We start from the raw sequence: 56,947 nt of genomic DNA, 5'->3' as shown, positions 1-56,947 counted from the left end.
CGTGAGGGTAGGGTTTGAGGCAGGGGGAAGATTCAATCACTGAAACCGAGTCCATTTCCATGGACGGAAATGGACTCGCGGACGGTTTATTCAGCGCACATGCAGCGTTCTATCTGCTCAGGCAAGCAACTCTGTCCCCAGCTGAAACGCCACCCACAAGGCCAGTCCGGTCGCAAAGGTCAGCGCAATGTTCTCGAACCAGTTGTTGCGGTATTCCTTGCTCAACAGCGACTTCTGATTGGACATGATCAGCAGCCCCAGCGAGATGACCGGCAGGCCCACGATATTCAGTGCGTTGACGCCCAGCGTCAGGGTCACGAAGTCCGGCATGCCGGGCAGCGACCAGATCAGCGGGGTGACCAGGATGAACAGCATGAACCATTTGTGCATTGGGTCGTTGTGGAACACCTTGCCGTAGCGTTCGCGGCGCTTCGGGCGAATGTGCTGGAAGGCATCGGTGATCAGCATCGGGAAGGCGGTGGTCTTGCCGGAAATACTGGCAAACAGCGTGGCGAACACGCCGATGAAGAAGATGTACCAGCCCAGCGGGCCGAAGAATATCTCCAGCGCCTTGCCCAGATCAGCCAGCGTATTCACCTGAATACCGTTGGGCCGGAGAATTTCGACGCCTACAACCCAGATGGCCAGGTTGATGATAATGCCGACGATCACGGCGAACAGCAGGTCGTTGCGCTGGATGCGTTTGTGCTCGGGGCCGGTCCAGCCTTTTTCACGCATCACGTAAGGGTGGACGAAGTTGGCGATAGAGCCTGCTACGGCACCGATCACAGAGACAGCCACCAGCAGCGCCCCGTGCACGCCTTCATCGGGCGGAATGCTGAAACCGATAGTGCCCTTGATGATGCCGCTGACGTCCGGACCGGACATGATTGCCAGGGTAAGAAACGCCAGGGTCATGATTGCCAGCAACACCTTCATGACGCCTTCGATCATCGTGTAGATATTGCGTCCCACCAGCAGCCATACAGCGATCACTACCGCAACCGAGCAGAGCAACGGCTGATTGATGTGCAGCAACATGGCAAGCGCTTCACCGGCACCCTTGATCATGTAAGCGTTGATCAGATGGCCCATCAACAACGCATAGCCCAGCATGAACCAGGCAAACAGCGGATGCAGTTGCGCATAGCCCTGCAGGATGGTCATGCCCTGGTTATTGCAGAGCTGGAAGCGGGCAATGATGTTGACGATCAGGAACCTGAGCAACAGCGAAATCGCCAGCACCCACATCATCGCGTAGCCATAACTGGCACCTGCCACCGACGATGTGATCAGATCACCCGCGCCCAGCCAGGACAGCACCGCGATAATGCCGGGGCCCAGCAGTTTGGCGAGTTTTTTGAGGCGAGGTTCGCTGGCGGGTATAGCTGTTTCTTTGAGAGACGGGGTATGAGGCATGCATTGAATCTCCGTTTTTATTGTAATGAGATGTCATTCACTGCCAAGTAAGATAAGACGTCGTACAACGTTGGTGGTGGTTGAAAATGTAACCAGGTGTGAACCGGGCATCGCATGTTAGATAATGTTCCCCTTGTCACCACTGTGTTCTCAGGAGAGTCCATGAAGTTTCCGATACTCGCTGTTGCTCAGTTCTGCTCTGCAAGGGGAGATATCGAACAGAACCTCGCCGGACACCTCGCTTTCATGCACCGCGCGGCTGACCTTGGGGCCAGTTACCTGCTGTTTCCCGAGCTCTCATTGACAGGCTATGAACCCGATCTGGCCCGAGAGCTGGCGGTGCATGCGGACGACCCCCGTCTTGAGCCGATTAAGGCGTTGGCCATGAAGCTGCGCCTAGTGACCACCATTGGCGTACCGCTCAGAGGAGCAAATGACAGCATCCTGATCGGCGCGCTGACCTTCACCGCCGACGGCGACGTCATTACCTATGCCAAACAATACCTGCATCCCGGTGAGGACAAAGCGTTCAGTGCTGGAGACAAGGACTGCTATCTGTCCATTGATCAGCAACGGATTGGCCTGTGCGTGTGTGCTGATTTCACTCAGCTTGCGCATGTGCAGCGTATGGCGGAAGGTGGCGCCTGGGTGTATGCAGCGAGCGTGCTTATTTCGCCAGGTGGCTATGCACAGGATGCAGAGCTGCTCGCGGGGCATGCCCGACGTCATAACCTACCAGTGCTGGTGGCTAATCACGGTGCACCGACTGGCGGCTGGGAGTCGGCAGGCCGCAGCGGTCTATGGGACGGGGCAGGGCGCTGGATAGGCGGGATGCAGGGCGCAGGAAGCGGGCTGGTTATTGTGACCTGCCAGCGCGAAGGCTGGCAGGTTCGGGTGGCGTAAACAGATTTATGTGCTCACCGCGTGGTCAGGTTTGAGTTCAGGTTCATTATTCGAACGTGAAAGTGTCTCCGGTACGGCCACCAGCAACAGACAAAACGCCGCCGCCGCCACACCCGCGAGGGTCAGGAACGCAGCGCTGTAGCCCGCTGCATGTACCACGAAACCGGCCAGGCCGTTGCTCAGCGCCGCGCCCAGTCCAAACAGAGTGGACAGCGCCCCGAGGCTTACATTGAAACGTCCGCTGCCTTGAGTGAGGTCCTTGACCATCAATGGGAACAGCGCGCCGAACAGGCCGGCACCAATGCCGTCGAGCATCTGCACCGCCACCAGCCAGTACGGGTCGTCTGACAGGGTATAAAGCACACCACGAATCGGCAGAATCAGAAAGCCTGCCAGCAGCAGCGGCTTGCGTCCCCAGTCATCCGCTTTCATACCCACCAGCAGCGCAGCTGGCACCATGACCAATTGGGCTGCGACGATGCACGCCGAGGTCAGCGGCGTTGCCATCTGCATATTGATTTGCGAAAGCTTCTGACTGACCAGTGGCAACATGGCCGCGTTGGCCAGATGGAACAGTGCGCAACAGATGCCGAACAGCAGCAGCGGCTTGTTGCTCAGCAACGTAGCAAGTCCGGAAGGCTGAACACCGTGAGAGTCGTGGTTCGCATCAAAACCCCGGGCGACGTCGTGGTCGATGGCATCCGCAGAAACGAAGCTGATCGCGATAACACTCGCCAGGGCCATCGCTGCCATCAGATAGAACACCGCAATAGGCCCGAAGAGGTAGGCAAAGCCGCCCGCTAACAGGGCTGCGCAGGCATTACCCGCATGGTTGAATGTTTCATTGCGCCCGGTGCGGCGGGTAAATGCCTTCGGCCCGGTTATGCCCAGAGAGATTGCGGCGATGGCCGGTGCGAACACCGAGGACGCGATGCTACTCAGCGCCTGGGTCAGGGCGACGACCGAGAAGGACGAAGTGAAAGGCAGAATCAGGCAACTCAGGGTCACCAGCAGTGCCGCTACGCCAATCATGGCGCGCTTGTAAGGCGTACGGTCGATAAGCGCGCCAGCAGGGGTTTGGGTCAGCAGCCCGGCAATACCTGCGATGGTCATCACCACGCCTATGCTGGCCGGGTCCCATTTATGCACGGCCAGTAGATAGATCGCCAGGTAAGGCCCCAAGCCGTCACGCACATCGGCGAGGAAGAAATTCAGGCTATCCAGTGAAAGGGTGTTGCGGCGATCTGCATGACTGGCCAAGAGCGGAATTCCCGTAATTCGTCAGACTCCAGGTAGCCGAGTCACGGGTAATACTGACCGGGGCCGTTTTAAAGAAGTTTCCGCACCGAAGATGAAATTTTCGGTTTCACACGTTCTTTTTCTGCAGGCTTTTCATGCGCTGTGTGGCACGTTGCACGGCGGCCATCTTTTCCGGACGTTTCATGCGTTTCCACTTGCGGATATCGTCCTTGGTACGCCCGCAGCTCACGCACAGATCGCCGCTGAGCTGGCACACGGAAATGCACGGGTTTTCAATGTCTTTTGCCATATCAACTCCGCCTGGCGTATTTGCGCTTGATACGCTGCTGCCAGTCGCCACCGTTCTCGCGCAGGCACTGCTCTTCGCAGTCGACATGCACATGAGCAGCTGCATTCGACAGGCTAACCTGTGCATCGTCAAGTGCCTCAACCGTCAGACCGATCATCCGCTCCACCAGCCCGCGCGCCAGCGCAGTGTTCTTGTCGGCCAGCGTGTCGAACACCCATACCACCTGCAAGCTGGCAGGGAAGGCTGCGTAATCAACTTCGTGAGTCAGCCAGCAGAAGCCGGGCATTTCGGTTTTGGCTGTTTCGCAGGCGTGTGTTAGTGCGCTCACCAGACGCCGATCTGTCTGGGCCTGTTCGCGTTTGCTGGATGGCATTGGAGGCCTTGGAGTATAGAGGTAAAGATAGGCACGATACCTGATGCAGGTAGTGCTCGCAGTACTGATCAAGCACATAAGATGGGAAACGGTATCTGGCGTCGATCCCCGCCACGTAACGCGCCACAAACAGACAAATGAATGTTTATCGTTAAACACTATTTTGCGATGAGTCCCTCATGATTTTCGGACCAGGATGAGGGCGTTGGCGAACGCTGCTCATGTAGTCTGATATTCGGTAAGGTAATGCAGTTTTAGCTGGGGCTAAAGAGCGTTTCAGGCTTGAAAAGCCAAGCCGTTGAGCCGTTTTTAATTTATGGTCAAGGAGCGTTACATGGCATTTGATACCTCTATGCACATCGAAGGTATTCCGGGCGAATCATTCGATGGAGTTTTAAAAAACTGGATTGAGCTTTCCGACGTTGATGTGAGATGAAAATAGTTCTTCGCAGTGTGCTGATTCTGGTGCTTTCTATACTGCTCACCAAATGGCTAGTCGCGTTGGGTCTGCTGGGCTGGCTACTTCAAACCGAAACAGGCCTCGATCTGTATATTTCTGCTGCAAATGCGCTGGGCATAATCGGTGGCGAGGATGGAGAGTTTATGCTTCTTGCCTTGATGGTATTCGTAGTGCTGGCGCCATCGACTTTTCTTGTAGGCGCTGCAGCTAAAGTGCTTCATACGCTCAGAGCAGAACGGCAGTCAACAGCAAATAAGCAAGCTGGCAGATAACCCTTAATATTATCTGATCGCACACGGCCATTATTCAAGCCATCCAGCGGTATCTTGTAGGATGGCGTGCGGCCGCAAGGCTGGCGCATTCCCAAAAATAATATAATGGATGCTCATCATGGAATTTTCTCCGTCAGGCAGTAAAGCCGATCAGAGCCGCAGAGGCTTCCTGAAACAATCACTGGCTGTTTCGGCCACGGTTGCCGCCATTGGCGCATTGCCGCGTCTTTCCAGCGCTCAGCCGTTGACCCAGCGCTACCCCGACCCATTGGTCAGTGTTCTGGATGACAGCTTTACCCAAATACGAATATTCAATGCCAGCGTCGAGAAGCTGGCCAGCGGCATGCGCTGGGCCGAAGGGCCGGTGTGGATTGGAGACGGTCGCTACTTGCTGGTCAGCGATATCGCCAACAATCGGATCATGCGCTGGGACGAGGTAACGGGTCAGCTGTCGGTGTACCGCGAGCATTCAAACTTTTCCAATGGCATGTGCCGCGATCGCCAGGGCAGGCTGCTGGTCTGTGAGGGGTCGAGCACCACCACCGAAGGACGGCGGGTGACGCGTACCGAGTACAACGGGCGTATCACCGTGCTGGCCGACAGCTTCGAGGGCAAGCCTTTCAATTCGCCCAACGACATCGCCTGCAAACGCGATGGGTCTATCTGGTTCACCGATCCTACCTTCCAGGCCGAAAGCAACTACGAAGGTCAAAAGGTCAAGCAGGAGCAACCCTTCGGCGTCTATCGCATAGACCCGTCAAACGGCAAGGTTTCCAGGGTTATCGATGATCTGGCAGGCCCGAATGGTTTGTGCTTCTCGCCGGACGAGAAAACCTTGTATGTGGTCGAAGGGCGCGCCAAACCCCACGCCCTCATCTGGGCAATAGCGGTCAACGAAGACGGCACGCTGGGCGAGCGGCGCAAACACATCGAAGGTCTCGACTACGCGGCCATCGACGGCATCAAGTGCGACGAAAGCGGCAATCTGTGGTGCGGCTGGGGCGGCAATGGTGACCCCAAGGCGGATATGGAGAAACTCGACGGCGTGCGCGTGTTCAACCCTCAAGGCAAGGCCATCGGCCACATCAGCCTGCCCGAACGCTGCGCCAACATCTGCTTCGGCGGGCGAGAGGGCAATCGGCTGTTCATGGCCAGCAGCCATTCACTTTACTCGGTGTTCGTGAATACGCGAGGCGCCACGTTTGCCTGAAGGGTCATGAGCCCACTGACGGCGTGCAATGTGCGCACGCCGTCAATCGGGTCGAACCCCTGTGAACATGCCGGGTCTGTTCCTGTAATTACTCTCAGGGATAGTTATTTATGTCGGCGCAACGCGGCCTTGTTCTACTTGCACGAGGCGGTTATGCCGCCCGTGGTGTTGTTTATCTGATTATCGGTCTGTTCGCGGTATTGGCGGCGCAGGGATCTTCGCAGCCTGCCGATAGCCACAGCAGTCTTGAAGCCCTGTTGAGCCAGCCGTTCGGCAGCGTGCTGGTCGGGGTGGTAATTGTCGGTCTACTGGCGTTCGCCGCATGGCGTGTGCTGCAGGCCACGCGTGATGTGGACCATCATGGCCGCGAACTCAAGGGGCTGGTGATTCGTGGCGGTCTTCTGGTGGGCGGCTTTACTTATGGGGCATTGGCGTTTTTCGCGCTGGGCCTGCTGGTCAGCGGGCTCAAGAGCTCCGGTGGCTCATCGGGTGGTGGTCAGGCGAAGGACCTGCTGGCAACGCTTCTGTCCTGGGATCACTCCAACCTGCTGGTCTACGTCGTGGCACTGGTGCCACTGGCGCTGGGCATTGTGCATATCATCAAGGGCTACAAGGCGTCTTTCGAGAAGTATTTCGAGGCTGATGAAGACGTCATGAAATATGTGCGTCCAGTGTCGCGCTTCGGGCTGATCGCGCGCGGCGTGGCGTTTATCGAAATTGCGGTGTTACTGGCCGTAAGCGGCTCCAGCTATCAGGCCATGCACCCGCCGGGCATGAAGGATGCGCTCAACGGTTTGCAGGATCTGCCTGCCGGTGGTCTGGTGCTGCTGATCGTGGCGCTGGGTCTGATCGCGTTTTCGGTGTACAGCTTCGCCCAGGCCGCATGGCGCAGGATCAACATGGATGTGCCTGATGCACCGGAGGCGGTAGCGCGTCATTTCCGCTGATCTCCATTCGGGTAGTCAAAGGGCTGCGTGATCTTTCAGGTCAGGCGGCCCTTTTTTCGATAAAGATAATGTGAAGCATGCCTCAAGTCGCCTTCTGCCCGGCCGACATTCTTTCTTGAGCTCCGATCATTTTCCGGACTGACGTTCTCTGCGCAGGCCCGGATCAGATTCGGCGCAATAAAAATAAAAGAGGATAGCCATGACCATTCTTCAGCGAGTGATCGGTGGGTTTGCCGTGCTGGTTGTGCTGCTGCTCGCCATGGCAGGTATCAGCTACCAAAGCACCCATTCCATAAGCGACCGGATCAGCATCATTACCGGGCAGTCGGCACCCTTGAGCAGGGCGGCGAGCGAGCTTTACGTACATGTGCTGCGCGCCAATCAGGCACTGCTCGGGATTCTGGTCAGCACTGACCCCAAGCAGATTGACGATGGCAAGCAGCCCTTCAACGACAGCATGGCCCGGTTCAATCAGTTGCTGGATAGCACGCCTGCCTACATCAGCGACCGCGCTGAACTGCGCGACAACCTGAATCAGCAGCGTCAGTTGAGCGCGGCTTATGCCGAACAGGCGCAGACCCTGATTGCCAGTCACCGACAGCACGTTTTGCAGTCACTCCAGAGCCGGGTATTGCAGGGCTACAGCAGCAGCCAGGGCGCCCAACTGACCGGTTATCTTCGTGATTACATTGCCCGCGAGCGCAGTGCAGGGGCTGCGGATAACGTGGCCGCAGGTGAAAAGCTGTTGCTGGAAGTCGGCAAATCCTACGAGGGGCTGGCTGCCCACGCGGCGACGCCGGATATCCAGACCTTGCAGCGTGTGCTCAACCTGCAGGATGAGGTAATCAGCACTCGGGCGCGCGAACTCACGGCAGTAGATCCACGCGGCGGTCGTATCGCTGGTGTGATGGTCAACCGCCTGCTCAACGACCTCACCGGCAGTGACGGCGTTTATCAGGCCTACGGGCAGGAGGCGACGCTTGCCGAGCAGGTTGGTAAACAGCGCCAGGCGGCGGAAACCCGGCTTCAGGCAACACTGGACAAGATCGGCGAGTTCGGTAATCAGTCACTGGCGGTGGCCAACGAGGCCAAGGCGGGTGCGGATTCGACCATCGCCACCGGCCTCAGCCTGCTGCTGATCGCTTGCCTGCTGGCGGTAGTTGCAGCGGCAGTCATCGGTACCTGGGTCGCCTTCAGCCTTCGGCGTCCATTGGCGGCGTTTCGCGAGGTGCTCAAGACCCTCACCAGCGGCGACATGCGGGTACGTTTCGATGTCAGCCGTCGCGACGAGTTCGGCGAGCTGGGCGGTTACCTCAATGAGTTCACCCAGTCGTTGCAACAGACGTTTCGTCAGTTGATCGGCTCTGCCGACACCCTGGCGTTGACTGCCAGTCAGAACGCGCAGATCAGTGAGCAGACTACCCGCGTGGTCGACGAGCAGAAAGACCGTCTCAATTCTGCCGCGTCGGCCATGAATGAAATGGAAAGCACGGTGGAAGAGGTGGCCCGTCGTGCTCAGGACACGCGTGGCGCGGTGGACAGCACCAGCGAACTGACCAGCAAGGTGCAGAAGCGCGTGGCTGAAACCATCGTCAACATTCGTCAGCAGGCTGAACAGGTCAACAAGGCGTCTGCGGTCACCGACGAGCTGCAGAAGTACGGGCAAAACATTGACGGTATTGTCGATGCCATTCGTACCATTGCCGAGCAGACCAACCTGCTGGCGCTCAACGCGGCCATCGAAGCGGCACGCGCTGGCGAGCAGGGCAGGGGCTTTGCGGTGGTGGCCGATGAAGTACGCTCGCTGGCCAGTCGCACCCAGACCTCGACCAGCGAGATTCAGGAAATGATCGGCCAGATGCAGAGCAAGATCCACTCGGCTGTGCAGGTGATGAACGAAAGCCAGATCCAGTCCAATCATTGCGTGACGCTGGCTTCCGGTGCCGACCAGTTGCTGGTGGAAATGGGTGAGGCGGTGGACACGATTCGCGACATGAATATCCAGATCGCAGCTGCCACCGAGCAGCAAAGCGCAACGGTGCAGGAAACCAGTCGCATGGTCACGCACATCAACGATTCTGCCCAGCAGGCCGCCGACGGTGCCGAACAGTCTGCGAGCAGCAGTCAGGACCTGTCGAAAATGGCCAGGGATCAGCGCGAGCTGCTCCATCATTTCAGCGTTTGATGCCCGGGAGTCAGAACATGAAACAGTGGTTATCGATTTCCCTGAGTGCAAGCCTGCTGGTCGCGGGCCTGGCACAGGCGGCCACGCCATTGATCGGCGTGGGTATGGCCAAGTACAACGACAATTTTCAGACCATTCTGCGCCACGGGGTGGAAAAACAGGTGGCGCTGCTGGATGCCGACATCTTCATGGAGAACGGTCAGGACGACGTCGAGCTGCAGATGCGGCAATTCCGCAATCTGGTCAATTCGAAAGTCGACGCCATCGTTGTCGCGATGGTGAACGGCAAAAGCGCAGCGGAAATGATGCGTCTGGCCAATGAGGCCAAGGTTCCGCTGGTGTTCGTCAACCGCAATCCCGAACCTGCCAAATGGCCGGCGCTGACGGCATTTGTCGGCTCTGACGAGCTGGAGTCCGGCACCTTGCAAATGGAAGAGCTGGCCCGTCGTGCCGGTTACAAGGGCAATGTGGTGATTCTGGTGGGCGACCCGAGTAACAAGTCGTCGGTCATGCGCACCGAGGACGTGGAAAAGGTCGTCGCCAAGTACCCGAACATGAAGGTCGTGCAGAAGAAAATCGGCAACTGGGAGCGCAGCCAGGCCGCGACAATCGTGATTGACTGGGTCAAGCAGGGTGTGGACTTCTCTATCGTCGCGGCCAACAACGACGAAATGGCGATCGGTGCGATCATGGGGCTGGAAAAGGCCGGTAAGAATGCCAGGGATTATCTGGTGGGCGGCATCGACGGCACCCCGGACGGCTTGAAGCTGATGGCCGAGGGCAAGATGGCCGTCAGCGTGTTTCAGGATGCGGTCGGCCAGGCCAACGGCGCAGTAGATGCCGCGCTGAGCATGGCGCGTGGCGAAACGCTGGCATCTCCGGTCATCTGGGTGCCGTTCAAACTCATCACCCCGGAGAATCGCCAGCAGTTCGAGTAAGGCCGCGGTGTGGGCTGACTGTCGCTCCAGTAATCTGCACGAGGAGCGCTCAGCGTTGGACACATGTCCCAATCAGCCCGGAAGCTGCCACGCCTTCCGGGCACAAGCCCACTCTAAGGGCATCTCAGGGCCTGTCTATAACGCGTTAGACCCGAATATCCTGCGGCCCACGAATCTGTGCTTCGATGCGCGTGCCGGTCAGGCGCTCTTCGTTGGAGAAACCGTCGTAGCTGGCCAGGTCGCCGAAGCTGATGCCGGTGAGTTTTTCGATCTGCAGGACGCTGCGCTGCCAGGTTCTGAGTGGACCGAATACGATCTCCAGCTTACCCAGCTCGCTGCTCTGGTCGATCATGTAGGCGCTGGCCGAAGGTTTGCCATCGTCGCCAAGAAACGCCACGACCTTCCAGAATGCCGAAGGGATCTTGACGTTGCGGTAGCTGCGGTCGTCATCGCGCAGCACAGGCCCGCTGAAAACGGTTACCCGGGATTTCCAGCGACGCGTGTTCTCAAGGATGTAGTCCTCAAGTTCCAGCCATGTCTTCTGATTGAAGGCGGCCATCTGCGGTGAGCAGTTGGTGAAGTGAAAGGTATCGCTGTTGGCCGTTTCGGCTTCCTTGCCCCAATTAGGGTCCTGACGCCTGACCAGATGACCGCGATCCAGCAGATTGTCGGCGTACAGGCTTTCGCCGATCTGCGCCTCGGCAGGCAGCCTGCCATCAAAGGACCACGAATCCTTGCCACGCTTGACCTCGACACTGCTGGCACCGTCGATATTGACACCGACATACAGGGCCAGACGCCGACTGCGCGACATGGTGATGGAAAAGTGGGTGTAATCGAGGCGATTTCCGGCGTTGTCCAGTGGGTAGACATCCGGTGCCAGCTCCGCGTCGGTCGAAGGCCATGGCACGACGAAGTCACCGAGGAAATTCTCGACGTACCCCTTACGTTTCTGCAATTCGCTCGCCGGTGTGGTACGTGGCGATGCAACAGGCTGCGGTGCAAGCAGTTCGGCCGATGGGAGCAGTGGCTTGAGGTCGGCGAGACGTGGTCGGTAGGCGAGGTCGATAGCGGGCTTTTTGTCAGGCACTTGGTTGGCTCCTGCGGTGGGCGTGAGTTCATTACAGTTCACCATAGCCGCGTTACAGGTCGACGTCAGGCCGGGTAATCGATCGTTCGCGGGCACTCATACGGTAAAAAACTGTAAACGGGTTCAAGTTACGGGTAACAGGCGTCGATAAGCTCTGAATAAGAGCACTCCGCAGTTCATGTTATTTCACTGATCGCAGGGGACATCAGGATGTCGATAAAGCTACGTCTATTGTTGTTGATTGGCACCAGCGTGCTGACGGTTCTGATCATCAGCCTGGTCAACTATGTGGGCAATACCCGCACGGAGACGGCGATGATCGACAGCGAGGTCAGCATGACCGCGCTCAGCAATCATCTGGAAGCCGACATGATGCACGATGCGCTGCGTGCCGATGTGCTGTCGGCGATGCTGGTCGGCCTGGGCAAAAGCAACAGCACGCGTGAAGAGGTGCAGAAGTCCCTTGATGAACATGCTGCACATTTTCGCGCTGTGCTGAACGATAACCTCAAACTTCCCATCACCGAAGCGATCAAGGCGGAGCTGAACAGGATCAAGCCGAGCCTCGATACCTATATTGCCAGTGGCGAGCGTATTGTCGGTCTGGCTCTGGATAATCCGGAACGAGCGCAACAGGAACTGGGCACGTTCACCAGCGCCTTCACGCAACTGGAAGAGCAGATGTCCAGTCTCAGCGACCTGATCGAGGGGAATTTCAAGGCAAGCGGCGAAGGTGCCCGTCAGGCAATCCGCAGCGCCAACATCGCTCTGGTTGTGGTGCTGGTGGCCAGTATCCTGCTGCTTCTGGTTCAGGGCCGTTGGGTAACCCGCAGCATCATGATTCCTCTTGCCTCTGCCAGCCGCATTGCCGACAGCATTGCTCACGGCAATCTCAGTGAACCAATCGCCGAGCCGCGTGGTCGTGATGAGGCCAGCATGCTGATTCGCAGTCTGGCGGTCATGCAGCGCGACCTGCGCGGGATGATCGAAGTGGTGCGCAGCAACGCGCATGGCGTCAGTGGTATGAGCCGCCAGCTCAGCAGTGGCTGCCATGAAGTGGCCGACAGCAGTCGGCAGCAGAGCTCGGCAGCGGGCACCATGTCGGCAGCGACCAGCGAGATGACGGCGAGCATCGAAGAAATCACCCTGCATGCCGGGCACGCACTGGAGATGGCAAATCAGGCTGAGACACTGGCGAAAAATGGTGGCCGGGTGATTCATCAGGTGGTCAGTGACATGGACAGCATTGCCCGCTCGGCGCAGCTGTCAGCGCAGGTGATCCGTACGCTGGACAAGGACTCGGAAGGAATTTTCAATATCATTCAGGTGATCAAGGGCATTGCCGATCAGACTAACCTGCTGGCGCTTAACGCAGCCATTGAAGCTGCACGCGCTGGCGAGCAGGGTCGGGGTTTTGCCGTGGTTGCCGATGAAGTTCGCAATCTGGCGGGGCGCACCAGTACCTCGACTCAGGAAATCACCGCGATGGTCGCTCGTATTCAGCAAAGTACCCGGGAGGCGGTGACCAGCATGGAAGCAGGCGTTGCCCAGGTCGACAAGGGCATGGCCGTCACTGCCGAGGTGCAACGCTCGATCAGCGAGATACTGGAGGCCACGTTGAGCACCACACAGCTGGTCAACGACATCACTCGCACCATCGGTGAACAGAGCCTGGCCAGTAACGAAATCGCTCACCAGGTGGAGATGATTGCCAGCATGTCCGAGGGCAACAGCCGGGTCATCGGGCAGACCGCCAGCACCACCGATGAACTCTCGGCAATGGCCGGGCAGCTTTCACAATCGGTGGATCGTTTCCGTCTTTGATATCAAATAGCCCCAACCTGCAGTACTCTCCGGCGCATTCGACCCTCGGTCGAGTCGCGCAGGGCTCATCACAGGCCTGTATTGGCCGGTTCAGCCCTTGAATCTTCGGTACCGACAAGCGTTAATTTTCGTGGATGAATCACTTTCCACCCCAGGAGCAGCGACATGCAGACGTTAAAGGCCTTATACGAGTCAGTCGAAAAGCAGTTTTTCGACACACTGACCAAAAAGCTCTCAAGCCTTTTTCTGCTGGTCCTGGTCAGCGCGCTTTTGTACTGGGTGGCGCTGAACATTCGTTCCGACATCATGCTGCAATTGCGCGGCACGCAAACGGACCCTGCCGCGCTGGGCGTGATCCAGAGTCAGCTCGATCTGCTGAGCAACGCAATTCTGCTGAGCACCCTGTTCACGCTGGTCATGGTCAGCTTCATGGTGTGGTATTTCCGCCACCTGATCGTACGTCCGGTGATGTCCATGACTCGCGCGCTCGAAGAGGTCGCCAGTGGCGAAGGTGATCTATCAAGGGATCTGCCGCTGCTCACACATGATGAAATTCGCGGGCTGGCCAGTACCTGCAATCTCTTTCTGGCCAAACAGCGCGAGATCATCAGTAGCATTCAGGGGCTGACGGTGCAGATCGCAGTCGAATCGGCACGCTCGCTGAAAAACATCAGTGATTCCAGCGACAGCGCGACCGATCAGGCGCGTTTCGCCAGAGAGGTGATGGACCAGAGCAATATGGCGGTGGGCAGCATTGAGGACGTCTCGCAGCAGACGCAGGGCATTTCCACGACCACTGCGCAGAACCTGAGCATGGCGCGCGACTCTTATGCCGAATTGCTGGAGGTGACTGGAAACATCAGCCAGATATCCAGCAGTCTCAATGAATTCGGTGGGCTGGTATCCGGCTTGAATGAGCGTTCTTCGAGCATCAAGTCGATTGTCGGGCTGATTCAGCAGATTTCTTCGCAAACCAACCTGCTGGCGCTCAATGCGGCCATCGAAGCGGCTAGGGCGGGGGAGAGTGGTCGAGGTTTTGCAGTGGTGGCCGACGAGGTGCGCACGCTGGCGCAAAACGTCAGCAAAGCCACTGACGACATCTCGCGCAACATCGACGCGATGCTTCAGGAAGTCAGTTCCACCCACGAACAGACCATTCAGATCAGCCACAGCGCCCGCGAAACCCAACTGGTCGTAGAGCGCGCATCCGGTCATTTCGAGAGCATGATCGGTGATTTCGAGTCCACCAATGACAAGCTGGCTGACATCGCTACGCACATCCAGCAGTTCGCAACCACCAACACTGGCATCAACGAACGGGTGACGCGAATTTACTCCGACAGCCAGGCTATCGACCAGCGTATGCAGCACTCTGCCACCGCCACCCGTGACCTGTCCGGTGTGGCCGAGCAGGTTCAGGCCTTGCTGGGGCGTTTCGTGCTGGGGCATGGCGAGCTGGACGCCGCCATTACCCGCGCGAGTCAGTGCCGGGACATCCTGCAGGTGCGGCTGGCCGAGCTGCACAAACAAGGCGTCAATCTGTTCGATCAGAGCTACAAGCTGATTCCCGGCACCGACCCCAAGCAGTACATGACCGGTTACACAGAACGCTTCGCACAAGTCTGTCAGGAAGAGTGCGACAAGCTGACCAAGGGCACCCGGGGCGGCAAGGTCACCTTTATCGTGGATAACAAAGGTTACTGCCCGGTCAACAACAGCTGGGTGTCACTGAAACCGACCGGCGACCGTACCGTCGACTTGCCGGTGTGCCGCAACAAACGCATGTTCTCCGACCCGATAGGCTTGCGTGCAGCGGGCAACCAGCAACGTTTTCTGTTGCAGACCTACCTGCGTGATACCGGCGAGATCATGACCGAAATCGATGTGCCGTTCTTTTTCGAGGGGCGCCACTGGGGCAACTTGCGGATGGGCTTCGACGCAGCGCTGTTGCTGGGCAAGTGAAGGCAGCGTTATTGTTGCGCCGATAAGTCCTGCAACACGACTGAACGTTCGCGCCGGTAAAAGCTCCACTTCTACAAGGCGCTGATTTTCAGAACGCCACCGGAGGTGTGACTTTGAACATTCAAGATCTGACAAAACATGCGAAGGATAAAAAGGTTCGTGAACTCGATTTGATCTCCATCGAGGGCGGTTCCTATGTGCTCCATGCGCAACTGGACGGCAAGTCTGTACCGGTGGAAGACTCGACTGGCAAAACCTTGCATGTTGCCTCGGTGGAAGAGGCGCGCAAGGTGCTTTCCTCGGTATCTGATGTAAAGCTGTTCCTGACCCAGGCTGTGGCTCACGACGAAATGGTTGGTCTGGGCAGTGCCCAGGCGGAGTCATCGCGCCAGGAGATCCCGTTGCGCTCAAGCCACTGATCGCGATGTCAGGCGCTGCGCCTGACCGCGATGCACTTGATTTCCAGCAGCAGCCCGGGATGCGCCAGCTCGGCAACACCGATGCAGGTCCATGCACATTGGCCGCGCGGGAAGATACGGTTTTTCACGTCACGAAACACTGCCATGTGTTCGCTCATGGCTACGTGATAAGTCGTCATGTCGACTATGTCGTCGAACGTGCAGCCGCCCTCGGCAAGTACCGTGCGCAGGTTTTCCCAACAGGCGATGAACTGCGCTTCGGGGTTGAGGATGACTTCCATTTCCCGTGTGCGCCCCACCTGCCCGGCGCAGTAAAGGGTGTCGCCGACTCTGACTGCGGGTGCATAGCCTGCGCGGTCCATGATCGACTGCATGGTGGGCGGAACGATGAGCTCTCGGTCTGACATGTTGTAACACCTGTTTGTAACGCTTGAGTGTGTAACACCCGACGATGCAATTGCTGATCGGGTTGTATATGAGCCAGTCATCTGGCCGCCGGTTTGGCTGTACGTCGCGGTTTTTTCGTCGTAGTGCCCGTTGCAGCAGAGGGCGTAGCAGCGCTGCGCTTCGCGGTTTTGCGTTTTTTCTTCCAGGGCGGCGCAACGCCTGCCGGGCTGGCGGGGCCGCTGATGCTCATGCGCATGCCGACGCAACGGCTGACCTGTTTGCTCATCCACGCTGCCTGTTTGGCGACGAACTCTTCAAGGCTCATTTCGCCGCTTTGTACCATGTCCAGTGCCTGCTCCCAGATCGCTGTAGTGCCGGGGTCGGCGATGGCGCGGGGAACGGCGTCGATCAGGCTGAACGCTGCGGGCGCTGCGCAGAGTGCCTTGCCCAGTTTGGTCAGATAGCCACGATCCAGCAGGCCTTGAATGATCCCGGCGCGGGTGGCTTCGGTACCGATGCCGGTCGTGTCCTTGAGCTTTTGCTTGAGCAGTGGGTCTTCCACCAGTTTGGCGACGTTTTTCATCGCCTTGATCAGATCGCCTTCGGTAAAAGGTTTGGGCGGTTGGGTCCAGAGGTCCTTGAGGATGACCTCAGCGACGGCGCACTCGCAGCCTTGAAACAATGCCGGCAACGGCTGCGGCGCAGGCGCTTCGCGACCCTTGGCCGGTGCCAGTGCCTCGGGCATGGCACGTTTCCAGCCTGGCTCGACAATTTGTTTGCCGACCGCCCGCAGCGCATGGCCTGCGCAGTCGAAGTCGGCCTGGGTACGGTCGTATTCGTGGTTGGGCAGGAACTGCGCCAGATAGCGCGCCCTGATCAGGGTGTACACCGCTCGCGGCTTGCCGGTCAGACGCTCGACGCCGCGCACGGCAGCAGTGGGAATGATGCCGTGGTGGGCTGTCACTTTGCCATCATTCCAGGCCCGCGACCGGCGTTGCGGGTCAAGGTGCGGCGACAGGCTGGCCAGCGTCGGGTCTGCCTTGCATAGCGCTGCGATGATACCCGCGGCTTCGCCATGCTGACTGTTCGGCAGGTAACCGCAATCGCTGCGCGGGTACGTGATGACCTTGTGGGTTTCATACAGCGACTGAGCTATATCAAGGGTTTCCTGCGCCCCGAGCCCGAGCTTTTTCGAGCAGATTTCCTGCAGGGTGCCCAGATCGAAAGGCAGTGGGGCAACTTCGCGAATCCGCTCGGTGCGCAGCTTGACCAGCCGTGCGCTGGCCGCACTGCGCATCGCTTCGGCAGCCTGTTGCGCCAGCGGTTGATTCAGGCAGCGGTCCTGATCGTCGCAGGCGTCGGACGGTGCGCGCCATTGGGCGATAAAAGCCTGGTTGTCGTGCAGCAGCCTGACGTCGATGGCCCAGTAGGGTGCCGGTACGAAGTTGGCGATGCTGCGATCACGGTCCACCACCAGCCGCAGGGTCGGGGTTTGTACTCGTCCGACTGGCAATACGCCCTGATAACCCGACTGGCGACCCAGCAGGGTGAACAGGCGGCTCATGTTCATGCCGATCAGCCAGTCGGCACGGGATCGACCCAGCGCCGAGTGATACAGGCTGAACGTATCGGCACCGGGTTTGAGCGCTGCCAGCGCCTTGCGGATGGAGGCGTCATCGAGTGCCGACAGCCACAAACGCTGAATCGGCCCGCGATAGCGACAGTGTTCGACCAGCTCGCGGGCGATCATCTCGCCTTCGCGGTCGGCGTCAGTGGCAATCACCAGCTCTTGAGCTTCGCCCAGCAATCGCTTGACTGCCTTGAACTGGCTGGCAGTTCTCGGCTTGACGAGCATCTTCCACTTTTCCGGAATGATGGGCAGGTCTTCCAGCACCCAGCGTTTGTAACGCGCATCGTAGGCGTCGGGCGGAGCGGTTTCCAGCAGGTGGCCGATGCACCAGGTCACGGTGGCATTGGCACCCACCCAGCAGCCGTCGCCACGCCGGGTCGCGCCGAGCGCAGCCGCAATGTCTTTGGCCTGGGAGGGTTTTTCACAAAGAAACAGCCGCATGACTACCGTCGTCGATTACCGGTACAAGGGCTGCAAGGATGAACGTTGAATACGCTGCGGGCAAGTTTTATCTGTATGGATATACAGATAAATGGAGCAGGTCATGGAGTGAAGTGTTCACCCCATGACCGCTTTTTCAGCCTGCGAAGAGTGTGTCGGCTCAGCTCAGCAGGTCGGAGAACGCCTTGTCGGCTTCAAGCACCGCTGGCAGCCCGGCAAACAGTGCGTCCAGATCGACTCCCTCCATCAATGGCCCGCCGCAAGCCTGCTGCGCTTGCGGGGTTGCGCCGCCATGGGCTTCCAGTGCATCGGAGATGGTGATGGCCTGAGCGACAATCTTTGGCAGCGGTGCGTCGGCCGGAGCCTTCAGCGGTGTGGCCTGATAGGCGATAGCCTGTTTGATCAGCTCTGGCAGATGCCAGCGACTGGCCAGTTCTGCGCCTACTTCCGGGTAGCTGAAACCCAGTTGCAGGGTTTCGTTGGCTGCACGCCCCGGCGTACCGGCCTTGGCTGCGTTGTTCAGGCGCTCTGCAACGTCGGGCGCGCCGGTCTGGATCAGCAGTTCGCCGATGTTATGCATGACCCCGCAGGTAAAGGCGATTTCAGGGTCGACGCCCGTTTGTTTCGCCAGCATTCGGCAGATCCCTGCAACCTGAAAGCTTTTGAGCCAGAACCCTTTGAGGTCAAAACTCGGCCCGGCTTTGAACGCGCCGGTCACTGCCGAGGCCATTACCAGGGTGCGCAGGGTGTTGAAACCCAGGCGCATGGCCGCGTCTTCGATACTGGAAGATTCTCGCGAGCCGCGAAACCGCGCCGAGTTGGCAAGGCGCAGCACCTTGGCAGCAATCACTGGGTCTTTCTCGATGTTTCGGGCAATGCTTTCCAGGTTCGAGGAAGGGTTGTCAAATTGCAGCATCAGGTCCTGAGCCACTTTGGGAATGCTCGGGAGACTGTGCAAATCGTCAAAAAGTTTTTCGATACTCAGCATGGCAAGACCATCCTCTGCACGGCGGGGATGAGTTCACCATAGCCAGTTTTTCCGGCTCTGCACGTTTCACCGTCGATTGTGGGAGACAGGTCTCAGCATGCTTGGAAAAAAATAATCAAGGACTCGTCCATCTCGGCCGATATGGCGATACAAGCGTCTCTGTAAGGTTTCGGTGCTCGAACCTGCCTGATGATCGACACCGCAGGCGTTTGTGTATCGACTCCGGTTGCTGAACGGCCTGTAGGTTGTAACGTGAAATAGACGGCACTGTTGTGAAGTTTGATTGGCGATTCAGAGATCGTCCTTATTGGTTTTTTGCCGTGGAAGTAACCGTATGAAAAGTCTGGGTTTCAGCAAAAAAATTCTTCTCGCCGCCGCATTGATTGTGGTCGTGGCGTTCAGTGTGTTCATTGTCATCAATGACTATCGACAACGTCAGTCGCTCAAATCCAGCGTCAGGTCCGAGCTGCAACAACTGGGTACGCTCACCACGCAGAACATCCAGACCTGGCTGGAAAGCCGCATGCAATTGCTGCAATCGATGTCGCAGCAAATCGCCGCAGATGGCAAGGAGCTGCCACAGTTGCAGCGCGCCATCGGCCTGCCTGCCTACAGCGAAAGTTTTCAGTTGAGCTACTTTGGCAGCACCGATGGCGTGATGTTCTCGGTGCCGTCGGCCAATCGCCCTGCTGACTACGATCCGCGTGCGCGTGGCTGGTACAAGGCGGCACAGAATGCGCCCGGCACCATTGTGACCGAACCCTACATAGCGGCATCTTCCGGCAAGCTGGTCATGACCATGGCCACACCGGTCAAGTTTCAGAATCAGTTCGTGGGTGTGGCCGGTGCTGATATCGCTCTGGACAACGTCACCAAGATCATCAACTCGCTGAACTTTGATGGCCATGGTTACGCGTTTCTGGTCAGTGCCGACGGCAAGATTCTGGTGCATCCGGACAGCAAGCTGGTGCTCAAGAACATCAATGAAGCGTACCCGGTCAATACGCCGAAAATTGCCACTGGTGTAACGGAAATCGACTCCGGTAAAAAGCCGGAGATCATTTCCTTCACGCCCGTTCAAGGTGTCTCGACGGCCAACTGGTACGTGGCGCTGGTACTGGAGCAGGATTCCGCCTACGCCATGTTGACCGAGTTCCGTACCTCGGCCATCACCGCGATGGTGGTTGTGGTGATGGTGATCATCCTGCTGCTGGGCCTGTTGATCCGGGTGCTGATGCAACCCTTGCATCAGATGGGCCGAGCGATGCGTGATATTGCCGATGGCGAGGGCGATCTGACCAAGCGTCTGGCCATCACATCGCAAGACGAATTCGGCGCACTGGCTGAGTCCTTCAACCATTTTGTCGAACGTATCCATACCTCGATCCGCGAAGTGGCCTCGACTGCCGCGCAACTGGGGGCGGTGGCCACACAAGTGGTCAAGGTCTCCAACGCGTCGATGGACAACTCCGACCAGCAGGCCAACCGCACTGAAAGCGTGGCAGCGGCGATCAACGAATTGGGTGCCGCCGCCCAGGAAATCGCCCAGAATGCGGCGCGCACCTCGCAACAGTCCAGCGATGCCAGCGGCCTGGCCAGCGACGGCCAAGGTGTGGTGCAGCAGACCATCAAGGCCATGAACGAGTTGTCCGGCAAGATCAGTGAATCGTGCGTGAACATCGAAAGCCTGAATGGCAAGACCGCCAACATCGGGCAGATTCTCGAAGTGATCACCAGTATTTCCCAGCAGACCAACCTGCTGGCGCTCAACGCGGCCATCGAAGCGGCGCGCGCCGGTGAAGCAGGCCGCGGGTTTGCCGTGGTGGCTGACGAGGTGCGTAACCTTGCGCACCGCACCCAGGATTCGGCGCAACAAGTGCAGAAGATGATTGAAGAGCTGCAGGTCGGCGCTCGTGAGGCAGTGGTCAACATGACTGAAAGCCAGCGTCAGAGCGAGGACAGCGTAGGCATCGCCAACCTCGCCGGCGAACGCCTGAGCAGCGTGACCCGACGCATCGAAGAGATCAACGGCATGAACCAGTCGGTGGCCGCCGCAACGGAGGAGCAGACCTCGGTGGTGGAGTCGATCAATGTCGACATCACCCATATCAACACCCTCAACCAGTTGGGCGTCGACAACCTGCGCCAGACCCTGGACGCCTGCAACTCGCTGGAAGAGCAGGCGGCCCGCTTGCAGCAACTGGTCGGCAGCTTCCGGATCTGATCCGGCAGCTGTCCACTATGATGATGATCGTTACCACGCGGAGCATTGGCACGATAGTCATCTCATAGGTGCGTGTATAACTCGAGCGCGTAGGCAAGCCGTACGTCTGCGCGCTCTGCTTCAAAGATCTGAGCTGCAACACCTTCTGCGACAAACTGTTATCAGCTCTTCACTCACGGTTCATGAGGCTGCAACAACACAGGTCCAGTTTGGTTGACAACCGAATACGACCTGTCCCGGGTCGTGCGCAGACCGAGAAGCCTCATGAACGATGCCATTCATGTACAAGGCCTGAACAAGACCTTCTCGCACAAAAGTGCGCTGGTTGACCTTGCGTTGTCTATACAACCTGGTGAGATGGTTGCGCTGATTGGCGCTTCCGGCTCTGGCAAATCAACCTTGCTGCGCCATCTTGCCGGCCTGGCGTGCTGTGATCGCAGCAATGGCGGTCAGGTTCAGGTGCTGGGGCGCGAGGTTCAGTCGTCTGGTCGTCTCAACGGTCAGGTGCGACGTCTGCGCGCCGATATCGGCTATATCTTCCAGCAATTCAATCTGGTCAATCGCCTCAGTGTGCTCGACAACGTTTTGCTCGGTTGTCTGGGACGCATGCCGCGCTGGCGCGGCAGTCTGGCGCTGTTCAATCGCGAGGAAAAACAGCGTGCGATGGCCGCGCTGGACAGGGTAGGGCTGGCAGATCTTGCCACCCAGCGGGCTTCGACCCTGTCTGGCGGCCAGCAGCAACGAGTGGCGATTGCTCGTGCCTTGACACAGCGCGCCGAAGTGATCCTTGCCGACGAACCGATTGCCTCGCTGGACCCCGAATCGGCCCGCAGGGTCATGGAAATTCTTGCCGACATCAATCGCAGCGATGGCAAGACCGTCGTCGTCACCCTGCATCAGGTGGATTACGCGGTGCGCTATTGCCCGCGTGCCGTGGCCCTCAAGGGCGGGCGGATCCATTTTGATGGCCTGGCGCAGGATCTCAGCAAACAGTTCCTCAATGACCTCTACGGTGCAGACGCGGACGCGAGCCTGATGATCACCGAACGAAGCCGTCGCGTTCGGCAGAAGCCGCGTCTGGAACTGGCCAAAGTCTGAAGCTTTTCAACATCACCCTATTTATCAGGAGAGCCTGCATGTTCAAGCGTATCGGTCGTCTTCTCGCCTCTGCCGCCTTGCTGACCGCCTGCGCGTTGGGCACGGTCCAGGCTGCAGAAGAAAAAGCCATCAATTTCGGCATCATGTCCACCGAGTCATCGCAGAACCTGAAAAGTATCTGGCAGCCGTTTCTCGATGACATGAGCCGCAAAACCGGTCTGAAGGTCAATGCCACCTTTGCCTCGGACTACGCCGGTCTGATTCAGGGCATGCGCTTCAACAAGGTCGATGTGGCCTGGCTGGGCAACAAGGCCGCCATGGAAGCGGTAGACCGCTCCAATGGCGAGATCTTTGCCCAGACGTCTGCCGCCAACGGCGATGCGGGCTACTGGAGCCTGTTGATCGTGCGCAAGGACAGCCCGATCAACTCCGTCGAAGACATGCTCAAGAACGCCAAGAGTCTGACCTTCGGCAACGGTGACCCGAACTCCACGTCGGGTTATCTGGTGCCTGGCTATTACGTATTTGCCAAAAACCACGTGGATGCCTCCACTGCCTTCAAGCGCACCTTGAACTCCAGCCATGAGGTCAACGCCCTCAGTGTTGCCAAGGGGCAGTTGGACGTTGCGACCTTCAATACCGAAAGCTGGGACCGCCTGGCCGTGACTCAACCGGACAAGGTCGAGCAGTTGAAAGTGATCTGGAAGTCGCCGCTGATTCCAGCCGACCCGATTGTCTGGAGCAAGGCGCTGTCGGACGAAAACAAGGCGAAGATCCGTGATTTCTTCGCCGATTATGGCAATACCGCTGAAGAGAAAACCGTCCTGAAGAACATGCAGATGGGCAAGTTCCTCAAGTCCAGCGACGACCAGTTGTTGCCTATTCGCCAGCTTGAGCTGTTCAAACAGCGTACTGAGGTGGCCGCCAGCACCACGCTGGATGCTCAGGAGAAAGCGACCCGCCTCAAGGACATCGACGCCAGCCTGAACAAGTTGCAGGAGCGCATCACCGAGCTGAACCAGAAAACGGCAGACAGCTCTGCAGGTTGAGCCAATCGATCACTATCAGGAGTTCGCCATGACCACTCAAGTTGCCTATGCCCAGGCTGCGGGCAAGCCCAACTGGTCTCGTTACCTGGGTTGGGGGCTGTTGCTTGCGGCACTGGCCTGGGCCTGGCAGGGCGCGGAAATGAACCCGATGACGCTGGTTCGGGACTCGTCGAACATGGCGACCTTCGCCGCCGATTTCTTCCCGCCGGACTTCCGTGAGTGGCGCAGCTACCTCAAGGAAATGCTGGTGACCATCCAGATTGCCCTGTGGGGTACGGCGCTGGCGATTGTCTGTTCGATACCGCTGGGCGTTCTTTGCGCCGAGAACATCACGCCGTGGTGGATTCACCTGCCATTGCGGCGCTGCATGGACGCCTTTCGCTCGATCAATGAGATGGTTTTTGCGATGTTGTTTGTAGTCGCGGTCGGGCTTGGGCCGTTTGCCGGGGTGCTGGCGCTCTGGATCAGTACCACCGGTGTGCTCGCCAAGCTGTTCGCCGAAGCGGTGGAGGCCATAGAGCCCGGTCCTGTCGAAGGGGTACGTGCGACCGGTGCCAGTGCTTTACAAGAGGTCATCTACGGTGTAATTCCTCAGGTCATGCCGCTGTGGATCTCCTATGCTTTATACCGGTTCGAATCCAATGTGCGCTCGGCGACCGTGGTGGGCATGGTCGGTGCTGGCGGCATCGGGGTCATTCTCTGGGAGAATATCCGGGCCTTTGCGTTCGTCCAGACCAGCGCCGTGCTGCTGGTGATCATCGTTGTGGTAAGCGTCATCGACATCATGTCGCAGCGCCTGCGCAAGCAATTCATCTGACAGAAGAGGGGTGTTCAATGAACACTTTTTTTAATCATGCAGTTGTCTAGACAAGCTGAGCCGATGTACCTCGAACTGGCTGAAACCCTGCGCGATGAGCTGGTTTCGTATCGGCCCGGCGATTATCTGCCTGCCGAGTTTCAGTTGGCCGAACGCTTCTGTGTCAACCGCCATACGATCCGCCGAGCGGTCGATGAACTGGTCCGTGAGGGCAGTGTGCTGCGACGCCAGGGCAAGGGCACGCAAGTGCTGGAACGTCCGTTGATCTACCCGATGCAGGCCGACAGCGCCTACAGCCAGTCACTGTCGGCACAAGGCATCGGCGTGGAAGCGATTCTGCTGTTGCGCCGCGAATGCCTCGCCAGTCACGAAGATGCGCTGCATCTGGGGCTGGCCGAGCATGCGCCGCTGATCGAAATGCAGACGTTACGCAAGCTGGATGGCCAGCCTGTGAGCCTGATCTGCCATCGCTACAGCGCCCGCTACAGCGATGTGCTGGCTGACTATCAGGGTGGATCGGTTCGCCAGTATCTGGCTGAGCGCGAGTTGTCGCTGAGCCGCGCGCAGAGCCTGATCGGAGCACGCCTGCCGTCCCGTGAAGAGGCCGGGCTGCTGCTGATGCCCCGGCACATGCCGGCGCTGACGGTGTTGACGGTTTCGTGTGACCGGTCGGGGCAGCCGGTGGAGCTTTCCCGCTCGGTCAGCCGCTGCGACCGCTTCCAGTATCAGGTGGCGTTCAATCAGATCGCCGTTACCCCAACGACTGACTGACATCGAGGTGTTCCATGCAAGCAACCCCTGAAACGGCCGCACGGCAGCACTGGATGGGCGTACTGGCGCGCGCCCTTGTCGATGAGCCGAGCCGCGAACAATTACAGCGTCACGAAGCGGCGTTGCGTGACACCGATTACCAGATGATCCGCGCCCCGGAAATCGGCATGACCCTGGTGCGTGGCCGCATGGGCGGCACCGGTTCGGCGTTCAACCTTGGCGAGATGAGCGTTACCCGCTGCGTGGTCCGTCTGGCCGATGGCCGCACGGGTTACAGCTATCTGGCCGGACGCGACAAGCGCCATGCCGAACTGGCGGCACTGGCCGATGCCCATTTGCAAGGCGCGCAACAGGCCTGGTGGCTGTCCGAGCTGATCGAGCCACTGGCACGTGCGCAAGCCGAGCGTCGGGCACGCAAGGACGCCGAAGCCGCTGCAACCAAAGTGGAATTCTTTACCCTGGTCCGAGGAGAAGACTGATGAATGCCGTCCTTCTGCAACCTGCCTTCACCGATCCGGTGCTGGATGCCCAGCGCAGTTTTCGCGTAGCGCTCAAGGCCTTGTCCGGTCCGGGTGTGATTCAGACCCTGCCCACCAGGCATCAGCCGCCTGCCTTGCAGGGCCTGGACAGCGCAACTCATGCCTTGTGCCTGGCGCTGCTGGATCTGGACACTCCGCTCTGGCTCGCCCCTGCATTTGATACCCCGGCGATTCGCGCGAACATTGCCTTTCATTGCGGCAGCCCGATTGTCACTGACCGGAGTGCTGCCCGCTTCGCGTTGCTTGATGCGTCGACTGTCGGTGAGCTGCACGGTTTCGATACCGGCAACGACCGTTATCCTGATCAGTCCTGCACCTTGCTGATTCAGCTGCCAGGCCTGCAAGGCGGACCGGCCCTTGCCTGGAGCGGTCCCGGCATCGAGCAGCAAAATTCTGTGGCCTTGCCGCTGGACGAAGCGTTCTGGACCGAGCGTGAGGCACGTAATGTCTTCCCCTGCGGGATGGACGTGTTCTTTGTGTCGGGCAACCAGATGCTCGGCTTGCCACGCAGCACCCGCGTGCAGGAGTGTGCCTGATGTACGTCGCCGTGAAAGGTGGCGAACAGGCCATCGATAACGCCCACCGCCTGCTGGCCAACAAGCGCCGTGGCGATACAAGCATTGCCGAGCTCGATGTCGAGCAGATCCGCCAGCAGTTGCCACTGGCGGTTGCGCGAGTCATGAGCGAGGGTTCGCTGTACGACCCGCAGCTGGCCGCACTGGCGATCAAGCAATCGGCGGGGGATTTGATCGAAGCGATCTTCCTGCTGCGCGCCTACCGCACGACGCTCACGCGTTTTTGCGCCAGCGTGCCCATCGACACCTCGAACATGCAGCTCAACCGGCGTTTGTCCGCCACGTTCAAGGACGTACCCGGCGGGCAACTGCTGGGCTCGACATTTGACTATACCCACCGCTTGCTGGATTTCACCTTGCTGGCCGAAGGCGAGCACCCTGGCCCGGACGTGGCGCCGGATGCAACGCTGCAACCCTGCCCGCGAGTGCTGGGGTTGCTGGCCAAAGAAGGGTTGATCAAACCTGAAGTGGACGATGGTGAGAGCGTTGCGGACATCACCCGCGAACCGCTCGAGTATCCGTCCAGTCGTGCCCAGCGTTTGCAGGCGCTGGCCCGTGGCGATGAGGGTTTCCTGCTGGCGCTGGGTTATTCGACCCAGCGCGGTTACGGTCGCAACCATCCGTTCGCCGGGGAAATCCGCATCGGCGAGGTAGAGGTCTGGATAGAGCCTGAAGAACTGGGTTTTCCGATTGTGATCGGCGACATCGAAGTGACTGAATGCGAGATGGTCAACCAGTTCGTCGGCTCGGCCAGCGAACCTGCGCAGTTCACCCGTGGCTACGGTCTGGCATTCGGCAACGCAGAGCGCAAGGCAATGGGCATGGCGCTGGTGGACCGCTCGTTGCGCGCCGGGGAATTCAACGAAGAAGTCCGCTCGCCGGCCCAGCAGGAGGAATTCGTGCTGGCGCATTGCGACAACGTCGAGGCGGCCGGTTTTGTCTCGCACCTCAAGCTGCCGCATTACGTCGACTTCCAGTCCGAGCTGGAGTTGATCCGCAAGCTGCGCAAGTCCGCACCGCAACCGGAGAGCGACCAATGACTAATGCACCCATGAACACCGCAGAGCAAAGGCCCGCACGGGATGACGCCTACAACTTCGCGTATCTGGACGAGCAGACCAAACGCATGATTCGCCGTGCCTTGCTCAAGGCGGTGGCGATTCCCGGTTATCAGGTACCGTTCGGCGGGCGCGAGATGCCGCTGCCTTATGGCTGGGGCACCGGCGGGATGCAACTGACCGCTGCAATCCTGGGGGCCGATGATGTGCTCAAGGTCATCGACCAGGGCGCTGACGACACCACCAACGCCGTCTCGATCCGGCGCTTTTTTGCCCGTACGGCAGGCATTGCCACCACTGAGCGCGCCCCCGAGGCGACTGTCATCCAGACCCGTCACCGCATTCCGGAAACACCGTTGCACGCCGATCAGATCCTGGTCTATCAGGTGCCGATTCCCGAACCGCTGCGTTTCATCGAGCCCTCGGAAACCGAGACCCGCACCATGCACGCGCTGGACGATTACGGCGTCATGCACGTCAAGCTCTACGAAGACATCGCTACCTTCGGCCACATCGCGACCAGTTACGCCTACCCGGTGATGGTCGATGAGCGCTACGTGATGGACCCGTCGCCGATTCCCAAATTCGACAACCCCAAGCTGCACATGAGCCCTGCGCTGATGCTGTTTGGTGCTGGACGGGAAAAGCGTCTGTACGCCGTGCCGCCGTTTACCCAAGTGGTAAGTCTGGACTTTGAAGATCACCCGTTTGAAGTACAGCGCTGGGAGCAGTGCTGCGCAATCTGCGGCAGCCATGACTCCTTTCTTGACGAGCTGATTCTTGACGACGCCGGGACGCAGAGCTTTGTCTGCTCGGACACCGATTACTGCGCCCAACGCGTCAAGCAGCAGGAGAACGCCCGATGATCAGTGCTCTCTCATTGAACCCGGCGGGCGACCGCCAGCCCGAACCTGCGCAACCGTTGCTCAAGGTGCGCGGCCTGACCCGTTTGTACGGGGTACAGAAGGGCTGTCAGGACGTCAGTTTTGACCTTTACCCCGGCGAAGTGCTGGGCATCGTCGGCGAGTCCGGCTCGGGGAAATCCACGCTGCTGTCGCTGTTGAGCGGACGTTGCCCGCCGGATCGCGGCAACATCGATTATCGAAGCAAGGATGGCAACTGGTTTGATTTGTACAGTTCCAGTGAAGCGCAACGTCGCACCTTGTTACGTACCGAGTGGGGCTTTGTCGAGCAGAACCCGCGTGATGGCCTGCGCATGGGCGTCTCTGCCGGAGCCAATATCGGCGAGCGCCTGATGGCTCAGGGCGTGCGCAATTATCAGCAATTGCGCAGTGCGGCGGTGGACTGGCTGAGCCAGGTCGAGATCGACCCGCTGCGCATTGATGATCTGCCGCGCACGTTTTCCGGCGGCATGCAGCAACGCCTGCAGATCGCCCGCAACCTGGTGTCCAGTCCCAGACTGGTGTTCATGGACGAACCTACCGGCGGGCTGGATGTGTCGGTGCAGGCGCGGTTGCTCGATCTGTTGCGTGGCCTGGTTCGGGAGCTGGACCTGGCCGTGGTCATCGTCACTCACGACCTGGCGGTCGCGCGGTTGCTGGCTGATCGGCTGATGGTCATGCGTCGCTCGGAAGTGGTCGAGAGCGGCCTGACCGATCAGATTCTCGATGACCCGCAGCATCCGTATTCACAACTGCTGGTGTCCTCGGTATTGCAGCCATGAACCAGACAACCCGATCAGACACCGTTCATAGACAAGAGGTGAATCCGATGACGACGTTGATCGAGGTCCGCGATCTGTCGAAAACTTTCACCCTGCACCAGCACAATGGCGTGGTCCTCAATGTGCTGCGCGGGCTCAATTTTTCGGTGCGCGCTGGCGAATGCCTGGTGCTCAGCGGGCATTCCGGCGCGGGCAAAAGCACATTGTTGCGCACTTTGTACGGCAACTACCTGCCTGCCGCTGGCAGCATCCGCGTACAGCACGAAGGCGAGTGGACTGAACTGGTCGGGGCAACGCCGCGCCAGGTGCTTGAGGTGCGGCGCAAAACGCTCGGCTACGTCAGTCAGTTCTTGCGCGTCATTCCGCGTGTATCGAGCCTGGATGTGGTGATGGAGCCAGCACTCGCACGCGGCTGGTCGCGCGAACAGGCTCAGGAGCGCGCGCAACTGCTGCTGAGCCGGCTGAACATTCCCCAGCGCCTGTGGCCTCTGGCGCCCAGCACCTTTTCCGGTGGTGAACAGCAGCGTATCAACATCGCCCGGGCATTCATGGTGCCGTGGCCGGTTTTATTGCTCGACGAACCGACGGCTTCGCTGGACGACGCCAACCGTCAGGTGGTGCTGGAGCTGGTCGATGAGGCCAAACAGGCCGGTGCCGCACTGATCGGTATTTTTCATGACCGCGACGCCCGCGAGGCAGTCGCCAATCGTCAACTCGACATGAGCCCGGTGGACCTCACCGCCAAGGAGTTGCTGCAATGCTGAACGAACAGATCTTCAGTAACGCCCATGTGGTGACTGCCGAGCAGGTGTTCGTCGGCACAGTTGTGGTCCGTGACGGCCTGATTGCCGAGGTTCAGAGCGGGCGTAGCCAACTGAGCCAGGCTCAGGACATGCAGGGTGATTATCTGCTGCCCGGGCTGGTGGAATTGCACACCGACAACCTGGAGAAGCACCTGTCGCCGCGGCCGGGTGTCGATTGGCCGTCGATGTCAGCGGTGATCAGCCATGATGCGCAAATCGTCGCGGCCGGTATTACCACGGTGTTCGATGCGCTGTCGATTGGCGACATCAACCCCAAGGGCAAGCGCATGCAGCAACTGCCCGCGATGCTTCAGGCGATTGCCGACGCCAACGCAGCGGGCCTGACCCGCGCCGAGCACCTGTTGCACCTGCGTTGCGAGGTCAGTCATCCGGATACCCTGAGCGTGTTTCGTGACCTGGTGGACCAGCCGCTGGTGCAACTGGTTTCGGTGATGGACCACGCGCCTGGCCAGCGTCAGTTTGCCCTGGAGTCCAAGTACCGCGAGTACTACATGGGCAAGTACCACATGAATCATGAGGAAATGGATCGCTTCATCGTCGAACAGGTCGCCAACTCCACCGAGTACGCCGACCGCTACCGGCGCGCGATTGTCGAGCTGTGCCTGGCGCGTGGCCTGTCGATTGCGAGCCACGACGACGCAACCATGGCGCATGTCGAGGAATCAGCAGGTTTCGGCATGAACATTGCCGAATTCCCGACCACTCTCGAAGCGGCCCGCGGCTGTCGGCAACTGGGCATGAGCGTGCTGATGGGCGCACCGAACATCGTGCGCGGTGGCTCGCACTCCGGTAACGTGGCGGCAGCATCGCTGGCCCGAAATGGGCTGCTGGACATTCTGTCTAGCGATTACTACCCGGCCAGCCTGTTGCAGGCCGCGTTCATGCTGGCCGAACAGGACAACGACTGCGAGCTGCCGCACGCGATCAATATGGTCAGCCGCACGCCCGCTGTTGCGGCAGGGCTGGCGGATCGTGGCGAGATTCGCATCGGTCTGCGCGCTGATCTGATCCAGGCGCGCAATCATGCAGGCCTGCCGGTGATCGACAAGGTCTGGCGACAAGGCAAGAGGGTGTTTTGATGGTTGGCAGGTTGATCTATCTCATCGGGCCGTCCGGTTCAGGCAAGGACAGCCTGCTGGATGCAGCCCGTGAAACGCTGGCACAACGCAACTGCCGGGTTGTACGGCGGGTGATCACCCGTTCTGCCGAAGCGGTGGGGGAGGCGGCACAGGCGGTGACGGTCGAACAGTTCGAGCAGATGCGCGAGCGTGGCGCGTTTGCCTTGAGCTGGCAGGCGAATGGCTTGCACTACGGCATCCCCATCGAGATCGATCAGTGGCTGCTGGAGGGCCACGACGTGTTGATCAACGGCTCCCGGGCGCATCTGCAGAAGGCGCAAATACGTCACCCGACGCTGCTGGCGGTGCTGCTGACCGTCAACCAGGACGTGCTGCGCCAACGGCTGTTGGCGCGCAACAGGGAAACCCTTGCGGAAATCGAGGAGCGACTAGCGCGCAACTCGCGCTTTGCCGGGGATTTACTGGCGAACAATCCGCAGGTCTTCCCGCTGGATAATTCGGGCGATCTGCAACAGACCGTCGTCACGCTTATCGGCTTGATGGAGCGACGTGACGCATGCGCCTGACCCTGCTGGGCACCGCTGATGCACGACAGGTGCCGGTCTACGGTTGCCAGTGCCCGGCCTGCTCGGCGGCGCGGGCGAATCAGGACCTGCGGCGCTTGCCGTGCAGTGCGCTGATTGAATGCGCCGATCAGCGCTGGTTGATCGACAGCGGCCTGACCGACCTTACCGACCGTTTCCCACCGCGCAGCCTGAGTGGCATCCTGCAGACGCATTACCATGCCGACCATGCCCAGGGGCTGTTGCATCTGCGCTGGGGGCAGGGGTTGGTAATTCCGGTCCACGGCCCGGCGGATCCGGAAGGCCTGGCCGACCTCTACAAGCACCCCGGTATTCTCGATTTCAGCCAGCCGTTTGCAGCCTTCGAAACCAGAGCCTTGGGCGCACTGCAGGTCACGGCGCTGCCGCTGACGCACTCCAAGCCCACGTTCGGCTACATGTTCGAAGGTGACGGGCAACGTTTTGCCTACCTGACCGACACCGTCGGCTTGCCTGACGGCACCCGCGAGTATCTGCAACGTGCACCGCTGAATCTGCTGGTGCTCGACTGCTCGATGCCTCCACAGCTTCAGCCGCCACGTAATCACAATGACCTGACCCTGGCGCTGCAAACCATCGACCAGTTGCGACCGGGCAAGGCGGTATTGACGCACATCGGCCACACGCTGGATGCGTGGTTGATGGGGCAGCCGCAAGGACTGCCAGGGGATGTACTGATCGGTCGGGACGGTATGTCGCTACAGGCGTGCGCATAAACGCAAAAACTGTGCGCTGATCGCCCGCAAACGCCTGTTCCAGACGCTTGGCAGGCTGCGACAATTTGTCATTATGAACCGTTTGGTACATTCTGTTCGGCTGTAAAAATCCGACAGGTTTAAAAAATGACAAACAAGCAAGACACAGGAACTGGCGGCAGGTTGCTGCTGCTCGGGCTGGGAGTACTGATCGCCCTGATCGGGCTCGGTCTGGCAGGTGGCGGCGGCTACCTGGTGACATTGGGCGGCAGCTGGTTCTTCCTGCTGATGGGGCTGGCGATGCTGGTCAGTGGTGCGCTGATCGCCGTGCGCAAACCCAAAGGTGCCGTGTTGTATGGCATCGCCCTGATACTGACCGCCGTCTGGGCTGTCTGGGATGCAGGCCTGCATTATTGGCCGCTGGTGTCCCGCCTATTGACCTTTGCCGTGATCGGCTTGGTGATTGCGCTGATCTACCCGACACTGGTTCGCGCTTCGGGTGCTCAGGCAGGCCGCGGTGCCTATGGTCTGGCCGGTCTGTTGGCCATCGGTGTTGTGGCGACCATCGGCTACATGTTCGTTCCGAGCCATGTGGTCAGCGCCAGCAGCGTGCCGGCTATTGTCCCGGTGGCACCGGGTGCCGAGCAGAAGGACTGGGCACACTGGGGCAATACCCCGGCAGGTAACCGCTTCGCGGCTCTGGATCAGATCAACAAGAGCAACGTCGACCAGCTTCAGGTTGCCTGGACCTTCCACACCGGCGACATTCCGCAGAGCACAGGTGCCGGTGCAGAAGACCAGAACACCCCGCTGCAGGTCGGCGACACGGTGTACACCTGCACCGCCTACGGCAAAGTGTTCGCACTGGATGCTGACACCGGCACCCAGCGCTGGAAGTTCGACCCGCAGGGCAGTGCGCCCAACTGGCAGCGCTGCCGCGGCCTGGGTTACTTTGCCGCGCCCGCAGCCGACGCACCAGCCCAGCCAGCCGCCGCATGCGCCACACGCGTGTTTCTGCCGACTGGCGACGCTCGCCTGATCGCACTCGACGCCAGGACCGGCGAGACCTGCAAGGACTTTGGTAATCAAGGCGTAGTCGATCTGAAAACCGACATGGGCGAAGTCAAGGAAGGCTACTACCAGCAGACCTCGACGCCGCTGGTGGCCGGTAATGTAGTGGTGGTGGGCGGTCGTGTTGCCGACAACTTCTCCACCGGCGAACCTCCAGGCGTGGTGCGTGCTTTCGACGTACACAGCGGCGAGCTGGTCTGGGCCTGGGATCCGGGTAACCCGAATACCAACAAGCGTCCGCCAGCGGGCGAAACCTACACGCGTGGTACGCCGAACGTCTGGTCGGCAATGTCCTACGATGACAAGCTCGGCCTGATCTACCTGCCGACCGGTAACGCCACACCCGATTTCTTCGGCGGGACGCGTACCGAGCAGGACGACAAATGGTCTTCGTCAGTCGTTGCGGTGGATGTCAAAACCGGTCAGGTGCGCTGGAACTTCCAGATGACCCACCACGATCTGTGGGACTTCGACATTCCGGCCCAGCCGTTGCTGTATGACATCCCGGACGGCAAGGGCGGTACGCAGCCAGCATTGGCGCAAGTCACCAAGCAGGGCGAGATTTTCCTGCTCAACCGCGAAACCGGCGTGCCGATCTCGCGTGTCGAAGAACGCCCTGTGCCGCAGGGCAATGTGCCGGGCGAGCGCTATTCGCCAACCCAGCCGTTCTCGGTAGACATGCCGTCGATTGGCAACCAGACCCTCAAAGAGTCCGACATGTGGGGTGCCACAGCGTTTGACCAACTGATGTGCCGCATCGCTTTTAAAGGCATGCGTCACGAGGGTGTTTACACGCCGCCAGGCCTGGACCCTGCGTTGCAGTTCCCCGGCTCGCTGGGTGGCATGAACTGGGGCAGCGTCTCGGTCGACCCGACCAACAATTATATGTTCGTCAATGACATGCGCCTGGGCCTGGCCAACTACATGATCCCGCGCGACAAGATCGCCGCCGGTGCCAGCGGTATCGAAATGGGCGTCGTGCCGCAGACCGGTACACCGTTCGGTGCCATGCGCCAGCGCTTCCTGTCTGCCGTCGGCATTCCGTGCCAGGCACCGCCGTTCGGCACCATGTCGGCGATTGACCTGAAAACCAAAAAACTGATGTGGCAGGTTCCGGTAGGTACCGTGAAAGACACAGGCCCGATGGGCATCCGCATGGGCCTGCCGATTCCGATCGGCATGCCGACGCTGGGCGCTTCGTTGTCCACCCAGTCGGGCCTGCTGTTCTTCGCCGGTACTCAGGACTTCTACCTGCGCGCCTTCGACAGCGGCAACGGCAACGAAATCTGGAAGGCCCGTCTGCCCGTAGGCAGCCAGTCCGGCCCGATGACCTACGTGTCGCCCAAGACCGGCAAGCAGTACATCCTGCTCACCGCCGGCGGCGCCCGCCAATCGCCAGATCGTGGCGATTACGTGATTGCCTACGCGTTGCCCAAGTAACGTGCTTCAACGTTGAGGGGCAGATTTTGCCCCTCGATTTGTTATGTCACACGCTCAATGTCTCGCGGACAGATGGATGCTATTGTTGGCTTTTGAAGTAAATGGCCATTTTGGATAGCCAATCCGAATAATGAGTGTGTTCACTGCTGGGCTCGAAATAGCACCCCAATGTGGTTGTCATTATTTCGCTGTAGTCTGTTTCCGTCATGGGCTGGCTTAACAGATGCTCAATTTCTTTTACGCTATCTCGCAAACAGCTCAAGGGTTCACATTTTACGATCTCTTCAAACACATGATTGCTGTCCGAGAACTCTTCCGTCCAGTCCTGATGAAAATAGCAGCCTAGTAATCGGCTCAAGTTGGCGTATTGTTCTTTTTTCATCATGATGTCCGGCTTTTTATTGTTGGGAGCTGGCTTCAATCTTTGATTATTGTTGATGTCTGGTGCGAATCTATCTAATAGGGGGCGGAGCGGCCTTGTTGGTAGAGTGTTGTTAGGCCGCAGTTTGGCTATATGTCTAGGCGTTGGCTATTATTCTTTTGGCAAGATACTCATAAAAATTTTCTGCATAGTGGATCGCTGTTCCTGAAGGTATTCGCAAGAAGATTTGACATTCATTATCTTTGTAGGTGTCATAGTTGAAGAAGAAAACTTCGCCCAGGTCCGTTTTGCTGATGACTACTTTTTCTGGAGTTGTCGACTTGTTTTTGAGTCCGTTAATATGTTGGAAGACAATATCTCCACCATTTATGTCATCGAAGTCCATGCCGTAGATGCTGTAAATTTCCTCGGTGCCTACTTCTCCTCCCGCATAATTTCGTAAAAACCATTTGTAGGAGTCAGGCAATGGGTGACCTAAACGCTGTTCTGCCTTAATAATCCACTCGTCGGCCACCGCGTCGGCAGGTGTTCCGAATGCTGCTACATCCTCATTTGTCTTCATAAGGTTTCCAAGATCAAATGCTGTCAAATTAGTCATTTCATTACTCGTGAGTATTCGCGCAGTTAAATCTAGTTCCACCTCCTGTATCTGCTCCTGAAAATTCAAATAGTTCAGTATTTGCTAGAGGCTTTCCACGCTCATCTGTTGACTTTGGTTACGTTTGAGTAATCGCCGAACTCGGGGATTTTTTCGTAATTGTCTTTAGGCTCGAAATGCGATTTGGCTTCCTCAAGCTTATGTGGGTTTAGCTGCTCCCGACGAATCAAAAGCTCGCCGCTTTCTTTGAAGATGTAGCTGGTTCCAACTGAGATTTTCCCAGCGTCATCAAATTCACGATGGGTTGCCATCGTGAGGAAAAGCGTTTCTGAATCCAGGCATTGAAACTGATAGGTAAGGTATTCGCGCTGATGGTCATCCAGAAATCCAACGCCCACCATGTTCTTGTCTAAAATCATTTCTACGAAACAAGCTGGTTTAGAGTCTGAGCCTATCAACGCTGTATAAGGCTTTTTAGCCAAATGCAAAGCGTTGGAGGTAGCCTCGTCAATAGGGTCGATTGCACGATGCTTGAGGCGGAACCAGGACTTGCAATAAAAAATAGAAGGACTCATCAATACACCTTTCCGTTGATATCTCTTATTAAAACTCCTGCTTTGTCTGCAGAGTCTAAAATAGTTTGGGGTATTATACCTGTTTGAGGTGGAACTTCCAGTATCAAAGCGCCCTGTAATTTTTGTCCTGCCAAAGAGCCACTGGATGGAACATTCGCTATAGTAGAGCCGCTCGGGTACTTTGATATTGCTTCATTTATATAGCTTTTGGCGGTGGATTCAGATATTTTTGAAAATTGAGTTAATTTACGTGATATGATTTCTCCAGTTGTTGGGTTGTATGAATCTAGTCGGTAATAGCCATTGCCGTCAGGCCTCTGTATGTAGACCTCATTGTAGGGGTAATTTTTTGATTGAACTCTATTAAACTCGTTACCTGCATCGAGTCGCTGCAGCCACTCTGGTTTTGATGAGGTATTTGCCACGTCGTTGGATTCTTTTTTTGCATCTGGCCGATTAGATGGCGAGGGTGTAGTTGGCGGCTCTTGGGTGTCCATTACTCCCCGGAACGGTGAAGGCTCACTCCTCTGCAACTCAGGATGAGCCAGCAATCTCTGCTCATTTCGAGCCAACCAACCCGCAATTTGCTTATTGGTCATGTCTGCTTGAAGCTTCGCGCTTCTTGCGGCGATGCCGTCCAGACTGCCTACGATCCCAGCCTTGACCTGACCTCGTGTGATGTAGGTAACGATGGCAGTCAGTAGGAGCATGACTAATTGCTCCTGACCTCTGGCAAGTTGCCGCGCGGCGGCATCTATACGCTCATCAATCAGCCACGCGGAGGCTCCTGTGGGATCAAGCCCTGGCGGTTTGACACCTTCCTCTGCATTCCAGGCAGTCACAATACCTTCATAGAGAGTTGCAAGACAGGCAGGGAGCCCTTGATAAAAGTACTCGGCAATGGCTGAAAGCCCCATGCCCAGCAGAATTAGGTTGCCGACCTGTAAGCCTATGCCGCTGCCTGCTATGGCCCCTGGTACAGCGCCCGCCCCGAATGCTAGCGATCCAGCCGCACCACCAACAAGAGTTCCTACGGCTACGCTGCCGCCCATGATCATGGCGACCTCTTTTACCAGTTGCAGCAAGACGGGAAGGATTTCCGTAATGTCTATGGAAGCCCACTTGCGCATCAGATTCAGCTGGATGATTGGGTAAGACTTGGACATCGCCAGCTTCACCGACTCAATGCGGTTTCCGCCGATACTGCCAAAGGCCAGTGTGGCCTCGTTACTGACTCGTCGAGTGAAACCGTTCCAACCATCCAAAGCGCTTTCCCAGCCTTGATCGAAAGACTGATTCAGATGGTTGAATTTGTTATCGAGGGTTCGCTCGATGTCTTCCCATTTGGGGACGTTGGCTAAAAGATCCATTTATTCATCTCTGTCCTTGAAAAGAGTAAATTCCGATTCTCGATCCTTGAGTCATCGGACTACAGCCTGCGCTAGAGGTAACCTTTGCCTGATCGTCTGGCATGCCAATTCGATCTCAGATACTGCCATTTTTCTCATTTGTGCGACGATCGCAATGATGTCAATGAGGTAGCAGTTGGGTGTTCACGACTGTGATAGCTAGGTGACGCATTGAATTCCCGGCGCTTTTCCTCACCGCTGTGGTTTGAAAGTTTTTTTGGTTGATCGCTAAAAAGTGAAGTGCGGCACGTTTTTTGAACGCCTGGTATTGGTCTTGCTCCTTCACACATCCCCAACTACATCGCACCAATCTCCGGCTTGCCCGTTCTCGACCCGCCGTAAACCGGTGGATGCGTGACGATATGCGTCAGGTCGACCGCCGAGGCCAGCAGTTTCTGCAGGTCGGGACGCGGACGTGACAGGCGTGGATCATTCAGTGTTGCCTGCTCGAGCGCCGCTGCGCAGGCGAGCAGTTTTGCGTCGCCGCGGAACCCGCCGATCATCTGTAGCCCGAACGGCATGCCGTTGTGGTCGGTGCCGCAGGGCAGGGACAGGGCCGGGTTGGTGGTCAGGGTGATGGTGTAGCACAGCGCCAGCCAGCGATAGTAATTGTCCAGTGGCACGCCGTTGACTTCGCGCAGGTACAGTTCGCTCCAGGGGAAGGGCGAGACTGGTGTGGTTGGCGCGAGGATCAGGTCGTAGTGTTCGAATTGCTTCTGGAAACCGCGGAAGAGCCAGCTCTGCTCGCCATGTGCCTTTACGCAGTCCTGCAGCGACATGGCGGCACCCATCTCAAAGTTGGCGCGGGTGTTGGGTCCCAGCGCATCGGGGTCGCGGTCATGGGCGTCCTGCAACCCGGCAACGAAGGCTTCGGCACGCAGCACATCGAAGGTGCGATGGGCGCTGCCCAGGTTCAGGTCGATGGCTTCGCAGGATTTGAAGAGCGGCTTCAGTGCGTTGATTTTTTCCCGGAAGACGGCACGGATTGTGTCATCGACTGCGCACGCGCCGAAGTCTTCGCTATAGCCGACCCGCAGTTGGCTGAGGTCGACGGTGCGCGTTGCAAACGCGTCATCGGCAATGGCATAACTCAACGGATCGGACTGCCCCAGCCCGGCGCTGGCGCGCAGTTGCAACAGCGTGTCGGCGACATTGCGACCCATCGGGCCAACAACGGAAATCGGCGTCCAGCCGAGTTTTTTGCGTTCGCTCGGTACCAAGCCGGGTGAAGGTCGCAGGCCGACGATGCCGCACAGTGCTGCGGGAATGCGCAACGAACCACCGGTATCTGAACCGCTGCACAGCGGCACCATGTCTACAGCCAATGCGGCGGCTGAACCGCCCGAGGAACCGCCTGCGTTGAGTTCCGGATTGAACGGGTTGCCGGTCGCGCCCCAGACGACGTTGCGGGTGTTGGCTCCGGCACCGAGCTCCGGGACATTGGTCTTGCCGACGACGATTGCCCCGGCAGCACGCAGGCGCGCGACGAACAGGTTGTCCTGCGCTGGAATGTTGTCGCGGAACAGTTGTGAGCCGTAAGTGGTGAGTACTCCGGCGGTTTCTTCCAGGTCCTTGATGCCGATTGGCAGACCATGCAGCAGCCCCAGCGGTTTGCCTTGCAGGACTGCATGTTCGGCCAGCAGTGCTTCGTCGCGGGCGCGCTTGAAACAGGTGGCGGCGAACGCATTGATTTTCGGATTGAGGGTTTCAATGCGCTCGATGCAGGCGTCGAGCAATTCCACTGGCGAGATCTGTTTGTTGCCGATCAACGCACGTAGTTCGGTGGCGGATTTGCCGAGCAGCTCGGACGGGTTTTGCATGGATGTTCTCCCGAATGTAATCGTTCACCGCGTGGGAATGCATTTCGTGACGCTCTGCGTCACACATCTCGTCGCGCCTCTTTTTCCAGGTTGGGCGCACGTGGGCAGTCTCTTCAAACATCCCCCAGCGCCAGTATCGTTGCCACCAGCGCCTGGCCTCTGGGCACCAGGGTATCAAGCTCCAGATACTCACGGTCGGTGTGTACCTTGCCACCGACCGGGCCGAGGCCGCACAGCGTGGGGATGCCCAGGCTGGCGGTGAAGCCAGAGTCGGCGCAGCCGCCGGTGAACTCACCTTCCACGCTGAAACCCAGTTCCTGCGCAAGACCTTGATAAATACTCAGCAGTTCAGTGCTGTGCCGGGCTTCCATGGGCAGAAAGGTCGTGGCCTCCAGCAGCCTGGCCGATGTGCCGGGCAACTCCTCTTCTGCGACGATGGCCTGGACGGCGACGAGAATTTCATCCCATTGGCGCAGTTCGACAAAGCGCACATCGAGCTTCGCCGTGGCGCTGGGTGCAACGGTGTTGCTGGAGGTGCCGCCCGAGATCAAGCCGACGTTGGTGGTAATGCCTGCTGCGTAGTCGGTCAACGCATGCAGCTTGATTACCTTGTGCGCCAGCGCCTGAATCGCGCTGGCACCGTCGGCGTGATTGACCCCGGAATGCGCCGCGCGGCCGCTGACTTCGATGATCAGCGTGGCACCGCCTTTGCGGGCACTGACCACATTGCCGCTGGCGCGTCCCGGTTCCGGGTTGAGCACCGCGCGGGCCTGACGGGCATACTTTTCGATGTGAACACGAGCGCTGGCCGAGCCGATTTCTTCGTCTCCGGTATAGAGGATCTGTACCGGAAATGGCAGCGGGCCGATGCGCTTCAACGCTTTCAGCGCAAAGCAGTTCAGCACCAGTCCGCCTTTCATATCCGCCACGCCAGGGCCATAAGCCAGTTCAGCATCTTTGGTATAACCGCGAGCAGACGTGGTGCCTTTGGGAAATACCGTGTCGCGATGGCCAAGCAGCAGCACCGGCTTGCCGGGGCCGCCGGGCAATTCAGCCAACAGCACATCGCCAAAACCCTCAACCGGGATACGTTCGACGCTGATCCCGTCGGCCTGCAATTGCGCGGCGAGCAGTTCGCCGACCGCATCGACTCCGGCCTTGTCGTAACTGTTGGAGTCGGTATCGACCAGGCTCTGCAACAGCGCCTCCATCGCCTCGTACTGCCCGCTCAGCCAGTCTCTGGCCTGCCGCTGTGCTTCATTCATTCACTCAGCTCCTGTGCCCGATGCTCGCGGGTCAGCCGTGCGCCGTCCGTTCCCAGGTCCCAGAACAGTCCGGCCATGATTTGCAGACTTTCTTTGACCACCGGTGCCAGCAAATGCTCGTCGGGGGCATGTTGCGAGCACGCTGGATACGAGTGTGGCACCCAGACGGTCGGCAGGCCCAGCACTTCAGCGAACACGTCATTGGGCAGCGAGCCGCCCAGATTGGGCAGCAGTGCCGGCTTCTTGCCGGTGGTGGCGGCCAGCGATTCCAGTGCCCAACCGACCCACGGGCTGTCGGGTGACAGGCGCGTGGCATGCATCACGTCCATGCGCGTCTGACGGACTTCGACCTGGGTGAAACCGTGCGCATCCAGGTGCGCACGCACGGCGGGAATGAACGCGTTGTAATCGCTGTCGACCACAAAGCGAATGTGGCATAGCGCGTGCGCTTTACCGGGAATGGCGTGTACCGGGGCGTCCGGGTTGCCGGTCTTGAAAGCGAGAACGTCGAGGGTGTTCCAGCCGAAGACTTTTTCGCTGAGCGACAGCGCCGGGTCGCCCCAGTCAGCGTCGATGTCCGGGTCGCCGGGGCCGCCGCCGACCTCGATATCCGCCAACGCAGTACGCACGGCATCGGGGATGGCTGTCGGCATCAGGCCCGCGACTTTCACTCGGCCATGCTGATCGACCATGCTGGCAATTGCGTTGGCCAGAATGATGCCAGGGTTGGCCAGCAGGCCGCCCCAGTTGCCGGAATGGTGCGCGCCTTCACGCAGGTTCACCGTCAGTTCGAAATTGAACACCCCGCGCGAGCCAAGAAACAGGGTAGGGCGCGCCGCTGCCAGGCGTGGGCCGTCGGAGGCGATGAAAATATCCGCAGCGAGTTCTTCTGCGTGGGCCTGGCAGAACGCGCTGAGGCCGGGGGAACCGTCTTCTTCGCCCATTTCCAGCAGCAGTTTGACGTTGAAACCCAGCTTGCCGTCGCGTGCCTTGAGGGTCTGCTCCAGAGCGGTCAGGTTGATCAGGTGCTGGCCCTTGTTGTCCGCGGTGCCACGTCCGTACCAGCGTTCGCCACGTTCGCTGACCTGCCACGGCGACAAGCCCGGTTGCCACTGCGCGTCATAACCGCGAACCACATCGCCATGACCATAACTGAGCAAGGTCGGCAGGGCCGGGTCTTCGATACGGGTCGCGATCATAAGGGGGCCACGTCCGGCGACCGGGTTGTCATGCACCGCGACGCTGAAACCCAGACGCTCGACATGCGGTGTAATGAACTCGTGCAGATAGCGATAAAGCTCCGGCAGGCTCTCGGCCTCCTGGCTCTGGGTCGGATAGGCGACGCTTTCGCCAAGCAGGGCGAAAAATGTGCCGTTGTCGAACTGTTCAGTGACGTTTTCGATGGCGTGCGAACGGCTACTCATGAGGGCATCAGCTCCAGGGTTTTCGAGGTGTCGCGCAAGTGGCAGCGCACGGTTCCGCCTTCCATGCGGCCAATCACCGGAGACTTCTCCTTGCACACCGCCATGCAGGCCGGGCAGCGCGGGTGAAAGGCGCAGCCGGACGGCGGCGACATAGGGTTGGGGAAGGTCCCGTGCAAACCCAGATCGGGAATGCCCAGATGCGGATCAGGGGTCAGTACCGAGTCCAGCAACGCCTTGGTGTAGGGATGACCGGGTCTGGCGAACAGCGATTCGCGGCTGCGTTCTTCGACAATCCGCCCCAGGTACATCACCGCGACGCGGTCGGCCAGGTGTTCGATGACGGCCAGGTTGTGGCTGATCAGCAGGTAAGTCAGGCCGAATTCCTGTTTCAGGTCCTGTAGCAGATTAAGAATTTGCGCCTGCACCGAAACGTCCAGCGCCGAGGTCGGTTCGTCGCAAATCAACACATCCGGGCGCATCACCAGGGCCCGGGCAATCGCTACCCGCTGGCGCTGGCCACCGGAAAGCTGGCTCGGGTAACTGTCGATCACGCGCTTGGGCAAGCCGACCACGTCCATCATCGCCTCGGCACGCTGGCGACGTTCGGTATGGGTGCCGATGTCATGCACGATCAGCGGCAGAGTGACGATTTCGCGCAGGGTCTTGCGCGGGTTGAGCGACGAGTAAGGATCCTGAAAGATCGGCTGAATGCGCCGTGCCATCTCCTTGCGGTCGGTTCCGGCGAGGTGTTTGCCGTTGACCAGTACATCGCCGCTGCTGGGCGCGAGCAGGCCCAGCAGCATCTTGGCCAGGGTGCTCTTGCCGCATCCCGATTCGCCGACCAGCCCGAGGGTTTCGCCGCGCATCAGGCGCAGCGACACTCCGTCGACAGCTTTCAAAGTGGCATTGGGTTTGAAAAAGCCACGGCTGATGCTGAATTCGCGACGGATGTCGCACAGCTCCAGAGCAATGTCTTTTTTGACACTCGTATTAAGGGCCTGATTGTTCATGACGTCATGCCCTCACGGTGCAATACAGTTTCTGTGCCCGTTGAAGCAAACAGGCAACGAGTCATGTGGTCGTGGCTGTGAACCTGAGGGACATCATCGGCACACGCTGCGATTGCTTGCGGGCAGCGATTGCGGAAGGCACAGCCGTGTTGCTCGCCCACCAGGCTGGGCACCAGCCCCGGAATCGAACCCAGCGGCTGGCCTGGCTGAGTGCGTCCTGGGATCGGTATGCTCGCCAGCAGGCCACGGGTGTAAGGGTGTTGCGGGTTCTCGAACAACTCGACCGCCGGGGCGGTTTCGACGATCTGTCCGGCGTACATCACCGCAACCCGGTCGGCGATACGTGCCACCAGTCCCAGGTCATGTGTGATAAAGATCACGGCCAGACCCAGCTCTTTCTGAATGTCGCGAATCAGGCGCAGGATCTGTGCCTGAATGGTCACGTCCAGTGCGGTGGTCGGCTCGTCGGCGATGATCACGTCCGGTTCGCACATCAGGGCCATGGCGATGATCACCCGCTGACGCAGGCCGCCCGACAATTGATGCGGATACTGACGCAGGCGTTCGCCAGCGTTGCTGATCCCGACCTTTTCAAGCATCTGCGCCGCACGTTGCAGTGCTTCCTTGCGCGATACCTTGCGGTGTCGGGTGAGCACTTCGCTGAGCTGATCGCCAATGCTGTAGGCCGGGTTCAGCGAGGTCATCGGCTCCTGGAAAATCATCGCCAGACGGTTGCCACGCAGGTCGCACATCTGCCGTTCGCTCTGGGTCAGCATATCGATACCGTCCAGGCTCAGCGTCGTTGCGGTACGCCGTGCCTTGCGCGGCAGCAGGTCCATCAGCGCCAGCGAGGTCAGGGATTTGCCGCAGCCGGACTCGCCGACGATGCACAGCATTTCGCCGCGCTCGACCTGAAAATCCAGGCCGCGCACTGCGTGCAGCGTGTCTTGGCCGAGAGGAATCTCGACACGCAGGTTTTCAACATGCAACAGCGCCATGTGCGTATCTCCTCTGTCAGTTGCGCCCGTCGGGCAGGATCAGGTCGCGCAGGCCGTCACCGACCAGATTGATGCCCAGCACCAGCACCATCAGGGCGATGCCGGGAATCGCGATAACCCAAGGGGAAAAGAACATGTACGGTTTGCCTTCGGCGATCATCAGGCCCCAGGACGGAATCGGTGGCTGTACGCCGACCCCGAGGAACGACAGCGCCGATTCCAGAAGGATCGCGTGGGCCATCTCCAGCGTGGCAACCACGATCAGTGCGCCGACCAGATTAGGCAGAATTTCGCTGGCCAGAATGCGCAGCGTCGAGCAGCCCAGCGCCTGGGCCGAGGCGACGTATTCAGCATCGCGAATCTGCTGCACGGCAGCGCGCACCACTACGGCAAAGCGGTCCCAGAGCAGGCAGCCAAGCAGCACGATCACCACTTTCAGCGAGCCACCGATCAGCGATGCGGAGGCCAGCGCGATCATCACCACCGGCATCGCCAGGCGTGTGGTGATCAGGTAGCTGATCACAGCGTCGGTCTTGCCGCCGAAGTAGCCGGCCAGCAGGCCCATGATGGTGCCGATGACGCCAGAGATGAGCGCCGCCGAGAAACCGATGAATAGCGAGATGCGTGCGCCGTACAGCAGGCGTGACAAGTAATCGCGGCCCAGTTTGTCGGTGCCCAGCACATAGTCCCAGGTGCCGTTGGCCATCCATACCGGTGGTTTCATGCGCAGCATTACATCCTGCGTGTAAGGGTCGTAGGGGGCCAGCCAGGGGGCGAACAGTGCGCCAAACAGAATGATCAACAGCAGTACCGCGCCGATGGCAAAACCGCGGTGCGCGAAGCTGCTGCGCAACGTGCGCCAGGCACTGCGCGCCGGTGGCTGGTAATCGTTGATCAGCAGCGGCGATGAGGTAGTTGTACTCATGGGGCCTCCTATTTCACGCGAATGCGCGGGTCGAGCAATGCGTTGAGCACGTCGGCCAGCAGGGTGAGGACGATGTAGATCACCGCGATCAACAGCACGACCGCCTGCACCACCGGGAAGTCGTCACGGGCAATCGCATCCCAGGCCAGTTGGCCGATGCCTTGCAGCGAGAACACTGTTTCAATGACCACCGAACCGCCAAGCATGAAGCCGAACTCCACGGCGACCAGTGCCACCACCGGGATCAACGCATTGCGCAGCGCATGCTTGAACAGCACGGTGGCGGGGCGCAGGCCCTTGGCACGCGCGGTGCGGATGTAATCGGAATTGAGCACGTCGAGCATGCCGGCGCGAGTCAGGCGCATGATCGCCGGTGTGGCGTAATAACCCAGCGCGATGGCAGGCATGACGAAGTGCGCCCAGGTCGAGTTGCCCGATACCGGCAGCCATTTCAGGGTGACCGAGAACACCACGATCAGCATCAGCGCGAACCAGAAACTCGGCATCGCCTGACCCAGTACCGCGATGCTCAGCGCCAGGCGATCAATCCACGTGTCGCGCTTCACGGCGGCCAGTACGCCCAACGGAATGGCAATCAGCAGCGCAATGCTCAGGGCCATTGCGCCCAGCCCGAGGGTAATCGACAGGCGCGAGGCGATCAGGTTGTAGACCGATTCCTGAAAGAAGAACGAGTCGCCCAGATCAAGTCGTACCACGTCGGCCAACCATTCGAAATACTGGGTCACCAATGGTTTGTTGAGGCCGTATTGCACACGGATCTGTTCGATCTGCTCGCTGCTGGCTTCCGGCCCGCCGATGGCGGTGGCCAGGTCGCCGGACAGGTGCAGCAGGGAAAAGCTGATCACCGACACGGTGATCGCTACGCACAGGGCAATGCCCAGGCGGCGCAAGAGAAATCCGAACATGGCAAGTGACCTTGTGTTCAGGGAATGACGGGTTGGCTGACGATGCTGCAAGGCACGTCACGTACCTCACAGCCGGTCTCGCCAAATAACTTCACTAACGATCTATTTCCAGCTCGACAGCACGAAGCGCGGCAGCTCGTCCGGATACGGCTTGAAGTTCAGGTCCGAGACGTAGGCGTAGTTCATCGAGTAGTTGAACAACGGTGCCCAGTAGGCCTGTTCGCTGATGCGCTGCAAGGCCTTGCGGTAGTTGTCCTTGCGCACCTGCGGGTCCAGTGCATTGTCGGCGGTCTGCAGCCAGCCCTGGACTTGCGGGTCCTTGATGTTGTCGTCCGGGTTGCCCTTGAACCAGGTGCCGGCCGAGGCTGAGGTATCGAGGATCGAGAACGAGCCCCAGGCCTGAAACGACATTGGCACTTTGCCGCCACGTTGCTGATCACGCAGGGCCGCGTACTTGAGGTAGCGCAGCTTGGCGTTGATGCCGACTGCACGCAGGTTGCCGATGATGGCTTCAACGTAGTCGCGGTCGCGGTAGGCGAATATTTCGGTTTCAAAGCCGTTCGGGTAACCCGCTTCGGCGAGCAGCGCCTTGGCCTTGGCCGGGTCATAGTTGTAGACCGTGGCTGCGCTGGTGTCGCAACCGAACTGACCGGGATAGCAGGCGACCTGCAATGGCTTGCTCTCGCCGCCGACCAGTTGCGAGGCCAGACCGTCACGGTTGATCGCGTAGTTGATGGCCTGGCGTACTTTCAGGTGCTTCATCGGCGAGTCGGCGCTGGAGGTGCCGCGCGCATCCAGAATCAGAAAGCCGATACGCATGGTCGCGCCGCTGGTGACCACCAGGTTGGGCATGGCTTTGAGGTTTTCTGCCTGATCCGGCGCTACGCGCCAGGTCCAGTCGACGCCGCCGGTCATCAGCTCGGCCAGACGCGTTTCTGCATCAGCAATCACGCGAAAGTTGATGTGGCCGATCTTCGGCTGGCCCTGTGGGCTGCCCTGAAAGTAATCCGGGTTCTTGTCCATCTTCACGCCTTCACCGGTAGCAATGGCCGTCACCTTGTAAGGCCCCGTGCCAATCGGTTTACGGCTGAAGCCTGCCATCCCGACCTCTTCGAAATACTTTTTCGGGAACATCGGTACGGCGTTGGAGAGGTATTCCAGCGCAGGCGGGAAAGGCTTTTTCAGGTGCAGGCGCACGCTGTAGTCACCCAGTTTTTCGGCACTCTTGATCCAGTCGACGTTTTGTACGGTGACCACCTTGGATTCGGGCGATACCACGTAATTGAGGGTGAACACCACGTCATCTGCCGTGAACGGATCGCCGTTGTGAAACTTCACGCCCTCGCGCAGCTGGAAATCGATGGTGGTGTCGTCGACCTGTTTCCAGCTGGTGGCGAGCATGGGTTGGTACTCGCCGTTGTCGGGGTTGCGATAGACCAGGTTATCCCAGATCAGGCGACCGAGAATCACGCCCTCGCGCAGGTCGTTGTGATACGGACTGATGTTTTCCGGTTCGCTGTCGGAGGCGTAGACCAGTGTGTCGTCGGCCTTGCCAGCCAGGGCGGAAAAACTGCTGAACAGGCTCAATAGCGCGATGCTGCGAGCGAAACCCTTGATTCCCATGCCGTCGTCTCCAATAGGCAAAGTGGATGTATCAAAGGGCAGTGGGGTCGCAAATGCGAGAAGAGGGGAGAAGCGAGGCTGCAGTGTTCTTTTGATTGGGTTGTTTTGATGTTGCGCCTCGACATGACTCTAGGCAAAGCGTATCAATGCCACAAGCACAATATTTCGAACCTTTCATTGCCGAAAAGGCAAGGCAGGAGCCGCGATGCAACTCTACGGCGTACAGTCCACCGCGTTGCGCTACTTCCTCGAAGTGGCGCGTTGCGGGTCGATCAGCGAGGCGTCGATCCGGCTGAATGTCGCGTCCTCGGCAGTCAGTCGGCAGATCAGCAAACTGGAGCGCGAGCTGGATGCCGTGCTGTTCGAGCGCCAGGCACGCGGCATGATGCTCAGCGAGGCGGGTATCCGTCTGGCAGCCTATGCGCGCAAATCACAGCTGGAAGCCGAGCAGGTCGTACTGGAAATCACCGAGCTGCAAGGCTTGCAGCGTGGTCATGTGCGAATTGCCTGCTCGGAGGGCTTTGCCCTGGATTTCCTGCCACAGTGCATTGCGCGGTTCCGGCGGCTGTATCAGGGCATCCATTTCTCGATGGAGGTCTGCGCGCCGGCCCAGGCCACCGAGCGGGTGCGCTCCGGGGATGCGGACCTGTGTCTGACCTTCAGCCTGACACCGCAGAACGAAATCAAGGTCGAGCACATTCACAGCGGCGCGATCTGCGCGGTGGTCAGTCATAACCATCCGCTGGCCTCACGCACAGAAGTCTCGCTGGCCGAGCTGCAACCCTATGCCATCGCCCTGACCAATACCGATACGACCTTGCGCCAGTTGTTCGACATCTGTTGCGGGGTGCAGGGCCTGCTGTTCGATCCGGTGCTGACCAGCAATTACATTGGCGCGCTGTTGCGGTTCGTGCGTGAGGAGGGCGGTATCAGCCTGTCCAGCGAGATGACGCTGGACAAGCGCGCACACGAAAAACAGCTCAAGTCGCTGCCGATCAGCGACGAAGGCATGAAGGCGCGTCGTATCGAGCTGCAAAGCATGGCCGGGCGCAACTTGCCCGCAGCGGTTGCGGCCTTCAGGGATTTTCTGATCGAGGAACTGGCAAAGACCTGACACGCAGGTGGCGTCGGTGGTGCGCGGTAACGGGCTGGGAGCGTTTGGCTGATGAAGTTCGCAAGCATGATGTTATAGTGTAACGAATTTACGGCTGCACGCTGTATAGCCGTGAACCGCCAACATCAGGCCTCGCCCTTGGGCGAGGTTTGCCAAAGAGACGACTGACGCACATGAACAACCCCCTCCCAGACGTTGCCCTGACGGAAGTTTCCTCGGCCCTGGTTTCACTTGACTGGGTCGGCATGCAGGGCGTCGAAGTGCCTGTCAGGCTGGCCGAAGCGGGCGTCCGGCACCCGGTCCATGCGCATGTCGATCTGCAAGTCGATCTGGCCGATCCGAGTGTCAAGGGTATCCATATGTCGCGGCTCTACCGGCTCCTCGACAGGTTTGCCGAGCACCAGATACTGAGCCCCGATACGTTGTCTGCGCTGATGGAAGCCATGGTCGAAAGTCACCTGGACTGCCATTCCAGCCGCGCCCGGATCACCCTGAGCTTCAATCTGCTGTGCCGTCGCCCGGCGTTGATTACCGAAGGGCTCAGCGGCTGGAAATCCTACCCTGTGAAGCTTGACGCCACTTGGCACGCTGGCCGTTTGTGCCTCGACGTTTCAGCCGACATCACTTATTCGTCTACTTGCCCGTGCTCGGCTGCACTGTCTCGACAATTGCTGGAAGGCGCTTTTACGGCACGCTTTGGCAGGCAGTCGTTTGTCGACCCGATGCAGGTTGCGACCTGGCTGCGCGAAAACGCCTCGTTCGCTACGCCGCACAGCCAGCGCAGCGTGGCTACCGTTCAGGTGCGGGTGGCCGAGCAGGCGACCGAACTGGGCCTGATGACGCTGATCGACGCGGTCGAGCAGGCGTTGGGCACCCCGGTGCAAACCGCCGTCAAGCGTGCCGACGAGCAGGCATTCGCCCGGCTCAACGGCCAGAACCTGATGTACGTCGAAGACGCCGCACGCAAGGTCCAGCAAGCGCTGGAAGGCCGCTATGCAGCCTCCAGCGTCAGTGTGCGTCACTTCGAAAGCCTGCATCCGCACGATGCGGCCGCCCAGACTTCCAACTACCTGTCCTGAGGCTTCATACCGTGATCCGTAAAAATCCTTCCGGCCATCTGCCGGTCATCGCCGAATCCGCCTACATCGATAAAACCGCGATCATCTGCGGCAAGGTAATCATCAAGGACAACGTGTTTGTCGGCCCCTATGCCGTGATCCGCGCCGACGAAGTCGACGCTACAGGGGACATGGAGCCGATCGTCATCGGTGCCAATTCCAATATTCAGGATGGCGTGGTGATTCACTCCAAATCGGGTGCTGCGGTGACCATCGGCGAGTTCACCTCGATTGCCCACCGCTCCATCGTGCACGGACCTTGCATGGTCGGAGATCGCGTGTTTATCGGCTTCAACAGCGTGTTGTTCAACTGCCAGGTCGGCAACGGCAGTGTGGTCAGACACAACTCGGTGGTAGACGGTCGCGATTTGCCGGAGAATTTTTACGTGCCGTCCACCACCCGGATCGGGCCTAATACTGATCTCTCGCAATTCCCGCCGGTGAGCATTTCGGCTTCGGAGTTTTCCGAAGACGTGGCGCACACCAACATTGACCTGGTGCGCGGCTACAAGGCACTTCAGAACGAGTTCTGACACAGAACACAATAGACTCATTGCACTTCCGGCTACGGATCTGGATTTTTCATGACAGCAGTTGTTCAACCAACCCGCGCGCCAGCATCACGGCTGCGCTCTATCGATGCTCTGCGCGGGCTGATCATTCTCTTCATGCTGCTGGACCACGTGCGGGAAACCTTCTTCCTGCACCGCCAGGTCCTCGACCCGATGGAGGTCGCGAGCACCGAGCCCGCCCTGTTTTTCAGCCGCACACTGGCGCATTTATGTGCGCCGCTGTTTGTTCTGCTGACCGGGCTTTCGGCGTACCTGTATGGCGAGAAATATCAGGGCAAGACTGACGTGTCGGCGTTTCTGCTCAAGCGCGGGCTGTTCCTCATTGCCCTGGAGTTCACCCTGGTGAGCTTCGCCTGGACCTTCCAGTTCCCGCCGACCATCATCTACCTGCAAGTGATCTGGGCCATCGGCCTGAGCATGGTTGCGCTGTCGCTGATGGTGTATCTGCCGCGCTGGGCGCTGGTGGTCATTGGCGTGGTGATCATTGCCGGGCATAACCTGCTGGACTCACTGCACTTCGGTGTCGAGTCGGCCATGCACATCCCGTGGGCGATTCTGCATGATCGGGGCTGGATCGAAGTGTCCGATAACCTGCGTTTCCGTACCTCTTACCCGTTATTGCCGTGGATCGGCATTATCGCGCTGGGCTATGCAGCAGGCCCCTGGTTTGCCGGCAGTTACGATGCTGCGAAACGACGTGCAAACCTGTGGATGTGGGGTGGGGGAGCACTGTCGGGCTTTGTGGTCCTGCGCATGATCAACGGCTACGGTGAAAAACCGTGGAGCGTTGGCGAGACCGGTATGCAAACGGTCATGAGCTTCTTCAACATCACCAAATACCCACCGTCGTTGCTGTTCATCAGCCTGACGCTGGGGATCGGTCTGCTGATTCTCATCGCCTTCGAACGCAGTCAGGAAAAAAGCTGGTTGCGGCCCTTGGTGGTGCTCGGCTCGGCACCGATGTTTTTCTACCTGTTGCATCTCTATGTCCTGAAGATTCTGTACCTGATTGCCGTAGCGATCTGTGGAACCAATCAGGGCAAGTACTTCGGTTTCGACCACATGTGGGGTGTCTGGCTGACCTCGGTGGTACTGGCGGTGCTGCTGTTTCCAGCGGTGCGCTGGTTCGCTGCGCTGAAGGCGCGTCGTCGCGATATCAGCTGGTTGAAATACCTGTAACCACCGTAGGCACGGCGCGCCAGCAGGCGCGCCGCTGCCGGTCTGGCCTCAATCGCCCTGCGCACCATAGTTCATGATCGACAGTAGCTTGATCGGCACCTGCACCAGTTGCTCGGGTCCGTGGGGAATGTCGCCGTCGAAGGTCAGGCTGTCACCGGCCTGCATCGGATACAGCTGGTTGCCGTGGCGGTAGATAAGTTCGCCTTCGAGCAGGTGGAGAAACTCGGTGCCGGGGTGTGAGAAGGTCGGAAACTCCTCGCTGGCATCGTCCATCGTCACCATGTACGCCTCGAAACTCTTCTTCGGCCCACGGGTATGGTTGAGCAAGTGATAGGTGTGGCCTTTCTCGGTGCCGCGCCTCACCACCTCAAGCCCTTCATCGGCTTTCACCAGCAGTGCACTGCTGCCTTGCTGATCGTACTGGCTGAACAGTTTGGACATGGGCATGCCCAGCACGTCGCAAAGACGGCTGAGGTTGTCGAGGCTGGTCGACACCTGCGCATTCTCGATCTTGCTCAGCATGCCCTGGCTGATACCGGCAATGCGCGCCACGTCGGCTAGCTTCAGCTCTTGAGCCTGGCGCTGGCGTTTGATCTGAATTCCCAGGTATTGCTCAAGCTTCAATTTCGGATGCGGTTCGGTCGGCATATTCATCGGCTGCGCACAGTTTCCGTTCAATAATTTTTATTTCGCACTGGGAATGTGCATTTCGCCGCTGTCATCGCGTGCTTCAGTTGCAGATTATTCCCGGAGGGAAAACGAGTTTCCCATATAAACAGCTGAATTGCCCCTTCCACGTCTCTTCGATTTGCTGGCATACCAAACTGGCAAGCGCTTTGCATTCCTAAAGGGAAAGTAACTTTCCTGTTCAGAATATATTCTCGGCAGGTAGTGAAAAAACGGTCCTTCCCTGAAACGTTTTGCCATGCCAGGAGACACGTCCCATGTTGCCACCCGAAACACAGCGCCTGATCGAACAGCACGGCATCAAGTACGTGCTGGCTCAGTTCGTGGATATTCATGGTTCGGCCAAGACCAAGTCGGTTCCTGTGACGGGCCTGGAAATGGTTGCAGAGGACGGTGCCGGGTTCGCCGGTTTCGCTATCTGCGGCATGGGCATGGAACCCCACGGCCCGGACTTCATGGCCAGGGGCGACCTGTCGTCGCTGACCCCGGTGCCATGGCAGCCGGGGTATGGGCGGGTGGTGTGCATCGGTCATGTGGATGGCAAGCCGTGGCCCTATGACAGCCGTTATGTGTTGCAACAGCAGGTCGAACGCCTCAGCCAGCGTGGCTGGACCCTCAATACCGGGCTGGAGCCCGAGTTCAGCCTGTTCAAGCGCGATGCTGCGGGCAGCCTGCAAATGGTCGATGCCAGCGATAACCTCGACAAGCCTTGCTATGACTACAAGGGGCTGTCGCGTTCGCGTGAGTTTCTCGAGCGCTTGACCGAGGCGCTACAGCCGGTGGGCTTCGACATTTATCAGATCGATCACGAAGACGCCAACGGCCAGTTCGAGATCAATTACACCTACAGCGAGGCCATGGAGTCGGCGGACCGCTTCACTTTCTTCCGCATGGCGGCCGGGGAGATCGCCAACGACATGGGCATGATCTGCTCGTTCATGCCCAAACCCGATCCGAAGCGTGCGGGCAACGGCATGCACTTCCACCTGTCGATCGCCAGTGCCAGCAGCAAGAACCTGTTTCACGACGCCAGCGACCCCAGCGGCATGGGCCTGTCGAAGATGGCCTATCACTTTGCGGCTGGCCTGCTGGCTCACGGCCCCGCGCTGTGTGCCTTCGCGGCACCCACGGTCAACTCCTACAAACGCCTGGTGGTCGGCAACTCGCTGTCGGGGGCGACCTGGGCTCCAGCGTTCATTGCCTTCGGCGCCAACAACCGTTCGGCGATGGTGCGGGTGCCCTATGGCCGACTGGAGTTTCGCCTGCCGGACGCCGGTTGCAACCCGTATCTGGTCAGCGCCGCGATCATCGCCGCAGGGCTGGACGGCATCGACCGGCAACTGGAAATCGATCACGTCTGTAACGAGAACCTTTACACATTGAGCCTTAAAGAAATCGCCGCACGGGGCATCAAGACCCTGCCGCAGTCGCTCAAGGAAGCCTGCGATGCACTCGAAGCCGACCCTTTGTTCGCCGAGGTGCTGGGCAACGAGATCGTTGGTGAGTTCATCCGCCTCAAACGCATGGAATGGGTGGAGTACAGCCGCCACGTGAGTGACTGGGAAGTGAAGCGTTATATCGAGTTTTTCTAGCTGCACGTTTCAAGCTTCAGGCTGCAATAAGAAGCTGGATTGCGGCGTATTGAATTTTTCTGTCTATGCGGTTGGCTTGCAGCTTGTAGCTAAAAGCTTGCCGCTTCCGAACAAGGTGAGGCTTATGTGCGGAATCGTTGGTTTGTATCTGAAGAACCCGGCGCTGGAATCACAACTCGGCAGGTTGTTCGAACCGATGCTCGAGGCTATGACGGACCGCGGGCCGGACAGCGCCGGGTTTGCCATTTATGGTGATGAAGTGGCGCAGGGCTGGGTCAAGCTGACCTTGCAGGCCACCACCGAACAGTATGATTTCAAGGCGCTGATCGCGGCGCTGCAAAGCACACTGGATGCACCACTGGACTGGTTTCAGAACGCCAGCGCCGTGGTATTGAAGATTCAGGCCGAAGAAGCCCCGGTGCGTGCCGCGCTGGCGGAGCTGGCGCCTACCGTACGGATCATGAGCGCCGGACAGAGTATCGAGATCCTCAAGGGCATGGGGTTGCCGAGGGAGATTTCCGAGCGCTTCGGTCTGGCGTCCATGAAGGGCAGCCACATCATCGGCCACACGCGCATGGCCACTGAAAGTGCGGTGACCATGGAAGGCAGTCATCCGTTTTCCACCGGCTCGGACCTGTGTCTGGTGCACAACGGCTCGCTGTCCAATCACTTTCGCCTGCGCCAGAACCTGCGTCGTGAAGGCATTCACTTCGAGACCGACAACGACACCGAAGTGGCCGCCGGTTATCTGGCCTGGCGCCTGCAACAGGGCGACAGCCTCAAGCAAGCGCTCGATAAATCGCTGGAGGACCTTGATGGCTTTTTCACCTTCGCCATCGGCACGCGCAACGGTTTTGCGGTGATTCGCGATCCGATTGCCTGCAAACCGGCCATTCTCGCCGAAACCGACGATTACGTCGCCATGGCCTCGGAATATCAGGCGCTGTCCAGCCTGCCGGGGATCGAAAACGCCAGGGTCTGGGAACCGGTCCCGGCGACCATGTACATCTGGGAACGCGAGCCAGCCGAGGGAGCACGCTCATGAAAACCGTCGATCTTTCCAGCGCCACCGTGCGTGATCTCAACCAGGCTCTGCACGATCAGGTCAAGGCATTGCAAGAGCGCGAATGGCTGGTCACCCACCCTGACGGCGCGCATAACCTGGCGGTCGGCGTCAACGAGGCCATCTCCATCGATATTCAGGGCCATGCCGGCTATTACTGCGCGGGTATGAACCAGAAAGCTTCGATCACCGTGCACGGCAATGTCGGTGTTGGTTGCGCCGAGAACATGATGTCCGGCGCAGTCCGGGTCAAGGGCAGCGCCTCGCAGGCGGCAGGTGCCACGGCGCACGGCGGTTTGCTGGTGATTGAAGGCGATGCCGGAGCGCGTTGCGGTATTTCCATGAAAGGCATCGACATTGTGGTCGGCGGCAGCATCGGCCACATGAGCTGCTTCATGGGCCAGGCCGGTCGGCTGGTGGTCTGCGGCGACGCGGGCGATGCGCTGGGCGACTCGTTGTACGAAACGCGGATCTACGTCAAAGGCAAGGTCGAGTCGCTGGGCTCTGACTGCATCGCCAAGGAGATGCGCGAAGAGCATCTGCAGGAGTTGCAGGAGCTGCTCAATCGCGCGGGCTTCAACGAGAAGGCCGCGGATTTCAAACGCTACGGCTCGGCCCGTCAGCTTTACAACTTCAAAGTCGATAACGCCTCCGCGTACTGATTCAGGAGCATTACCATGAGCGACCCTATCAGCAACAAACCTGCTCCAGTCCTGCGCGAGTCGGCCACCTTTGATCGCCTGACCATTCAGGAAATTCAGCGTGCTGCGGAAACCGGCATCTACGATATTCGAGGCGGCGGCACCAAACGCAAACTGCCGCACTTCGACGACCTGCTGCTGCTTGGCGCCAGCGTCTCGCGCTACCCGCTGGAAGGCTATCGCGAGAAGTGCGGCACCGACGTGGTGCTGGGTAATCGTTTCGCCAAAAAGCCGCTGTACCTGAAAATTCCGGTGACCATTGCAGGCATGAGCTTCGGCGCATTGTCGGCCAACGCCAAGGAAGCGCTGGGTCGCGGCGCAACCATCGCAGGCACCAGCACCACCACCGGCGACGGCGGCATGACCCCGGAAGAGCGCGGTCAGTCGCAGCATCTGGTCTACCAGTACCTGCCATCGCGTTACGGCATGAACCCCGACGATCTGCGCAAGGCCGATGCCATCGAAATCGTCCTGGGGCAGGGCGCCAAACCGGGCGGCGGTGGCATGTTGCTGGGCATGAAAGTCACCGAGCGCGTGGCTGGCATGCGCACCTTGCCGGTCGGCGTCGATCAGCGTTCTGCGTGCCGTCACCCGGACTGGACCGGCCCCGACGATCTGGCGATCAAGATTGCCGAGATCCGCGAGATCACCGACTGGGAAAAGCCGATCTACGTGAAGATAGGTGCCAGCCGCCCGTACTACGACGTCAAGCTGGCGGTGAAGGCTGGTGCTGACGTGATTGTGCTCGACGGCATGCAGGGCGGTACTGCGGCCACTCAGGAAGTGTTCATCGAACACGTCGGCATTCCGATTCTGCCTGCCATCCCGCAGGCGGTTCAGGCATTGCAGGAAATGGGCATGCACCGCAAGGTGCAATTGATCGTTTCCGGCGGCATCCGCAACGGTGCCGACGTGGCCAAGGCCATGGCGCTGGGTGCTGATGCAGTGGCAATTGGTACAGCCGCTTTGATAGCCCTGGGCGACAACCATCCGCGTCTCGACGAAGAACTGAGAAAGATCGGCTCGGCAGCGGGTTACTACGACGACTGGCAGAACGGCCGCGACCCTGCGGGCATCACCACCCAGGACCCGGAACTGTCCAAACGTCTCGACCCGGTCGAAGGCGGTCGGCGTCTGGCCAACTACCTGCGCGTACTCGTCCTCGAAGCCCAGACCATGGCCCGCGCGTGCGGTAAATCACACCTGCACAACCTCGACCCGGAAGATCTGGTGGCACTGACCGTCGAATCAGCGGCCATGGCCCGAGTGCCCCTGGCCGGGACATCTTGGATTCCGGGGTCTGGTTCTGGTTACTGACGCCTTAACGTGCTTTTCGACCGCGATGGCACCGACTGACACCATAACGTGCTTTTCGATCACGATGGCACTGACGACGCAGAGTGCGACGTTAGTGACGGCTGAGTCCTGGCGCTGATCCGGGGG

At 59.2% G+C, this 56,947-nt stretch carries 53 protein-coding genes and 2 pseudogenes; 34 read left to right on the top strand and 21 right to left on the bottom strand.

The annotated features are described in order from the left end of the window. Positions 1-117 precede the first annotated feature (117 nt). Complete coding sequence (locus AO068_RS02600; protein WP_058400245.1) at positions 118-1,419, bottom strand: Nramp family divalent metal transporter; 1,302 nt, start codon at positions 1,417-1,419, stop codon at positions 118-120. A 162-nt stretch (positions 1,420-1,581) separates the two neighbouring features. On the opposite strand from AO068_RS02600, the gene AO068_RS02595 reads away from it, so the two are divergent. Beyond that, positions 1,582-2,322, top strand: a complete 741-nt coding sequence (locus AO068_RS02595; RefSeq protein ID WP_058407574.1) for a carbon-nitrogen hydrolase family protein — start codon at positions 1,582-1,584, stop codon at positions 2,320-2,322. A 6-nt stretch (positions 2,323-2,328) separates the two neighbouring features. Here the strand turns inward: AO068_RS02595 and AO068_RS02590 are convergent, their stop codons facing one another. From AO068_RS02590 to AO068_RS02580, 3 genes are all read right to left on the bottom strand, one after another. After that, on the bottom strand, positions 2,329-3,582 hold the full coding sequence (locus AO068_RS02590) for an MFS transporter (RefSeq protein WP_058407573.1): 1,254 nt from the start codon (positions 3,580-3,582) through the stop codon (positions 2,329-2,331). 106 nt (positions 3,583-3,688) lie between these two features. After that, a complete protein-coding gene (locus tag AO068_RS02585; protein ID WP_004665593.1) occupies positions 3,689-3,871 on the bottom strand; it encodes a DUF1289 domain-containing protein in 183 nt (60 codons plus the stop codon). Position 3,872: 1 nt separating this feature from the next. Beyond that, positions 3,873-4,244: a hypothetical protein gene (locus tag AO068_RS02580; RefSeq protein ID WP_004665592.1), complete on the bottom strand. Its 372-nt coding sequence runs from the start codon at positions 4,242-4,244 to the stop codon at positions 3,873-3,875. Positions 4,245-4,676: 432 nt separating this feature from the next. Between AO068_RS02580 and AO068_RS02575 the strand changes: the two genes are divergently transcribed. The 5 genes from AO068_RS02575 (at position 4,677) to AO068_RS02555 (ending at position 10,256) form a co-directional block, all read left to right on the top strand. Then, positions 4,677-4,976 carry a hypothetical protein gene (locus tag AO068_RS02575; protein WP_058407572.1) on the top strand — a complete coding sequence of 100 codons (300 nt, stop codon included), beginning with the start codon at positions 4,677-4,679 and terminating at the stop codon, positions 4,974-4,976. Positions 4,977-5,094: 118 nt separating this feature from the next. Beyond that, positions 5,095-6,186 carry an SMP-30/gluconolactonase/LRE family protein gene (locus AO068_RS02570; RefSeq protein WP_058407571.1) on the top strand — a complete coding sequence of 364 codons (1,092 nt, stop codon included), beginning with the start codon at positions 5,095-5,097 and terminating at the stop codon, positions 6,184-6,186. Positions 6,187-6,296: 110 nt separating this feature from the next. Then, positions 6,297-7,133 carry a DUF1206 domain-containing protein gene (locus AO068_RS02565; RefSeq protein ID WP_005732959.1) on the top strand — a complete coding sequence of 279 codons (837 nt, stop codon included), beginning with the start codon at positions 6,297-6,299 and terminating at the stop codon, positions 7,131-7,133. Positions 7,134-7,332: 199 nt separating this feature from the next. Continuing rightward, positions 7,333-9,318 carry a methyl-accepting chemotaxis protein gene (locus tag AO068_RS02560; RefSeq protein ID WP_058407570.1) on the top strand — a complete coding sequence of 662 codons (1,986 nt, stop codon included), beginning with the start codon at positions 7,333-7,335 and terminating at the stop codon, positions 9,316-9,318. 17 nt (positions 9,319-9,335) lie between these two features. Beyond that, a complete protein-coding gene (locus AO068_RS02555; protein ID WP_005732958.1) occupies positions 9,336-10,256 on the top strand; it encodes a substrate-binding domain-containing protein in 921 nt (306 codons plus the stop codon). Positions 10,257-10,401: 145 nt separating this feature from the next. On the opposite strand, the gene AO068_RS02550 is transcribed toward AO068_RS02555, so the two are convergent. After that, positions 10,402-11,346 carry a DNA/RNA non-specific endonuclease gene (locus tag AO068_RS02550; RefSeq protein WP_058400256.1) on the bottom strand — a complete coding sequence of 315 codons (945 nt, stop codon included), beginning with the start codon at positions 11,344-11,346 and terminating at the stop codon, positions 10,402-10,404. A gap of 210 nt (positions 11,347-11,556) precedes the next feature. On the opposite strand from AO068_RS02550, the pseudogene AO068_RS29580 reads away from it, so the two are divergent. The 4 genes and pseudogenes from AO068_RS29580 to AO068_RS02535 form a co-directional block, all read left to right on the top strand. Continuing rightward, positions 11,557-12,312: pseudogene (locus tag AO068_RS29580) on the top strand (MCP four helix bundle domain-containing protein); the annotation flags it as partial. Beyond that, positions 12,307-13,170 (top strand): methyl-accepting chemotaxis protein, encoded by an 864-nt coding sequence (locus AO068_RS29575; protein ID WP_442963732.1) that lies wholly within the window; start codon positions 12,307-12,309, stop codon positions 13,168-13,170. The pseudogene AO068_RS29580 and the gene AO068_RS29575, both read left to right, overlap by 6 nt. 165 nt (positions 13,171-13,335) lie before the next feature. Continuing rightward, positions 13,336-15,132, top strand: coding sequence for a methyl-accepting chemotaxis protein (locus AO068_RS02540; RefSeq protein ID WP_058407568.1), 1,797 nt, complete (start codon positions 13,336-13,338; stop codon positions 15,130-15,132). 107 nt (positions 15,133-15,239) lie between these two features. Then, complete coding sequence (locus AO068_RS02535; protein ID WP_029240937.1) at positions 15,240-15,551, top strand: DUF6482 family protein; 312 nt, start codon at positions 15,240-15,242, stop codon at positions 15,549-15,551. 8 nt (positions 15,552-15,559) lie between these two features. Here AO068_RS02535 and AO068_RS02530 read toward each other — a convergent pair whose 3' ends face one another. From AO068_RS02530 to AO068_RS02520, 3 genes are all read right to left on the bottom strand, one after another. Further along, entirely contained in the window at positions 15,560-15,958 is a 399-nt protein-coding gene (locus tag AO068_RS02530) for a RidA family protein (protein WP_058407567.1), read from the bottom strand. Between the two features lie 77 nt (positions 15,959-16,035). After that, positions 16,036-18,009, bottom strand: coding sequence for a DNA topoisomerase III (locus AO068_RS02525; protein WP_058407566.1), 1,974 nt, complete (start codon positions 18,007-18,009; stop codon positions 16,036-16,038). Positions 18,010-18,169: 160 nt separating this feature from the next. Continuing rightward, positions 18,170-18,997: an HDOD domain-containing protein gene (locus AO068_RS02520; RefSeq protein ID WP_058400260.1), complete on the bottom strand. Its 828-nt coding sequence runs from the start codon at positions 18,995-18,997 to the stop codon at positions 18,170-18,172. A gap of 334 nt (positions 18,998-19,331) precedes the next feature. Between AO068_RS02520 and AO068_RS29570 the strand changes: the two are divergent. The 16 genes and pseudogenes from AO068_RS29570 to AO068_RS02445 all read left to right on the top strand — a co-directional run. After that, positions 19,332-20,363, top strand: a pseudogene (locus tag AO068_RS29570) (HAMP domain-containing protein); the annotation flags it as partial. Positions 20,364-20,456: 93 nt separating this feature from the next. Next, the gene (locus AO068_RS29565; protein WP_371875234.1) at positions 20,457-21,221 is read left to right on the top strand and encodes a methyl-accepting chemotaxis protein; all 765 of its coding nucleotides are present in this window, start codon (positions 20,457-20,459) and stop codon (positions 21,219-21,221) included. A 264-nt stretch (positions 21,222-21,485) separates the two neighbouring features. Further along, positions 21,486-22,319, top strand: a complete 834-nt coding sequence (phnC, locus tag AO068_RS02510; protein WP_054076598.1) for a phosphonate ABC transporter ATP-binding protein — start codon at positions 21,486-21,488, stop codon at positions 22,317-22,319. 38 nt (positions 22,320-22,357) lie between these two features. Next, positions 22,358-23,368: a phosphonate ABC transporter substrate-binding protein gene (gene phnD / locus AO068_RS02505; protein WP_004658078.1), complete on the top strand. Its 1,011-nt coding sequence runs from the start codon at positions 22,358-22,360 to the stop codon at positions 23,366-23,368. 28 nt (positions 23,369-23,396) lie between these two features. Beyond that, complete coding sequence (gene phnE / locus AO068_RS02500; protein WP_002553872.1) at positions 23,397-24,185, top strand: phosphonate ABC transporter, permease protein PhnE; 789 nt, start codon at positions 23,397-23,399, stop codon at positions 24,183-24,185. Between the two features lie 36 nt (positions 24,186-24,221). Then, complete coding sequence (phnF, locus tag AO068_RS02495; RefSeq protein ID WP_058407564.1) at positions 24,222-24,956, top strand: phosphonate metabolism transcriptional regulator PhnF; 735 nt, start codon at positions 24,222-24,224, stop codon at positions 24,954-24,956. A 14-nt stretch (positions 24,957-24,970) separates the two neighbouring features. After that, on the top strand, positions 24,971-25,435 hold the full coding sequence (phnG, locus tag AO068_RS02490) for a phosphonate C-P lyase system protein PhnG (RefSeq protein ID WP_004658080.1): 465 nt from the start codon (positions 24,971-24,973) through the stop codon (positions 25,433-25,435). After that, positions 25,435-26,031, top strand: coding sequence for a phosphonate C-P lyase system protein PhnH (phnH, locus tag AO068_RS02485; protein WP_058400266.1), 597 nt, complete (start codon positions 25,435-25,437; stop codon positions 26,029-26,031). Before phnG ends, phnH begins: the two co-directional genes overlap by 1 nt. Further along, positions 26,031-27,110 (top strand): carbon-phosphorus lyase complex subunit PhnI, encoded by a 1,080-nt coding sequence (locus AO068_RS02480; protein WP_058407563.1) that lies wholly within the window; start codon positions 26,031-26,033, stop codon positions 27,108-27,110. The genes phnH and AO068_RS02480 overlap by 1 nt, the downstream gene beginning before the upstream one ends. Positions 27,111-27,121: 11 nt before the next feature. Then, a complete protein-coding gene (locus AO068_RS02475; protein WP_404944476.1) occupies positions 27,122-27,994 on the top strand; it encodes an alpha-D-ribose 1-methylphosphonate 5-phosphate C-P-lyase PhnJ in 873 nt (290 codons plus the stop codon). Next, positions 27,991-28,812 carry a phosphonate C-P lyase system protein PhnK gene (gene phnK / locus AO068_RS02470; RefSeq protein WP_054076594.1) on the top strand — a complete coding sequence of 274 codons (822 nt, stop codon included), beginning with the start codon at positions 27,991-27,993 and terminating at the stop codon, positions 28,810-28,812. The genes AO068_RS02475 and phnK overlap by 4 nt, the downstream gene beginning before the upstream one ends. Before the next feature lie 47 nt (positions 28,813-28,859). Next, positions 28,860-29,576 (top strand): phosphonate C-P lyase system protein PhnL, encoded by a 717-nt coding sequence (gene phnL / locus AO068_RS02465; RefSeq protein ID WP_058407561.1) that lies wholly within the window; start codon positions 28,860-28,862, stop codon positions 29,574-29,576. Next, the gene (locus AO068_RS02460; protein ID WP_058407560.1) at positions 29,570-30,715 is read left to right on the top strand and encodes an alpha-D-ribose 1-methylphosphonate 5-triphosphate diphosphatase; all 1,146 of its coding nucleotides are present in this window, start codon (positions 29,570-29,572) and stop codon (positions 30,713-30,715) included. The genes phnL and AO068_RS02460 overlap by 7 nt, the downstream gene beginning before the upstream one ends. Continuing rightward, positions 30,715-31,281, top strand: a complete 567-nt coding sequence (phnN, locus tag AO068_RS02455) for a phosphonate metabolism protein/1,5-bisphosphokinase (PRPP-forming) PhnN (protein WP_058407559.1) — start codon at positions 30,715-30,717, stop codon at positions 31,279-31,281. The genes AO068_RS02460 and phnN overlap by 1 nt, the downstream gene beginning before the upstream one ends. Further along, positions 31,272-32,033, top strand: a complete 762-nt coding sequence (phnP, locus tag AO068_RS02450; protein WP_058407558.1) for a phosphonate metabolism protein PhnP — start codon at positions 31,272-31,274, stop codon at positions 32,031-32,033. Before phnN ends, phnP begins: the two co-directional genes overlap by 10 nt. A gap of 126 nt (positions 32,034-32,159) precedes the next feature. Further along, the gene (locus tag AO068_RS02445; RefSeq protein ID WP_058407557.1) at positions 32,160-34,523 is read left to right on the top strand and encodes a glucose/quinate/shikimate family membrane-bound PQQ-dependent dehydrogenase; all 2,364 of its coding nucleotides are present in this window, start codon (positions 32,160-32,162) and stop codon (positions 34,521-34,523) included. A gap of 79 nt (positions 34,524-34,602) precedes the next feature. Here the strand turns inward: AO068_RS02445 and AO068_RS02440 are convergent, their stop codons facing one another. From AO068_RS02440 to AO068_RS02385, 12 genes are all read right to left on the bottom strand, one after another. Beyond that, complete coding sequence (locus tag AO068_RS02440; protein WP_058407622.1) at positions 34,603-34,905, bottom strand: contact-dependent growth inhibition system immunity protein; 303 nt, start codon at positions 34,903-34,905, stop codon at positions 34,603-34,605. 136 nt (positions 34,906-35,041) lie between these two features. Further along, entirely contained in the window at positions 35,042-35,503 is a 462-nt protein-coding gene (locus AO068_RS02435) for an SMI1/KNR4 family protein (RefSeq protein ID WP_058407556.1), read from the bottom strand. Between the two features lie 101 nt (positions 35,504-35,604). Further along, the gene (locus tag AO068_RS02430; RefSeq protein WP_058407555.1) at positions 35,605-36,078 is read right to left on the bottom strand and encodes a hypothetical protein; all 474 of its coding nucleotides are present in this window, start codon (positions 36,076-36,078) and stop codon (positions 35,605-35,607) included. Beyond that, positions 36,078-37,448: a DUF6861 domain-containing protein gene (locus tag AO068_RS02425; RefSeq protein WP_058407554.1), complete on the bottom strand. Its 1,371-nt coding sequence runs from the start codon at positions 37,446-37,448 to the stop codon at positions 36,078-36,080. Before AO068_RS02425 ends, AO068_RS02430 begins: the two co-directional genes overlap by 1 nt. 335 nt (positions 37,449-37,783) lie before the next feature. Then, positions 37,784-39,307, bottom strand: a complete 1,524-nt coding sequence (locus tag AO068_RS02420; RefSeq protein WP_058407553.1) for an amidase — start codon at positions 39,305-39,307, stop codon at positions 37,784-37,786. 113 nt (positions 39,308-39,420) lie between these two features. After that, positions 39,421-40,572, bottom strand: a complete 1,152-nt coding sequence (locus tag AO068_RS02415; protein WP_058407552.1) for a M20 family metallopeptidase — start codon at positions 40,570-40,572, stop codon at positions 39,421-39,423. Beyond that, positions 40,569-41,996: a M20 family metallopeptidase gene (locus tag AO068_RS02410; protein WP_058407551.1), complete on the bottom strand. Its 1,428-nt coding sequence runs from the start codon at positions 41,994-41,996 to the stop codon at positions 40,569-40,571. The genes AO068_RS02415 and AO068_RS02410 overlap by 4 nt, the downstream gene beginning before the upstream one ends. Beyond that, positions 41,993-43,006: an ABC transporter ATP-binding protein gene (locus AO068_RS02405; protein ID WP_058407550.1), complete on the bottom strand. Its 1,014-nt coding sequence runs from the start codon at positions 43,004-43,006 to the stop codon at positions 41,993-41,995. The genes AO068_RS02410 and AO068_RS02405 overlap by 4 nt, the downstream gene beginning before the upstream one ends. Continuing rightward, entirely contained in the window at positions 43,003-44,004 is a 1,002-nt protein-coding gene (locus tag AO068_RS02400) for an ABC transporter ATP-binding protein (protein ID WP_058400277.1), read from the bottom strand. The genes AO068_RS02405 and AO068_RS02400 overlap by 4 nt, the downstream gene beginning before the upstream one ends. Positions 44,005-44,020: 16 nt before the next feature. Then, complete coding sequence (locus AO068_RS02395; protein ID WP_058407549.1) at positions 44,021-44,929, bottom strand: ABC transporter permease; 909 nt, start codon at positions 44,927-44,929, stop codon at positions 44,021-44,023. 8 nt (positions 44,930-44,937) lie between these two features. Then, the gene (locus tag AO068_RS02390; RefSeq protein ID WP_058407548.1) at positions 44,938-45,855 is read right to left on the bottom strand and encodes an ABC transporter permease; all 918 of its coding nucleotides are present in this window, start codon (positions 45,853-45,855) and stop codon (positions 44,938-44,940) included. A gap of 102 nt (positions 45,856-45,957) precedes the next feature. Continuing rightward, positions 45,958-47,478, bottom strand: coding sequence for an ABC transporter substrate-binding protein (locus AO068_RS02385; RefSeq protein ID WP_058407547.1), 1,521 nt, complete (start codon positions 47,476-47,478; stop codon positions 45,958-45,960). Between the two features lie 205 nt (positions 47,479-47,683). Here AO068_RS02385 and AO068_RS02380 point away from each other — a divergent pair, with 205 nt between their 5' ends. The 4 genes from AO068_RS02380 to AO068_RS02365 all read left to right on the top strand — a co-directional run bounded on the left by AO068_RS02380 (position 47,684) and on the right by AO068_RS02365 (position 51,461). After that, the gene (locus AO068_RS02380) at positions 47,684-48,592 is read left to right on the top strand and encodes a LysR substrate-binding domain-containing protein (protein WP_058400280.1); all 909 of its coding nucleotides are present in this window, start codon (positions 47,684-47,686) and stop codon (positions 48,590-48,592) included. 173 nt (positions 48,593-48,765) lie between these two features. Continuing rightward, positions 48,766-49,671, top strand: a complete 906-nt coding sequence (folE2, locus tag AO068_RS02375; RefSeq protein ID WP_058400281.1) for a GTP cyclohydrolase FolE2 — start codon at positions 48,766-48,768, stop codon at positions 49,669-49,671. A gap of 11 nt (positions 49,672-49,682) precedes the next feature. Further along, positions 49,683-50,243, top strand: a complete 561-nt coding sequence (locus tag AO068_RS02370; RefSeq protein WP_005733507.1) for a gamma carbonic anhydrase family protein — start codon at positions 49,683-49,685, stop codon at positions 50,241-50,243. A gap of 51 nt (positions 50,244-50,294) precedes the next feature. After that, positions 50,295-51,461, top strand: coding sequence for a DUF1624 domain-containing protein (locus AO068_RS02365; RefSeq protein ID WP_058407546.1), 1,167 nt, complete (start codon positions 50,295-50,297; stop codon positions 51,459-51,461). A 48-nt stretch (positions 51,462-51,509) separates the two neighbouring features. Here AO068_RS02365 and AO068_RS02360 read toward each other — a convergent pair whose 3' ends face one another. Continuing rightward, complete coding sequence (locus AO068_RS02360; RefSeq protein WP_004665568.1) at positions 51,510-52,115, bottom strand: helix-turn-helix domain-containing protein; 606 nt, start codon at positions 52,113-52,115, stop codon at positions 51,510-51,512. A 290-nt stretch (positions 52,116-52,405) separates the two neighbouring features. On the opposite strand from AO068_RS02360, the gene glnT reads away from it, so the two are divergent. From glnT to AO068_RS02340, 4 genes are all read left to right on the top strand, one after another. Further along, positions 52,406-53,740, top strand: a complete 1,335-nt coding sequence (gene glnT / locus AO068_RS02355; RefSeq protein ID WP_058407545.1) for a type III glutamate--ammonia ligase — start codon at positions 52,406-52,408, stop codon at positions 53,738-53,740. 124 nt (positions 53,741-53,864) lie between these two features. Further along, entirely contained in the window at positions 53,865-54,785 is a 921-nt protein-coding gene (locus tag AO068_RS02350) for a class II glutamine amidotransferase (RefSeq protein ID WP_058407544.1), read from the top strand. Next, positions 54,782-55,465, top strand: a complete 684-nt coding sequence (locus tag AO068_RS02345) for a protein glxC (RefSeq protein ID WP_004665565.1) — start codon at positions 54,782-54,784, stop codon at positions 55,463-55,465. Before AO068_RS02350 ends, AO068_RS02345 begins: the two co-directional genes overlap by 4 nt. A 15-nt stretch (positions 55,466-55,480) precedes the next feature. Beyond that, positions 55,481-56,821 (top strand): FMN-binding glutamate synthase family protein, encoded by a 1,341-nt coding sequence (locus AO068_RS02340; protein ID WP_005744225.1) that lies wholly within the window; start codon positions 55,481-55,483, stop codon positions 56,819-56,821. Positions 56,822-56,947: the final 126 nt, after the last annotated feature.

The sequence above is a fragment of the Pseudomonas sp. ICMP 3272 genome, from assembly GCF_001466905.1.
Taxonomy (GTDB): domain Bacteria; phylum Pseudomonadota; class Gammaproteobacteria; order Pseudomonadales; family Pseudomonadaceae; genus Aquipseudomonas; species Aquipseudomonas amygdali.
The sequence above is the reverse complement of the archived record's forward strand: the minus strand, read 5'-3'. Positions and strand labels throughout refer to the sequence as shown.

Coding starts and splice junctions, on each gene's coding strand:
- phnE (WP_002553872.1), top strand. CDS start 23,397: ATGACCACTCAAGTTGCCTATGCCCAGGCTGCGGGCAAGCCCAACTGG.
- folE2 (WP_058400281.1), top strand. CDS start 48,766: ATGAACAACCCCCTCCCAGACGTTGCCCTGACGGAAGTTTCCTCGGCC.
- phnL (WP_058407561.1), top strand. CDS start 28,860: ATGACGACGTTGATCGAGGTCCGCGATCTGTCGAAAACTTTCACCCTG.
- AO068_RS02410 (WP_058407551.1), bottom strand. CDS start 41,996: ATGAGTAGCCGTTCGCACGCCATCGAAAACGTCACTGAACAGTTCGAC.
- AO068_RS02345 (WP_004665565.1), top strand. CDS start 54,782: ATGAAAACCGTCGATCTTTCCAGCGCCACCGTGCGTGATCTCAACCAG.
- AO068_RS02580 (WP_004665592.1), bottom strand. CDS start 4,244: ATGCCATCCAGCAAACGCGAACAGGCCCAGACAGATCGGCGTCTGGTG.
- AO068_RS02360 (WP_004665568.1), bottom strand. CDS start 52,115: ATGAATATGCCGACCGAACCGCATCCGAAATTGAAGCTTGAGCAATAC.
- AO068_RS02365 (WP_058407546.1), top strand. CDS start 50,295: ATGACAGCAGTTGTTCAACCAACCCGCGCGCCAGCATCACGGCTGCGC.
- AO068_RS02420 (WP_058407553.1), bottom strand. CDS start 39,307: ATGCAAAACCCGTCCGAGCTGCTCGGCAAATCCGCCACCGAACTACGT.
- phnD (WP_004658078.1), top strand. CDS start 22,358: ATGTTCAAGCGTATCGGTCGTCTTCTCGCCTCTGCCGCCTTGCTGACC.
- AO068_RS02385 (WP_058407547.1), bottom strand. CDS start 47,478: ATGGGAATCAAGGGTTTCGCTCGCAGCATCGCGCTATTGAGCCTGTTC.
- AO068_RS02425 (WP_058407554.1), bottom strand. CDS start 37,448: ATGGATCTTTTAGCCAACGTCCCCAAATGGGAAGACATCGAGCGAACC.
- AO068_RS02390 (WP_058407548.1), bottom strand. CDS start 45,855: ATGTTCGGATTTCTCTTGCGCCGCCTGGGCATTGCCCTGTGCGTAGCG.
- AO068_RS29565 (WP_371875234.1), top strand. CDS start 20,457: ATGGACAACTCCGACCAGCAGGCCAACCGCACTGAAAGCGTGGCAGCG.
- phnK (WP_054076594.1), top strand. CDS start 27,991: ATGATCAGTGCTCTCTCATTGAACCCGGCGGGCGACCGCCAGCCCGAA.
- AO068_RS02400 (WP_058400277.1), bottom strand. CDS start 44,004: ATGGCGCTGTTGCATGTTGAAAACCTGCGTGTCGAGATTCCTCTCGGC.
- AO068_RS02430 (WP_058407555.1), bottom strand. CDS start 36,078: ATGAGTCCTTCTATTTTTTATTGCAAGTCCTGGTTCCGCCTCAAGCAT.
- AO068_RS02600 (WP_058400245.1), bottom strand. CDS start 1,419: ATGCCTCATACCCCGTCTCTCAAAGAAACAGCTATACCCGCCAGCGAA.
- glnT (WP_058407545.1), top strand. CDS start 52,406: ATGTTGCCACCCGAAACACAGCGCCTGATCGAACAGCACGGCATCAAG.
- AO068_RS02415 (WP_058407552.1), bottom strand. CDS start 40,572: ATGAATGAAGCACAGCGGCAGGCCAGAGACTGGCTGAGCGGGCAGTAC.
- AO068_RS02595 (WP_058407574.1), top strand. CDS start 1,582: ATGAAGTTTCCGATACTCGCTGTTGCTCAGTTCTGCTCTGCAAGGGGA.
- AO068_RS02380 (WP_058400280.1), top strand. CDS start 47,684: ATGCAACTCTACGGCGTACAGTCCACCGCGTTGCGCTACTTCCTCGAA.
- phnG (WP_004658080.1), top strand. CDS start 24,971: ATGCAAGCAACCCCTGAAACGGCCGCACGGCAGCACTGGATGGGCGTA.
- AO068_RS02440 (WP_058407622.1), bottom strand. CDS start 34,905: ATGAAAAAAGAACAATACGCCAACTTGAGCCGATTACTAGGCTGCTAT.
- phnC (WP_054076598.1), top strand. CDS start 21,486: ATGAACGATGCCATTCATGTACAAGGCCTGAACAAGACCTTCTCGCAC.
- AO068_RS02480 (WP_058407563.1), top strand. CDS start 26,031: ATGTACGTCGCCGTGAAAGGTGGCGAACAGGCCATCGATAACGCCCAC.
- AO068_RS02405 (WP_058407550.1), bottom strand. CDS start 43,006: ATGAACAATCAGGCCCTTAATACGAGTGTCAAAAAAGACATTGCTCTG.
- phnP (WP_058407558.1), top strand. CDS start 31,272: ATGCGCCTGACCCTGCTGGGCACCGCTGATGCACGACAGGTGCCGGTC.
- AO068_RS02560 (WP_058407570.1), top strand. CDS start 7,333: ATGACCATTCTTCAGCGAGTGATCGGTGGGTTTGCCGTGCTGGTTGTG.
- AO068_RS02435 (WP_058407556.1), bottom strand. CDS start 35,503: ATGACTAATTTGACAGCATTTGATCTTGGAAACCTTATGAAGACAAAT.
- AO068_RS02340 (WP_005744225.1), top strand. CDS start 55,481: ATGAGCGACCCTATCAGCAACAAACCTGCTCCAGTCCTGCGCGAGTCG.
- AO068_RS29575 (WP_442963732.1), top strand. CDS start 12,307: ATGCAGCGCGACCTGCGCGGGATGATCGAAGTGGTGCGCAGCAACGCG.
- AO068_RS02525 (WP_058407566.1), bottom strand. CDS start 18,009: ATGCGGCTGTTTCTTTGTGAAAAACCCTCCCAGGCCAAAGACATTGCG.
- AO068_RS02395 (WP_058407549.1), bottom strand. CDS start 44,929: ATGAGTACAACTACCTCATCGCCGCTGCTGATCAACGATTACCAGCCA.
- AO068_RS02585 (WP_004665593.1), bottom strand. CDS start 3,871: ATGGCAAAAGACATTGAAAACCCGTGCATTTCCGTGTGCCAGCTCAGC.
- AO068_RS02565 (WP_005732959.1), top strand. CDS start 6,297: ATGTCGGCGCAACGCGGCCTTGTTCTACTTGCACGAGGCGGTTATGCC.
- phnF (WP_058407564.1), top strand. CDS start 24,222: ATGCAGTTGTCTAGACAAGCTGAGCCGATGTACCTCGAACTGGCTGAA.
- AO068_RS02540 (WP_058407568.1), top strand. CDS start 13,336: ATGCAGACGTTAAAGGCCTTATACGAGTCAGTCGAAAAGCAGTTTTTC.
- AO068_RS02350 (WP_058407544.1), top strand. CDS start 53,865: ATGTGCGGAATCGTTGGTTTGTATCTGAAGAACCCGGCGCTGGAATCA.
- phnH (WP_058400266.1), top strand. CDS start 25,435: ATGAATGCCGTCCTTCTGCAACCTGCCTTCACCGATCCGGTGCTGGAT.
- AO068_RS02555 (WP_005732958.1), top strand. CDS start 9,336: ATGAAACAGTGGTTATCGATTTCCCTGAGTGCAAGCCTGCTGGTCGCG.
- AO068_RS02570 (WP_058407571.1), top strand. CDS start 5,095: ATGGAATTTTCTCCGTCAGGCAGTAAAGCCGATCAGAGCCGCAGAGGC.
- AO068_RS02460 (WP_058407560.1), top strand. CDS start 29,570: ATGCTGAACGAACAGATCTTCAGTAACGCCCATGTGGTGACTGCCGAG.
- phnN (WP_058407559.1), top strand. CDS start 30,715: ATGGTTGGCAGGTTGATCTATCTCATCGGGCCGTCCGGTTCAGGCAAG.
- AO068_RS02520 (WP_058400260.1), bottom strand. CDS start 18,997: ATGCTGAGTATCGAAAAACTTTTTGACGATTTGCACAGTCTCCCGAGC.
- AO068_RS02445 (WP_058407557.1), top strand. CDS start 32,160: ATGACAAACAAGCAAGACACAGGAACTGGCGGCAGGTTGCTGCTGCTC.
- AO068_RS02530 (WP_058407567.1), bottom strand. CDS start 15,958: ATGTCAGACCGAGAGCTCATCGTTCCGCCCACCATGCAGTCGATCATG.
- AO068_RS02575 (WP_058407572.1), top strand. CDS start 4,677: ATGAAAATAGTTCTTCGCAGTGTGCTGATTCTGGTGCTTTCTATACTG.
- AO068_RS02475 (WP_404944476.1), top strand. CDS start 27,122: ATGAACACCGCAGAGCAAAGGCCCGCACGGGATGACGCCTACAACTTC.